The organism is Streptomyces flavovariabilis, assembly GCF_000725785.1.
GTDB classification, from domain to species: Bacteria; Actinomycetota; Actinomycetes; order Streptomycetales; family Streptomycetaceae; genus Streptomyces; species Streptomyces hawaiiensis.
The window spans coordinates 228,655-286,325 of sequence record NZ_JNXD01000012.1 but is presented as its reverse complement, the minus strand read 5'-3'; the positions used below and the strand labels follow the sequence as shown (position 1 = coordinate 286,325).

The window sequence follows — 57,671 nt, the reverse complement described above, 5'->3', positions numbered from 1 at the left end:
TAGCCAATATAGTTTTTGGATTCAGCGTCATTGCCAGTGCCTGCGAACATCAACTTGCCCTTGGACTGGGCATATTTGACGGCCTTCTCCTCGTCTGGATCGAGGAAGTCTCCGGCGAATGACATGCTGATAATCTGGGCATCGCTATCGGCGGCAGCCCTGATCGCATCGTCGACCGACGGTGTCTTCCTTTTGTCGGTGGTGTTCTTAACGCCCTTGACGAGGACCCGATACGGGACAATTTTCGCGCTGGGTGCTAGGCCCCGCAAGCCGCCGCCTGCGCCGGTCCCGGCAATCAACTCCGCCATGCTGGTTCCGTGGCCGTCGTAGTCCGTGGTGGCGTTATATGAGACCGTCTTAGGCACTGCGTCTCCTAGCACCTGGCCCTTGAGGGAAGATGTGTACGGATTCACGCCAGTGTCCAACACGGCAACCTTGACGCCCTTGCCAGTGCTGATTTTCCACATCGCGTCAGCATTCATTGCGTCCAAGTACCACTGCTTCGACTGGACGTCGGCGGCGATCGCGCTTGGAGCCAGTCCGGATCCGCCAATGGCGAACGCACCGAGTGCGGCACACACGATGGACATCCGCCTTCCGGTACGTCTTGCGACAAGCGCCGTCAAATGCCCGCGAGGGCTGGTTCCTGTCATGCCTCTGTACATCCTCGCTCGCGTTCAGTCAGCCGCAGGCGGCGCGTTGCGTCGCTGATTCCCAGGTTGGGGATCGTCCTCACGGTCATCACGGCGGTTGTTTCGCAGATTCCCAATCGGACCTCGTTGGACTCCAGCACTGCCCCTGCCGAGACCATTCCGCCCTGCCCTGGCTCGCCCCTTGGGGGCACCGACAATTCCATCGGGATTACCTGCGGCGGGGCGCGCAGTCTGCCCCGGACGAGCATCAGACGTGGTGGTCGGCGCTCCGATGACTCCCCGTTGCCCGATCTGGCTTGCAGGCGTACGGGAACCGGTGTTGCCCTCGGAGCCTACGACCGTGCCACGGGGAACTCGGGAACTGGTCGACCTTGGAGTAGGACCAATAGTGGGCCGTCCTCCGACAACACCATTGCCGCGCGCCGCCCCTGTCGAACCTGTGCCGTCGGTTCGGCTGTTCGCCGTTCCTCCGATGGGGCGAGGCGTTCCGCCCGAAACACCTCGCCCCAAGGGAGAGCCGCCTGCCGGTACGCCACCGCCTCGTACCCCCGGCTGCCCCGGAGCGGCGACACGTCCCACCGGGCCCGTGCTGCCGCGCCCGGCCGCGGTGCCGCCGGACGTGCCTGCTTGTCCCTGTGCTGAGATCGGGGGCCTAGTTCCGTTCGTTCCCCTGATTCCTGACGCACGGCCGGTCTGCCCACCACGGACGGGAGAAACCGGTCCGGTGGCGACGGGAAAGGCCGTCCCTCCGTTGACACCGCCTGAGCTGGTAACCGGAGGCACCGAATTCGTCGCCGGCCTTGCGGCTTCCTGGGGCGACAGAGTGCCAACGCTGTCGATCTTAGTGCCGACGTTCCGCTCTGACGTGATGGGCGAGTCATCCACCTGCTTGAGCGGCGGGGTAATGTCTCCTGAACGTGAGTGGCTCGACGCCGTGCTCGACGAGTCCTGGCCGGCCACCACTGACTCACGAACAGTCCCGAGTGCCCCGTTCCCTTGCACTTCATCGCCCGTGATGATGGGGGTTGCGTAATCCGGCTGCGGCTTAGGCACCCCCACATCCGGCATAGGCTCGAACGTCGGCGGCTCCTGTGCCGCCATGATCTCTTCCGACACCGCGTAGAAGGACGCCAGCCGGTTCATCTGGTTGATCGCCTCTTGGCGGTCCTTCTCGGCCTTGACCGCAGCCGCGTACTCCGCGTTGCTTTCGATTTGCTTGGGCGTCGGAATGTCCTCGACCGCCTTGGGGTCCTCTCGGGTGTCGCGCGGCGGCATGGCGCTGCGGACGGAGGCGAGGCCCGTGGCCGCTGCCGTGATCTGGGTGCCGGCGGCGTCGGCGAAGGCTGCGAGTTTGCGGGCGTGGATGACGAGATTGGCGCCCCACTTGCGGAAAGCCTCGCCCGACTCGCCCTCCCAATCAACCCGGGTGATGTGACCTTCGAGTTCCTCGGCGGCGTCTTCGATGGCGGTCTGGGCGTTCAGCAGGGCAGTGCCCGCGAGTTCCAAGTCCTCCGGTTTCGCGGACTCGACCATGTCGATCATGGCGTTCAGGGCGTGGCCCTCGAAGTTCGTCTTGCCGAAGACACGGGGAACCTTCCAGCCGAAGGGGAGGAGCTGGGCTACCCCCGTCGCACCGCTCACCATGTCGATGACGTTGACCTGCGCCGCGGCCTGCTCCCTCTCCGCCTGGTGCGGTACCGGGTGTTCCTGCTCTTCGCTCATCAGTACAGGTCACCTGCCTGGTCGTCATCAGAACGTTCCGGCGCGGACTCGCCCTGCTTCTCCGCCTCCGCCGCTGCCCTCTCCTGCTTCGCTTCAAGGTGCTGACGGCCGATATCAGCCGTGATCTCCCAGAACCGCCGCCGCTCCTCCTCGTCGATGTTGCTGAAGTTGCCGCTCGCGCCCATGACGGCGATCTGCATCGCCTCGATCTGGTGGCCCAGGTTCTTGGAGAGTGCGGTGAGACGTTCGTGGACGCGCTCGTACTGGCTGTGGAGGCCCTTGGCCTCGGCGAAGCCGCCCGAGCCGCTGAAAGAGGCCTGGGAGAGGGCGTGCGCCGCGATCTTCTGCGGGCTGCCGGGTGAGCCCTCGAATGTGGAGAGCACGGCATCGACACGCTTCTTGAAGGTTCCCAGTGCCTCCAAGCCGACTTTGAAACCCTCCGCAGGCAGCATGCCTTCCCTCCCCGTTCCCCGTTGATAAAGTCGTTGAGCGGTGCACAGGTGTTGAACCGATCGGCACACTCGGTGACCACTGTAGTCATCGTGTGAGACGCGGCCAACTGAACTTCGTGGTATGTGAGTTACCAGGGGGACCAGTCCCGGCCGAGCCGCGAAGTCAGCAACCCCCCTCATGCGTCGTCACCGCGAAGTCGTACGAAGGGACCGTCACCGTCCCCTCACCTCCCGCGATTCCCGGCGGCTCATAGTCCCCGTCCTTCGACCGGGTGCGTGTGACCTGCATGCAGAAGGCCGAGTCGGCGCCCGTGACCGTGTAGTGCACCTCGGAAGCGGTGTTCGGGGCGGCGGGCGTCGCGGTCACGCCGTACTGCGGGGCGTCGCCGCCGCCGTGCTCGACGACCTCTTGCTCGATTTTTGTCGCGTACTCGTCGATCCAGCCGGTGTCGTTGTCCCCGGCATAGATCTCGCCGAAACCGGAACTGCCGTCCAGGGCGTCCGTGGCGCCCTGGACCGCGGTCGTCAACTCGGTGTCGTCCCAGGTCGTGTCATCGGAGACTCGGAAGCCCTGGACACACAGGTAGATGCCGACGCCGGCCAGGGCGACGAGCGCGACGCGAGCGGCGATGAAAGAGGCGTCGGACAGTTCTTCTGCCGACGGATTGATGCCGGCGCGCCATGCCCGGACGCGGTCCGCCTTGACGCAGGCCATGGCCAGCAGCACGGCGGACAGGATGAGGCCGAGGACATTCAGTTCGGTCAGCGCGTCCATGATCCGCCCGCCACCCGTCGCTTCTGCCTGCGCCGCGCGTCCCGGAGCGCCACCGCCGTGCCGCCCATCCCCGCGACGAGGACCACCGCGCCCACGGCCACGTAGGTGGCGAGGCGGGCGTTGCGTTCCTCGGCGGTTTCGCCGGTCTGGAACTCGGCCGGGGTGGGGGCTTCGGGTTTGCCCAGGCCTGCTTGGGGGTTTGGGGACTCTATGGGGTGTTCGTCCTGTGTCAGGGCTCGTACGGGGTCGACCACTCCCCATCCGACCAGACGGTCGTGGCCCGCGGTGGTGCGCTCCGCGGTCTGTTCGATCTGGGCGACGATCTGCCGGGCCGTCCAGTCGCGGTGTTTCGCCTTGATCAGCGCCGCGAGGCCGGCGACGTACGGCGCCGAGAAGCTCGTACCGTTGTCGGAGCAGTGGCCGCCCTTGGGGACGGTGGAGATCATGTCGACACCGGGGGCCGCGACGCCGACGAACTCGCCGGACTGGGAGAAGGCGGCGCGCTCGTTGTTGCGGTCCGAGGCGGCGACGGCGAGGACGCCCTCGTAGGAAGCCGGGTAGGTCTCCTTGACGTTGCCGCCGAGGCCGTCGTTGCCTGCCGAGGCCACGACCACGATCCTCTTGTTCAGGGCCTGGTCGATCGCCAGCTTCAGATCGGACGTCGACGTCATCGGCCTTGTGGTGTCCTGGGAGATGTTGATGACGTCGGCCCCGGCCTGGACGGCGTAGCGGATCGCGGCGGTCAGGGTGCCGACGTCGCCGTTGCCCTCCGCGTCGTTCTGCTGGATGGGGATGATCGTCGCATCGGGGGCCAGGCCCACGAAGCCGGTGCCCTTGACGGGCCGGGCCGCGATGATGCCGGCGACCTTGGTGCCGTGGCCGACCGTGTCCGTGGTGCCGTTCTCCTTGCCCCGCTCGATCGGGTTGCCGTCGTCGTCCTTGAGGTTCTTGGGCAGGAAATTGCGGCCGCTCTTCACGTCGACGGCGTCGGTGAGTTGGGGATTCGTCACGTCGACGCCGGTGTCGATCACCGCGACCCGCATGCCCTTGCCCGTGGACTGGCTCCACAGCTCGTCCAGGAGGACGCGCTGCAGGGACCAGGGGCGGCCCGGGTACTTGCCGTTGGGGAACGCGCACTGGTCCGAGTACGGCAGGTCGGCCGCCGTCGCCGGGGGCGCGAGGACGACGGGGACGGTCGTGAGCAGGGTCGCCGCCGTCACCGCGGTCGCCCTGCGGAGGAAGGAGGGCACGTGTGGCATGGCCGGCCCCCTCAGGAACCCTGCGGCTGGCGTGCCGCCGTTGTCGACAGGCGTGGGCCGGTGGGCAGGAACTCCGACCAGGCGACGGGGATCGGCGCGGGGTCCACGTCCTTGTAGCCGAGCCGGGTCTGGGCCTGTTGGGCCTCCTGCTGGGCCTGCCGGCGGTCCTTGGCCGTCGTGCCGATGCCGGCGTCGTCCGCGCCGCTGTCGGCGTTGGACTGCAGGACGTAGCGCAGGCCGGTGTCGGTGACGAGGAAGACGGGGCCGGCCTTGGTCTCCCTGCCCTGGAACTGGCGGTAGAGCTGGCCGGAGCCGGGCGTGACGTAGGCGCTGGAGGAGCCGGTGGGGAGCTTGGCCGGGAAATCCGTGCCCGCCCAGGTGCTGAGGGTCGTGGCGCCCGAGCCGGCGTCGACGCCGCGCAGGACGTTGCAGACGGTGCCGCGGCTTCCTGCGGTGCCGGAGGCATCGTTGACGGGCTGGGGGTCCTCGGTGGGCCAGCGGTGCTCGGTGCCGAACGGCTTGCCGGGGACGATCGCACCCGGGCTCATGTCCTTGGCTGCACCGGCCTGGCCGAGGGAGGCCAGGTCCTCGCTGAACAGCAGGAGTTGGGCGACGAAGGCCGAGACGGGGGCGACCCGGCCGGGCAACACCACGTAGTACTGGTCGCTGTTGAGGTCGGACGCCTTGAGAACCATGCCGACCTTGTCGGTCTTGTCGTCCAGTTGACCTGGGGCGTCGGCAGCGACACCGATCTGGTCGGGGATCTTCGGGAAGGAGATCGGGTCGCCGGTGTGCAGGGTCTCCAGCCACTCGTCGGAGACCTTCTGCGGCTTGCGTCCGGAGCCGACGACGGCGCGCAGCAGCAGTTCGTTGCTCTTGTCGATGGGGTACGAGCGTCCGCTCGCGTCCACCACGTAGTGCTTCCCGTCCGGGGCCACGACGTAGAGCAGTTGCCCGCCCGTCAGTTTCTCGCCCTTGCCCTCGGTCGCCTTCAAGTCGCGGGAGGCGAGGACCAGTGCGGCCTTCTGGATGGACTCGCCGCCCGTGCTGCGGCGTTCGCAGACCGCCCAGCGCTTCTCGCCGCCCGCCTCGGACGCCGAGGGGAGCCGGTCGGGCGCGTACGGGATGCCGATGGTGGCCCCGTGGGGGATCTTGCCGTTGTCGAGGACGGACTCGGCGACGGTCACCACATCGCCCTGGCCTTCGTTGAGGAGCAGCTTCGCGGAGGCCATGTTGAGGACCGGGTGCAGCTGGACCTGTTTGCCGGTCTTCAGGACGACGTAGCGCGTGGTCGAGTCGCTCGCGACGATCACCTTGGCGTTGGGCTCGTCCCAGCCCTTGGGTGCGGTGGGCTTGAACATGCCCCAGGCCCCGAAGACGGCCATGACGACCACAGCCACGATGGCGCCGGGGATGACCGCGCGCAGTGGACGGGGCGCCCCCTCCTCCGAACCGTCGGGCGACGACTGCAGGAAGGCCGCGAGCATGCGGCGCTTCGCGAAGGTGTAGGCATTGAGCTGGTCGCGCCGAGATGCCATCTCTGCTTGTCTCTCCCCGTGTTCAGATGTGCCGCGCTCGCCTGGTGTGTCATGCCGACCGTTCCGGTGTCAGAGCGGCCCCCTACTATGCCTGGTATCCGCGGGGACTTGTGGAGCGGGTAGGGTGCCCGGGCCTTCAGGGCATGGTGCGGTGCTGAAACAGCAGTGAGTTGTCAGCAGAACGGGGGGATGGAGTGATGGCTTCCGGAACGCGCGCCCGGTCCCGTGACCGATCGCGGACACGGGGTGCTTCGGCGTCCGGGCAGGGACCGGCGCGGCGGCCGGCCTCGCCGGGCGTACTCCACTCCAGGGTGCGTTCGGGTCAGGTCGGGGCATTCCGGTTGCAACGCCTTGTCCTGTTCGAGGTCGCGGCGGCCATCCTGCTCGTCGGATGGCTGATCGATCCCGTGGCCGTGGTGCCTGCGGCTGTCCTCGCCGGCTGTCTGGTGCTGCTCTCCTTCCTCCGTCGCCGGGGGCGTTCCCTGCCCGAGTGGCTGGCCACGGCTCAGGCGTTGCGTGCACGGCAGCGGCGGGCCGCGAGTACGCCGATACCGGAGGGCACGGAGCCGGGGCTGGCGCCGGCCGTGGAGTGCGACCCGAGTCTGCGGACGTACACGTACACCGGCCGCGACCGCCGGCCCGTCGGAATCGTCGGGGACGGTACGTTCGTCACCGCGGTCCTGCATGTCGAGGCCGACGCCACCGCGCTGCGGGCCGAGCGGAACAAGCAGCCGTTGCCGCTCTCTCTGGTGCACGACGCCTTGGAGGTGGACGGGATCCGGCTGGAGTCGGCGCAGGTCGTGCTCCACACCCAGCCCGCGCCCGCGATCCATCTGCCCCGGCAGTCCGTGGCCGTCGCCAACTACGCGCCCCTGCAGGAGCAGACGGGTGCGCCGGCCGTACGCATCACGTGGATCGCGTTGAAGCTCGATCCGGAGCTGTGCGCGGAAGCGGTGGCCGCGCGTGGGGGCGGCCTGGTCGGAGCGCAGAAGTGCGTCGTGCGTGCCGCCGATCATCTCGCGAGCCGGCTCACCGGATCCGGATTCCGGGCGACCCTCCTCGACGAGGAGCAGTTGATCTCCGCCATCGCCACGTCGGCCTGCGCCAACCCGCTCGTGACGGCGGAGGCCGGGCGGACGGACACGCGTGAGCGTCGGACCGAGGAGTCGGGCCGGAACTGGCGCTGCGACAACCGCAGACACACCACGTACTGGATCCGTCGGTGGCCCGCCCTGGGCGGGGAGAGGGCGCCGTCGCTGCCGCAGCTCGTCGCCCTGGTCACGGCCGTTCCCACCCTCGCCACCACCTTCAGCCTCACGCTCAGGCGGGGGGAGCGGAAGGAGGTGTCCGTCTGCGGGCACCTTCGGGTGACCGGGCGCAGCGACGACGAACTCGTCGCCGCCCGGCGCGCGGTGCAGGCTGCGGCCCGGCACACGGGCATGGGGCTCTCCCGGCTCGACCGGGAACAGGTACCCGGCATGCTCGCCACTCTGCCCCTCGGAGGTGTCCGGTGACGGCGACGACCCCGCGCGTAGGACAGGCGGCGGCCACCGGACGGGTCGAGCCGCAGACCTCTGCCCCCGAGCGGGCGCGTGAACTGCTGCGCCGCGGCTTCGGGTTGATCGGCCCGAGACACCCGCGGCACTCCGTGACCGTCGACCAACTGGACACCCTTGCCCTTCCCGTCGCCGACGACGGCGTCGTCATCGGTGTGGACGCGGAGAACCGGCCCGCGGTACTCGGGCTCAATCGGCCGCTGCCGTACGACGTCGTACTCATCGGCGGGTTGTGGACCGTGCAGGTCATCGCGCTCAGGGCGGCGGCAACGGGGACGCGGGTCGCCGTGGAGACGGCGCGGGCGCAGGTCTGGATGCCGATGGTGCACGCCATGGGGGGCGGTCAGAACGGGATGGCCGTGTACGACGTCGGGCGGGTGCCGCCGCTGGGTGCCTCAGCCGGCACGCCGGTGCTGGTGGTGCGGGACTGCGGAATGCGGCCACCTCGCGGTCGCGTGGTCTCCGGGCCCTGGCAGTCGGTGCTGACCCTGTTGCCGTACGTCAGCCCGGTCGCTCCGCGGCTCGTGCGGCAGGCGCGGCTGGTCGGGATTCAGAGGGTGTCGCCCGACGAGGCCACGGAACTGGGCCGCACGATGGCGCTCACCCGGGCCGAAATGGACTCCCTGCCGGGGCTCTCCGACGGTCTCACCCTGTGGTGTACCGACCGCGATCGGCAGTACGTGATGACACAGCCCACGGACGCGGAGACCGGGTTGTTGGGTACGCCACGTCGGATGGACTGACGGGCCTGGCGGGGAAACCGTTCGTAGCACCCGGTTTGTCAAGGGTTGCGTCGGCAATTACGTCGCATTTGCATGGTTTTCGAGGTCCGGCGTCGCTGTGGAGGGGCGGACGGGCCTGCCGGGCCGGGGCGTGTGGTGATTAGGCTGGGACAGGGCTCGGCGTCAGACCCCGTGGAGTGGGCGTCGGCGTCCCAGGGGCAAGCGGGGGAGCCTGTGCAGCGGACGACCTCGGACGACCTCGATACGCCTCAAACGACTTCACACGACGTCGGACGACAAGCAAGGGTCGCCCCAGCACGGCATGAGGGTGCTCGACCACACCAGGAGGAACACTGTGAGCAGCGATCGGGACGGGATCCGCGGGGGCTGGGCGACACCCGGCGATGACCAGCCCGACGCGGAGTCCGCAGCAGAGATGACGGGCGAGTTCACCATCGACTACGCGCCGCCCGCCTGGTACACGCAGAACGCCTCGGGCAGCGCGAGCTCCGGGCAAGGGGCTGAGGCGCGGCCGTCCGAGGAGTCCGGCACTCCGGGGACGTCCGGGGCTTCCGCGGGGCCGGGGGCTTCCGGTGCACCCGGCGGTTCCGGGGCTGCGGGGGCGCCCGGAGGTCCCGGGGCTGCGGGAACCCCCGGAGGTTCCGGGATGCCCAAGGGGCCGGTGCCGCCGCTGCCCGGACTCACCCCGCCGCCGCACGCCAACCCATCCGGTGGCCCTTCGTCCTTCCCGTCGTCCTTTCCGGGGCAGGCCTCTGCACCGGCTCCGGCGCCCGAAGCGCCCTTCACTCCCCCCGCGCCGCCGCCCGCTCCTTTCACACCTCCCGCGCCCGCGCCGGATGCGCCCTTCGCACCGCCGGCAGCGCCCGCGCCTTCTTCCGAAGGTCCTTCGGCCGTGCCCAAGCTTCCGATGGGAAGCGGGTTCGAGCCCCAGGGGTCACATCCGGGGGCTCAGCCCCAGGGGCAGCCCGAGGCGCCCGCGGGGGACGCGTCCTCGCCTTCGGCCGTGCCGAACATCCCCGCGGGTGGGTACCAGGCGCAGTGGACGCCGCCTGCTCCGCCGGAGGCGGCTCCCGCCACGCCGGAGGTTCCGGCTGATCCTCCCGCTCCCCCGGCCGCTTCCCCTGCCGTCGCTCCCCCCGGTGAGGAAGCGGAGCCGGCGAACGGCGACTTGGAGAGCGGCGCCACCATGCGCTTCTCCGCCGTCGCCCTGAAGCGGGAGATCGCGGAGCGTGCCGCCGCGGAGGCGGTTGCCACGCCCGGCACTCCCGACGCCTCCGCCGCCCCCGACATGGCCGGCAGCGGTGCCCGTACCGATGAGGCGGAGGACGACGGCCCCGGCGTGGAGGCCGGCGACGCCTCCGCTGCGGTCTCGGAGTACGCGCTGGACGCGGACGCCTTCGCCGACGTACCGCCGGCCGACGAGTCCGAGTCGGAGAACACGCGGCCGGAAGCCGAGGACGTGGCATCCGGCGTCCTGGAGCCGCAGGTCGCGGCGCCCGAGGACGCCCCGTCCGAAGAGACCGATGTCCAGGCCCCCGCGCCCGACGACGCCGGGGCCGAGGACGCCGGATCCATGGACATCAAGGCGGAGGACGCCGAATCCGAGAAGGCCAGGGCAGAGGAGGCCAAGGCAGAGGACGTCCAGCCCGAGGCAACCCAGCCGGAGGCTGACCGGCCGGTGGGCTCCGTACCGGCCGGGGCTGAGCACGAGGACGCAGGGGCGGTTGCTGCCGAGCCGACCGACGCGTCCCCCGCTGACCCCGCCTCCGGGGAGAGCGGGCCCGAGGACGTCGTATCCGCCGCCCCTGCCTTCCCCGGGGCGCCACAGAGCACGCTGTCCGACCCGACTCCCCCGGCCCCGCAGGCCGTGCCGCCGCTCCCGCCGTCGTACCAGCCGGCCGCCCCGGCTCCCGCGAGCCAGTGGCCCATCCAGCCGGAGCAGCAGCCGCAGGCACAGCACGCGGACCCCAACGTGCCGGCGCAGCCGCAGGCACAGGCTCAGCACCCGAACCCGAACGTCCCCGCGCAGCCGCAGGCAGCGCAGGGGCAGCCGCCGGTGCCGCCGCACCCCTCGGTACCGGCCCAGCAGCCGCCGTTCCAGCCGCAGGCGCCGCAGCCCGCGCCCGCCGCGTGGAACCAGCCGGCCGCGCCGAGCCAGCCGCCCGCCCAGCCCGCACCGCAGCCCGCACCGCAGCCCGCCTACGGCTTCCCGCACCCGGGCGCCCAGCCCCCGGCCGCGCCGAACGCCCAGGGCGGCTACGGCTTCCCCCACCCCGGCGCCCCCGCCCCAGCGGCACAGCCCCCGGCCGCGGACCAGCAGCCGGGCAGTCCGCCCGCGCCCCACGCGCAGGGCGGCTACGGCTTCCCCCAGCAGGGCGCCCCTGCTCCGGCACCCCAGCAGCCCCCGGCCGCCCCCGCGCCGGCCCCGCAGGACGGCTACGGCTTCCCGCACCCCGGCGCCCCCAACGCCCAGGGCGGCTACGGCTTCCCGCAGCCGCCTGCCCAGCAGGCCCAGCCCCACCCCGGCGTGCCCCCGCAGGCGCAGCCGCAGCCCGGGGCCCAGCCGCCGCACGCCGGGCAGCCCGACCAGTCGGGGCACCCGGGTCAGCCCGGGCATCCCGTGGATCCGCGTACCGGTGCCGCCTGGCCGCAGCCCATGCAGCACGACCAGCGGCAGCCGACCAACCCCGGGGCCGCGCCGCTCGGATACACCGCTGCCGTGGAGTTGTCGTCCGACCGGCTGCTCAACAGCAAGAAGCAGAAGACGAAGAGCAGCCGTCCGGCGGCCGGCGGCGGCCGGTTCAAGCTCGGTGGCAAGAAGGAGGAGGCCGAGCGGCAGCGGAAGCTGGATTTGATCCGCACGCCCGTGCTGTCCTGCTACCGGATCGCGGTGATCAGCCTCAAGGGCGGTGTCGGCAAGACGACGACCACCACCGCGCTCGGCGCGACGCTCGCCACCGAGCGGCAGGACAAGATCCTCGCGATCGACGCCAACCCGGACGCGGGCACCCTCGGGCGCCGTGTGCGGCGGGAGACCGGGGCCACCATCCGAGACCTCGTCCAGGCGATCCCGTACCTCAACTCGTACATGGACATCCGGCGGTTCACGTCCCAGGCGCCCTCCGGCCTGGAGATCATCGCCAACGACGTCGACCCGGCCGTGTCCACGACGTTCAACGACGAGGACTACCGGCGCGCGATCGACGTGCTGGGCAAGCAGTACCCGGTGATCCTCACCGACTCCGGTACCGGTCTGCTCTACAGCGCCATGCGCGGTGTGCTGGACCTCGCCGACCAGCTCATCATCATCTCGACGCCGTCCGTGGACGGTGCGAGCAGTGCGAGCACGACGCTGGACTGGCTGTCCGCGCACGGGTACGCCGATCTCGTCTCGCGGTCCCTCACCGTCATCTCCGGGGTCCGCGAGACCGGCAAGATGATCAAGGTCGAGGACATCGTGACGCACTTCGAGTCGCGCTGCCGGGGCGTCGTCGTCGTGCCGTTCGACGAGCATCTGGCCGCCGGTGCCGAGGTCGACCTCGACATGATGCGGCCGAAGGTGCGGGAGGCGTACTTCAACCTCGCGGCGATGGTCGCCGAGGATCTGGTCCGTCACCAGCAGTCGCACGGCCTGTGGACGTCCGACGGCAACCCGCCGCCGGTCGCGGCCCCGCCGCTGCCGGGCCAGCCCGGGCCCGGTCAGCCCTACGCCCAGCCGGGCCAGCCCCCGTACCCCGGGCAGCAGCAGCCGGCTCCCGGTCAGCAGGTCCCCGGCCAGCCGGGACCGTACCCGCAGCAGCCGCAACCACAGCCCGGCCAGCCGTACGCCCAGCCCGGGCAGCCGTATCCGCAGCCGGGCCGGCCTCCGGCCCAACCGGGTCAGCCGTACCCGCAGGCCGCGGGCCAGCCGCCCTACCCGCAACCGGGGCAGCAGCCCGGGCAGCCGTACCCCCAGCCGGGCCAGCCTCCGGCCGCTCCCCAGCAGCCGGGCTACGGCTATCCCCAGCCCGGTCAGCCGGGGCAGCCCGACGGACAGACCCCGCCGCCGCCTCCGACGCAGTAATCACCTCACTCGATCGGCCCTTTTTGAGGGACCGATCCCCGCCCGGCCCGCGCCGATCCGACTCGGCGCGGGCCTCGGCGCGTTCAGGGGCGAATTCCGTTGCCAGGCCCTGGCCAGGAGCGCGTCAGTGGTCTCGACCAATGGGGGTGAAAAGCTCGCCAATTCGTTATTTCCGCAGGCCACAAGGGGTGAACACGCCGTTGACGGGTGGAGACGGCCGCTGGTACACACACATCACACATCTGACAGCTGATCAACCCGTCCTTCCCGTCCGAGCGATGACGCGAGGTCCGACCATGGGCACGAACGATCAGAAACGCAGCCTCCCGCACGGCCTCCGGCTCGTCGCCCTGGCCGGGGCGGCCGCGCTCACCCTCACCGCCACTCTCGCGACCCCGCTCGACCCGGCGCCCCGGCAGGCCCGGGCGGCCGACGACGGCAAGAAGGTGCTGACCGTCGCCGTGGCGCAGAGCGTGGACTCGCTCAGCCCGTTCCTGGCGGTCCGGCTGCTCAGCACGAGCATTCACCGGCTCATGTACGAGTACCTGACCAACTACGACCCCAAGGACAACCACGCCATCCCGGGCCTGGCCACCAAGTGGGAGCCGTCGCCGGACAAGCTGACCTGGACGTACACGATCCGCTCCAACTCCGCGTGGTCGGACGGGCAGCAGGCCACCGCCCAGGACGCGGCGTGGACGTTCAACAAGATGATGACCGACTCCGGCGCGGCCACGGCGAACGGCAGCTACGTCGGGAACTTCCGGAGGGTGACGGCTCCGAGTCCCACCAAACTGGTCATCGAGCTGAAGAAACCGCAGGCCACGATGGCCGCGCTGGACGTGCCGATCGTGCCGAAGCACGTGTGGGAGAAGGTCTCGGACTTCTCCGAGTTCAACAACGACAAGAACTTCCCCGTCGTGGGGAACGGGCCGTTCGTGCTGAGCGGCTACAAGGCCGACAGTTACGTCCGGCTCAAGGCCAACAAGACCTTCTGGCGCGGGTCGCCGAAGTTCGACGAGCTGGTCTTCCGCTACTACAAGGACCAGGACGCGGCCGTCTCGGCGCTGCGCAAGGGCGAGGTGTCCTTCGTCGCCGGGTCCCCGTCCCTGACACCCGCTCAGGCGGAGTCCCTCAAGGGCGCGGACGACATCCAGGTCAACGACGCCCCCGGCCGCCGCTTCTACGCCCTCGCCACCAACCCGGGCGCGAAGGCGAAGAACGGCAAGAAGTTCGGCGACGGCCACCCCTCCCTGCTCGACCAGCGGGTGCGCAACGCGCTGTTCCGGGCGGTCGACCGCGAGGCCATCATCGACAAGGTGTTCCGGGGCCACGCCGTCGAGGGCGAGGGCTACCTCCCGCCGCGCTTCCAGGACTACTTCTGGAAGCCGTCCGCCGACCAGAAACTGGCGTACGACCCGGCCGAGGCGGCTCAGCTGCTCGACCGGGCGGGCTACAAGAAGAACGGCGACGGCAAGCGCGTCGGCAAGGACGGCAAGCCCATCACCTACCGCGTGCTGTGCCACGCCACCGACCCGAACGACAAAGCGGTCGGCAAGTACCTCCAGGAGTGGTGGGGCGAGCTCGGCATCGGCGTTCAGCTCAACTGCCTGGACAATGTGACCGACCCGTGGCTGGCCGGCAAGTACGACCTGGCGTTCGACGGCTGGTCGGTCAACCCCGACCCGGACTTCGTGCTGTCCATCCACACCTGCGGGGCGCTCCCGGCGACGCCCGAGGAGACGGGCGCGACGGACAACTTCATCTGCGACAAGAAGTACGACGAGCTCTACGCCCGGCAGCTGGCCGAGTACGACCCCGCCAAACGGGCGGACATCGTCAAGCAGATGGAGTCGCGGCTGTACGACCTCGGGTACATGAACGTCATGGCGTATCCGAACGCGGTCGAGGCCTTCCGGACGGACCAGATCAAGTCGATCACGACCATGCCGGCGAAGGCGGGCAACATCTACGGCCAGGACGGCTACTGGAGCTGGTGGTCGGCGGTCCCGGCCGATTCCGGCGGCACCTCCGACAACGCGTCGTCGACCGGGGTCGTGGTCGGCGTCGTCGCGGGTGTCGTGGTCCTGGCCGGGCTCGGCGCCTTCGCGGCGATGCGGCGGCGGGCCACCGCCGAGGAACGCGAGTAGAGCGGCGAGCGGGTACTCATGACCGCTGACGCGACCCCCGCGCTGGTCGAGGACAAGCAGCAGACCGCGGCCGGGCCGCGGGTACGCAAGGGCTCCGCGTACCCGCGGTACCTGGCCGGCAAGGTGGCCGGCGCCGCCGTATCGCTGCTCGCCGTGCTCGTGACCAGCTTCTTTCTGTTCCGGCTGATCCCGGGCGACCCGGTGAAGACCATGACGGGCGGCCGTCAGGTGTCGGCGGAGCAGCTGGCCGCCTATCGGGAGGAGTTCGGGCTCGACCTGCCGCTGTGGCGGCAGTTCACGGACTACTGCGGCAAAGCGCTCACGGGCGACTTCGGGACGTCGTACCAGTTCCGCGCCCCCGTCGTCGACAAGATCACCGAGGCGCTGCCGAACACCCTGCTGCTCACCGGGACCGCCTTCGTCCTCTACACCGTGCTCGGCATCTTCCTCGGCACCCGGTCGGCATGGCGGCGCGGCGGGCTCGGCGACCGCCTCAACACCGGCCTGGCGCTGACCCTGTACTCCATCCCGTCCTTCTGGCTGGGGCTGCTGCTGATCATCGTGCTGTCGGTGGGCATCGGCCCGCTCCCGGGGATGTTCCCGACCGGTGGCATGGAGTCGGGCGGCGAGGAGGGCTTCGCGTACGTCCTCGACGTGGCGCACCATCTGGTGCTGCCGGTGGTGACGCTGGTGGCCGTGGAGTACGGGCAGACGCTGCTGGTCACGCGGTCGGCACTGCTGGACGAGATGGGCAGCGACTATCTGACCACCGCGCGGGCCAAGGGACTGCGCGACGACCTCGTGCGCCGTCGGCACGCCGTGCCGAACGCGCTGCTGCCGACCGTGACGCTGATCTTCATCAACCTCGGCCGGACGGTGGCGGGCGTGATCCTCGTGGAGACGGTGTTCTCCTGGCCCGGCCTCGGCGGGCTGTTCTACCAGGCGCTGAGCGTGCCCGACCTGCCGCTCGTGCAGGGGCTGTTCTTCGTGTTCGCCGCCGCGGTGATCCTGATGAACACCCTCGCCGACCTGGTCTATCCGCTGCTTGACCCCCGGGTGGCCCGATGACAACGACGACGACCGGCCCGGGCCTGAGCCCGCGCGCCCTCGCCCGGCAGCGGCGCCGGGCGTCCGTCGCCCGCTTCTGGCGGCAGTACCGCTCCGAACGGGCGGGGCTGTACGGCCTGACCGCGCTCTCGCTGTGCGCGCTGCTGGCGCTGTTCGCACCGCTGTTCGTCGGCTCCGACGTGAGCAGCGTGACCGGCGCGCCGGGGCGTCCGATGCAGAGCCCGAGCTCCGAGTTCCCGCTCGGCACCGACCAGTTCGGTCGCGACCTGCTGGGCCTGGTGATCTGGGGTTCGCGGGTGTCGCTGCTGGTCGGGCTGCTCGCCGCCGTGCTGTCGGTGGCGATCGGCACCCTGATCGGGGTGACGGCGGGGCATTTCAAGGGCTGGTACGCGACGGTGATGATGCGGATCACCGACTGGTTCCTGGTCATGCCGACGCTGGTGCTGGCGATCGCCCTGGCGACCGTGATGTCCCGCTCGCTGACCACGACCGTCGTCGCGATCGGCGTGACCACCTGGCCGACCACGGCCCGGCTGGTGCGCGCCCAGACGCTCGCGGTGGAGACCCGGCCGTACATCGAGCGGGCGAAGGCGCTCGGCGGCGGCCACTGGCACATCATGTCCCGGCACGTGCTGCCCAATGTGATGCCGCTGGTGCTGGCGCAGACGACTCTGATCATCTCCTCGGCCATCCTCGCCGAGGCGACGCTGGCCTTCCTGGGCCTCGGCGATCCGACGGTCGTGTCGTGGGGCGGGCTGCTCCAGGACGCCCGTGAGGCGGGCGCGGTCAGTGCCGGGGACTGGTGGTACCTGGTGCCGCCGGGCATCGCCATCGCCGTGGTGGCGCTGGCGTTCACACTGTGCGGGCGGGCCGTGGAGTCCGTCCTCAACCCCAGGCTGGGGGTGTCGCGTTGAGTCTGCTCGACGTCAGGAACCTGACCGTGACCTACGCGGGCGGGGCGGCCGCCGTGCGCGGGGTGGACCTGCGTCTGGAGGCGGGGCAGAAGCTCGGCCTCGCCGGGGAGTCCGGCTGCGGCAAGTCCACGCTGGCGCTGGCCCTGCTGCGGCTGCTGCCGTCGGGCGCCCGGATCACCGGGGAGGTGCTCCTCGACGGCGAGGACGTGCTGACCATGAAGTGGGGCCGGGTCCGGGCGGTCCGCTGGGCCGGGGCCTCCGTCGTCTTCCAGGGCGCGATGCACTCCCTGAACGCCGTGCACCGCATCGGCGACCAGATCGCCGAGCCGATCCTGCTGCACAGGAAGGCCACCGCGGCCGGGGCGAAGAAGAAGACCGGCGAGCTGCTGGAGCAGGTCGGTCTGCCGGCCGCCCGGGCGGCCGCCTACCCGCACGAGCTGTCCGGCGGGCAGCGCCAGCGCGTCATGATCGCCATGGCGCTGGCCTGCGACCCTCGGCTGATCGTCGCCGACGAGCCGACCACCGCGCTCGACGTGATGATCCAGGCGCAGATCCTCCGGCTCATCGAACAGCTCGTCGCGGACCAGGACCTCGGACTGATCATGATCAGCCACGACCTGGCGGTCCTCGCCGACACCTGCGACCGGCTCGCCGTCATGTACGCGGGCCGGGTGGTCGAGGAGGGGCCGGCCGCCCAGGTGTACGAGGACGCCCGGCATCCGTACGCCAGGGCCCTGTCGGCCGCGTTCCCGCGCATCGGCGACCCGGCGTCCCGGTTCGCTCCGCGGGGACTCGCGGGCGACCCGCCGGACCCGGCCGCGTTGCCGTCCGGCTGCACGTTCCATCCCCGGTGTCCGGTGGCGCTGGAGTCGTGTGTCGAGGAGGACCCGGCGCTGCGCGAGGCGGGGCCGGAGCGGCGGGCGGCGTGTGTGCTGGTCGGCCTGCCGGGAGCGGAGCCCCGTGCGGCGGGCCGGGATCCGCAGGCCCGCGGTGAGCGGCCGGCCGGGGAACCGGAGGCCCTGGAGGAAGCGAGGCCCAGCACGCCATGACCACGTCCCCCACGGCCCCCGAGGTCACCACGGCCCCGCTGCTGAGCGCCCAGGGCCTCCACGTCACCTTCCCCGGCCGGCACGGCGGCCCCCGGGCCCGGGCGGTGGACGGCGTCGACCTCGACATCCGCCCCGGCGAGATCGTCGCGCTGGTCGGCGAGTCCGGCTGCGGCAAGACGACCCTGGCCCGTGGCCTGCTCGGTCTGGTCGAGCCGACGGCGGGCCGGGTCACGTTCGCCGGGCGCCCGCTGGACTACTCCGGCCGGTCCCTCAAGGCCTACCGCAAGCGCGTCCAGCTGGTCCTCCAGGACCCGAGCGGCTCCCTCAACCCCCGGCACACGGTGTACGACGCGGTCGCCGAGGGTCTGCGCATCCACCGCTACGGCGGTGACGAGCGCACAGCGGTCGCCGATGCCCTGTCCCGGGCCGGTCTGCGCCCCCCGGAGCGCTTCTTCCTGCGCTATCCGCACGAGTTGTCGGGCGGGCAGCGCCAGCGGGTCGTCATCGCCGGCGCGCTCGTTCTGGAACCCGAACTCCTCGTCGCCGACGAGCCGGTGGCGTCCCTCGACGCCTCGGTGCGCGGCGAGATCCTCGCCCTGCTGCTGCGGCTGCGCACCGAACTGGGCCTCTCGGCCCTGGTCGTCACGCACGACCTGGGCCTGGCCTGGAACATCGCCGACCGGGTCGCTGTGATGTACCTGGGCCGGATCGTGGAGACGGGCGCGGTGGAGCAGGTTCTGACGGCCCCTCGGCACCCGTACACCCAGGCACTGCTGTCCGTCCTCCCCGAGGCCCCGGGCGCCCCGGTGGTCCTCACGGGCGAGCCCCCGGACCCGTCCCGCGTCCCGTCGGGCTGCCGCTTCCACGCCCGCTGCCAGATCCTCGCGAGCGGCGAGGCGGAACGGGCGGGCGTCGCGGACGCGTGCCGGACCCAGGATCCGGAGATCCTCGACGGTGGCGGCACGGCCCAGGTGGCATGCCACTGGGCGACGCGCTGAAGGCGCGGCCGGACGGGACGGCCCTGCTAGGTGTGAGACTCCCCGGCGTGGGCGAGGGCGCTGGGGGTGCGGCAGCCGACGATCGCCGGGGCCTCCTGGACGAGCGTGTCGTCGGTGAGCGCTTCCACCATGAACAGGGCGAAGTCCACCCGCCGCGTCAGGTTGCTGGCCAGTACCGGGTCGCCCACGTGCCGGCTCCACACGGGCAGGCCCTGGCTCTCGCCCTCCTCCAGGGAGCTGCCGCGCACCACGGTCCACCGGGTGTCGCCGGCGAACACCCGCCGGCATGCCTCGACCTGGTCGTCGAGTTCGACGGCGCGGACCAGCTTGGCCAGCACGGTGGCGATCCGGACGCCCAGGGTGAACAGCCGTGAGTACGTGTCTTTGCCGTCGCGGGTGATGTGCCAGCCGCAGGAGAAGACCAGGCGCGCGCCCGGCCGCGCGTGGTCGAGCACCGCCTGGGCCGTGCCCGACGCGTACTGCCGTACACCCCACGGCACCAGCACCGTCAGCACCCCGTCGCACCCGGCGACGGCCCGCCGGATCACCTCCGGGTCGTTCGTGTCTCCGGGGACGACGGTGATCCGGCCTTCGAACGCGGCCAGCTTCGGCACACTGCGTTCCCGGCACACCCCGACCACCTCATAGCCGCGCTCCAGCGCGTGCCGGACCATGTACTGCCCGAGCTTCCCCGAGGCCCCGATGACGCAGACCTTCTGCACGCGTTCCGTGTCCATGGCGCAGCCCCCTTCGCCGGGATGCCTACCTTATGTTGTAAGGCAAGCTAGCCTTATGCTGTAAGGCGGTCAAGGGGAGTACACGACGGAAGCGGGCAGGAGGGCCGGATGGGCGCGGGAAACAAGGGCCGGCGGGGGGCGTCGGCACGCACCCCGCTCAGTCGCGAGCGCGTGATCCGCACGGCGGTGGCGGTGGCGGACGAGAAGGGGGCGAACGCGCTCACCATGCGGGCCATCGCCGAACCACTCGGCGTCGAGGCGATGTCGCTCTACCACCACGTCGCGGGCCGGGAGGACATCCTCGACGGCATGGTGGACGCGGTGTTCGGCGAGATCGACCTACCGCCGCGCGACACGGACTGGAAGAGTGCTCTGCGCCACCGCGCGGACTCCGCCCGTGCCGTCCTGCGGCGCCACCCCTGGGCCGTCGGCCTCATGGACTCCCGCTCCCAGCCCGGCCCGGCGACCCTGCGCCATCACGACGCCGTCATCGGAACGCTGCGCGCCGGCGGATTCTCCGTCCCCATGACCGCGCACGCCGTCTCGCTGATCGACAGCTATCTGTACGGGTTCGTGCTCCAGGAGCTGAGCCTGCCGTTCAGAGGCGCCGCCGAGCTGGACGAGGTGGCGGGCGCCATCGTGCGCGACATGCCCGCCGACACCTACCCCCACCTCACCGAACTGGCCGCCGAACACGTCCTCAAGCCCGGCTACGACTACGCCGACGAGTTCGCCTTCGGTCTCGCCCTCATCCTCGACGCCCTCCACCCGGACGAGGCCGCGTAACGAGTACGCGGAGGTGCCAGGGAGGTCAGGCGGACCGCTCGGCCGCCGCCACCAGTTCCCGGCAGCGCTTGACGTCCTCGGCCATCTGCTCCAGCAGCGCGTCCAGCGTGTCGAACCTGGCCTGCCCCCGTACGAACGACAGGAAGTCGACGGCGACATGGAGGCCGTACAGGTCGAGCCCCACCCGGTCGATGGCGTACGCCTCCACCGTGCGCTCGGTCCCCTCGAACTGCGGATTCGTCCCCACGGAGATCGCGGCCGGCATCGCTTCGCCCTGGGTGTGCAGCCAGCCGGCGTACACCCCGTCGGCCGGGATGGCGGTGTGCGGCAGCGTCTCGACGTTGGCCGTGGGGAAGCCCATTTCGCGCCCGCGCTGGGCACCTCGGACGACGACGCCCTCGACCCGGTGCGGACGGCCCAGGATCTCGGCCGCGCCCGTGACGTCGCCCTCGGCGACCAGTCGCCGTGTCAGCGTGGAGGAGAACGGCTCGCCGCCGCCCGCCTCGCCGGTCACGTACAGGTCGACGACCTCGACCTCGAAGTCGTAGGTCTTGCCCTGCGTGGACAGGAACTCCACGTTCCCGGCGGCCTTGTGGCCGAAGCGGAAGTTGGGGCCCTCGACGACCGCCTTGGCGTGCAGCTTGTCGACCAGGACCTTGACGACGAAGTCGGCCGGGGACAGCTTCGAGAACTCGGTCGTGAAGGGGAGGATGAGCACCGCGTCCACGCCCAGGCCGGCCATGAGTTCGGCGCGGCGGTGGTGCGGGGCGAGCAGCGGCGGGTGGCTGCCGGGGCGGACGACCTCGCTGGGGTGCGGGTCGAAGGTGACGACGACGGCGGGCACGCCCAGCTCCCGGGCGCGGTCCACGGCATGCCGGATGATCAGCTGGTGCCCGCGGTGCACTCCATCGTAGGAGCCGATGGTGACGACGCTGCGCCCCCAGTCCTGGGGGATGTCCTCCAAGCCACGCCAGCGCTGCACTGTGCCTGCTCCTTGTCGAAAGCTCGTCGAACCCGTGTCCGGTCGGTTGTCCGTGATTGCCTCGTGCGCAGGACTAAGGGTGCCATGCCGGGTGCCCCCTGCCCGCATCGGCATGGGGGCTGTGACAGGGCGCACGACACCGTGTTGCGCCCGGGGCCCGGCAGGCCGGTCACACGGGGACGCCCGCGCCGGCCAGGTTCTCGATCATCCGGTGGGAACTCGGCCCGACCAGCGCCGCCCACTCCTCGGGCGCGTCGGCCAGCCAGGCGGCCGCGCGGGCGGCGAAGCCGGGCACGTGCCGGCCCAGGTCGACCAGGGCCCGGTCAAAGCGGGTGGCGCCCTCCGGGGTGCGCACGAGGAGCAGTCCGATGCGGTGGACGAGGTCGCGCAGGTCGTCACCGCCGTTGCGGGCGGCGGCGTGCAGCAGTGCGTCCAGGACGTCGGTGTCGTGCTCGCGGGACAGGAGCGCGTCGCGCAGTTCGCGGCGCAGCGGACGCGAGGCGGGGATGCCGGGCGGGGTGAGGACGGCGGCGAGGGCGCAGCGCAGCCGCACCGGGCCGTCCTCCAGCAGGCCGGTGACCAGCGGCAGGAGCACGGGCCGGGCGGCGGTGCCCCGGTCGAGCCGCTGGTCAGCGTACGCGGCCACCTGCCCGGCGAGTTCCGGCCGCAGTCGAGCCGCCCGGCACACCAGCGCGGCGACCCGCCGGGCCAGGCCGGGCGGGGTGGCGTCGGCGAGTGCCCGCAGCGCCTCCTCCGGATCCGGCCGCTCCAGCCGGGCCGCGAAGGCCCCGAGGACCGGCTCGGGGTCGGTCAGGAGGGCGCCGGCCAGCGCGTCCGGCGAGAACCGAGGGTCGCCCGCCGCGAAGTACTCCAGCGCCCGCGAGAGGTAGCGGGAGCGGGTGTGCGGGTCCTGGACGAGGAGGGCGAGTGCGCCACCGTGCAGGGCGTGGTCCGCGGGGCGGGCGAGCACGGTGAGGGCCGCGTAGCGCAGGAGGGCGCGGTCGCCTCCGGTGCTCACGTGCGGCGCGACCCGCAGTCCGTGCGCCACCGCGGCGCTGCGCCGCGCGGGCCGCTCGTCGCGCGCCCACCGGTCGACGGCCCGGCACACCGCCGACGGCTCCTCCTCGGCCAGCACGGCGAGGAGTTCGTCGGCCCGACGGTGCTCGCGGTCGACGAGCACGTCGGCCAGATCGTCCGGGGCAGCGTGGCGGTGGGTGTGCAGCAGCGCCTGCGCGGCCGTGGCCACGGTCGCGTGCGGGGTGGCGGGCAGCGGCTGCTCGTCGTCGAACCAGCGGGCGAGCTGCGGTTGCACGGCGGTGGGGTCGGCGGCGAGGAGTCCGGCGACGGCGTCCAGGAAACGGGGTCCGGCCTCGCAAGGCGGCCCGTCGGCGTGGACCAGCCGCCGCAGCAGGGCGCAGCGTGCCTCCTCCGGGAGCCGTACGCCGGTCCAGAAGCCGGGCCCGACCTCCTGCGGCACGGGCCGCTCCTGCCGCCGCCAGGCCACGATCCGGTCGGCGAGCAGCCGCAGCACTGCGGTGTACGGCGTCGCGTCGGGCAGGGCCGACAGCGTTCCGGCGAGCAGCCGGGCGGCCCACCAGGAACGTGGATCGGCGTCCAGGGCGTGCACCAGGTCCGCCAGGCGGGAGGCCAGCCGACCGGCGCCGTGCTGGCGGGCGAGGTACAGCAGGGCCTGGACGACCGGCCCGATGCGGTGGTGCGGCACGGGGGCGGGCTGCGTGTCATCGCCGCGGTGGACGAGGGCCTGCAGCGCCTCGTCGAGGTCGAGGTGCGTGCCCTGGAGCCAGTCGGCGAGCCCTTCGTGCGCGAAGCGGTAGCCGGGTCCGGCGGGCACGAGCAGGCCCTCGGCGAGCACGGCCGGCGCCCAGCCCGAGCAGCCGCCGAGCCGCGCCGGGGCGGCCCCCCAGGGGAACACCGCCTCGAACGACTCCCGGTCCAGGTCTCCCGGCCCCGGGCCGAGGCTGCGCCGGGCGGCCTCGTGCACCTGCCCGGCGACCCGGGCGGCGAGTCGGCGGACGGCCGTGCCGTGCAGGCCGTTGCCGGCGGCCAGCCGCTCGGCGACGCGCAGGCACATCAGGTCCAGGTAGGCCGCGAAGACGTCGTTCCGGTCGGCCGCGGCCGCCTCCAGGGGGTGCCCGCGAAGTCCCGCCGTCCGCCCGGAGGTCGGACCCTGCGGCGTCATGGGGGTACCCCCTGCTCGAGCGGAGTCGAGAGCCTGGGGCAGCGTGCCCTCGGCGTGCCGGGCGGGCGCCCGCGTACTGGTCCCCGGGCGTTCGCCCGGTGCGGCGAGAGGGCGTGCCGGGCGAGGCCGGGCAGGCGGGACTTCGCGGACACCGCCCAGGGGCCCGGTGACGGCCGCCCGGACCTCGGCGAGCAGACCGAGGGTGAGGGGATGCCGGGCGTCGGCCGGGACGAGAGCACCATCGGGGATGCCGTGGCTCCGGCACGCCTCCCGGGCCTCGTCCTCGGTGAAGTCGCCGAGACGCACGCACCGCTCCGCCGGGAAGGACGCGGTCTCCCAGTACTCCGTCCGGCACGCCACCACCAGCCGGGCTCCCGACTCCCGCAGCCACCGCGTGGTCCCGTCCGTCCAGTCGGTCAGACGGCGGGCCAGAGCCGGTGGCATCTCCTCGGGGCCGTCGAGAAGGAGCAGCAGAGGGCGGCCCAGGGCGTGGGCGAGCCGGGCGAGGCGCTCGGGCGTGGTGTCGCCCAGGTCTGCCCGGGCGGAGGCGGCGGCCACGGCGGGAGCAGCCCGGTCCAGCGCCCGGCGGGCCGCGTCCGCCACCGACCTGTCGCCGTCCCGTAGTTCACAGCCGCGCAGCCACAGCGTGGGCTGCCCGTCCCGCCGGCGCCGCGCGGCGAGCGCCGCGAGTTCCGTCGTACGGCCGCTGCCCGGTGGTCCGACGAGGCCGAGCACGGTCGCCGGGCCTCCCGTGAACGCGGCGAACTCGGCCGCCACGGCCACCCGTTCGACCGGGTGCGGGACACCGGTACCGCCGGGCGGGCCGTCCAGTCCCACCGATGTACCGGTCAGCTCCAGCACCCCGGCCAGATTGAGGTCCGCGCCGTAGGCGGGGACCGTCGCCGAGTTCTCGGCGAGCAGTCCGGCGAGCGGGCCCCCCGCTCCGGCGACCCGCGCATGCAGCGGTACGGCGAACCCGACGTCGCGGTGATCGGAGCTGAGGGCGGTGCCGAGCACCCCCACCACCGCGCCGGTCACGGCGTCGAGCACGGGCCCGCCGGCCGCTCCGCCGCCCAGCCGCAGCGCGTCCCGCCCAGCCGTGCCGACCGCCAGTTCCAGCGCGTCGTCGAGGCGGTGGAAGCGGTCCGTGGCCGCGTAGGTCACGGGGGTCGAGCCCAGCACCCGCGCCTCGCGCCAGCCGCCGGCGGCGATCCGCACATAGGCGCCGGTTTCGGCCCCGCCGCGCACGGTGACGGGCAGCGGCGGCACGCCGAGCCCCTCGGTCCGTACGAGGGCCAGGTCCAGCGCGGGCAGCGGGGTGACCGCGTCGGCGGCCACCACCCGGCGGCGGTCCCCGGCGCCGTACAGGACGAGCCGGGGCAGGCCGTCGACGGCCTCGTGGCTGGTGATCAGCGTGCCGTGGTGGTCGGCCAGGAAGCCGGTGCCGCGGGGGCGGCCGGCCGGATCGTGAATACGGACGAGGGCGTCGCCGGGGATCGCCGAGTCCTCGTGCCCTGCTGTTCCGGGGCGGTCCGGGGAGCCTTGTGGGCTGTCGTCCGCTTCCCGGGACCGGTTCCGCGACGCCATCGTCGAGCCTCCCCGCCGTACACCCGTGCCCTCGTGTTCGACAGTACGGGCGGGATGATCAGCGGGACAGAGCGCTCTGCGAAAGCGCCCCCTTCCGCTCCCCCGGTTCACTCCGAGCGCCCGCTCGGACGGGTGAAGGAACGGGGGCGGCTGGATACACCCTAGGGGTGGGGGAACCGAGGGGGGACCGTGGAGCGGCGGCAGTGGAGGTACCCCGTGGCCGCCGCTCCACGGGCGGATCGCCGGTCCCTGCCTCAGGCGAACACGGCCAGGCTTTTTGCCTTGCCCCGCTGCTCCTCGACGAGCGCGAGGAAGCGGCCCTCCGGGTCGAAGACGGCGACGGGGCCGGAGCCCGCGTACGTCTCGGGCATCTCCAGCCGTACGCCGTTGGTGAGGAGCTTGGCCCGCCGTGCGTCGACGTCCCAGCGGGGGAACGCGGCCGTGGCGGCCTCGGCGACCGGCATCACGGTCAGTTCCTGCTGGAGCTGGTCGAGGGTGCGGGCCGCGTCCAGCTTGTAGGGGCCGACGCGGGTGCGGCGCAGCGCGGTGAGGTGACCGCCGACGCCCAGGCCGGCGCCCAGGTCGCGGGCCAGGGCCCGGATGTAGGTGCCGGAGGAGCAGACGACCGAGACGACCAGGTCGAGTACGGCGGTGCCGTCGTCGGCGACGGCTTCCCGTACGTCGTGCACGCCGAACGAGGAGACCGTGACGGGCCGGGCCGGGATCTCGAACTCCTCCCCGTCACGGGCCCGCTTGTAGGACCGCACGCCGTTGATCTTGATGGCGCTGACCTTGGACGGCACCTGCATGATGTCGCCGGTCAGCTCGGCGATGCCGGCGTCGATGGCGTCGCGGGTGACCTCGGAGGCGTCCGTGGCGGAGGTGATCTCCCCCTCGGCGTCGTCCGTGAGGGTGTTCTGCCCGAGCCGGATGGTGCCCAGGTACTCCTTCTCGGTCAGCGCGAGGTGGCCGAGGAGTTTGGTGGCCTTCTCGACGCCGAGGACGAGGACACCCGTCGCCATCGGGTCGAGGGTGCCGGCGTGCCCGACGCGTCGCGTTCTGGCGATGCCGCGCATCTTGGCGACGACGTCGTGCGAAGTGAAGCCCGACGGCTTGTCGACGATGACAAGGCCGTCGGGCGTGGTGTGCTTCTGGGTCATTCGGTGCTGTCGTCCGTCTCGTCGTCCTCGTCGGGCTTGCGGTACGGGTCGGCGTCACCGGCGTACTTCGCGCCCGCGGACGCCTCGCGCACCTTCTCGTCGGACTGGCGCGCCTTGTCGAGGAGGCTCTCGATGGTGCGGGCGTTGTCCGGGAGGGCGTCCATGACGAAGGCCAGGGTCGGCGTGAACTTCACACCGGCGGCCCGGCCGACCTCGGAACGCAGAACGCCCTTGGCGCTCTCCAGGCCGGCGGCGGCCGCCGCGCGCTCCTCGTCGTCCCCGTACACCGTGTAGAAGACGGTCGCCTCCCTGAGGTCACCCGTGACCCGGGTGTCCGTGATGGTGACGTGCGAGCCGAGCCGCGGGTCCTTGATCCCGCGCTGCAGCTTCTGGGCCACCACCTCTCGGATGAGGTCCGCCAGCCTTTTAGCCCGCGCGTTGTCGGCCACTGGTCCGTCTCCCGTTCTTTCCTGTCTGGGTCGTTCTCGGTTCGTCAGTCGTCTTCGCCGTGGAAGCGCCGCCTGACGGACAGCAACTCCACCTCGGGCCGGCCGGCGACCAGCCGTTCGCACCGGTCGAGCACGTCGCTCAGGTGCCCCGCATCGCCGGACACCAACGCGAGTCCGATGACGGCCCTGCGATGGAGGTCCATGTGGTCCACCTCGGCCGCGCTCACCGCGTACTTGCGATGGAGCTCGGCGACGATGGGGCGGACGACGGAGCGCTTCTCCTTCAGCGACCGTACGTCGCCGAGGAGCAGGTCGAAGGACAGAGTCCCCACGTACATGTGTGTCCGGATGACCCGCCGGTACGGGATCGATGGCCCTGCCATCCTCGTGGCAGGGACATCAGAACCGTACAACGAACGGCCGGGGCCGATCGACGGAAATTACTCTCCGTCGACCGGCCCCGGACCGGACCGTCTCGGAAGCCCGAGCGCTCAGGCGCGCGGCTTCTCGCGCATCTCGTACGTCGCGATGACGTCGTCGACCTTGATGTCGTTGAAGTTGCCGAGGTTGATACCGCCCTCGAACCCTTCGCGGATCTCGGTGACGTCGTCCTTGAAGCGACGCAGGCCCTCGATGTTGAGGCTCTCCGCGACCACCTTGCCGTCGCGGATGAGGCGCGCCTTGGTGTTGCGCTTGACCTCGCCGGAGCGGATGAGAACACCCGCGATGTTGCCCAGCTTGGACGACTTGAAGACCTCGCGGATCTCCGCCGTACCGAGCTCGACCTCTTCGTACTCCGGCTTGAGCATGCCCTTGAGGGCCGCCTCGATCTCCTCGATCGCCTGGTAGATGACCGAGTAGTACCGGACGTCGACACCCTCGCGCTCGGCCATCTGCTGCGCACGCCCTGCGGCGCGCACGTTGAAGCCGATGACGATGGCGTCGGAGCCCATGGCCAGGTCGATGTCGGACTCCGTGACCGCACCGACGCCGCGGTGCAGGACGCGGATGTCGACCTCTTCGCCGACGTCCAGCTGGAGCAGCGAGGACTCGAGGGCCTCGACGGATCCGGAAGCGTCACCCTTGATGATCAGGTTCAGCTGCTGGACCTCGCCGGCCTTGAGCACCTTGTCCAGGTCCTCGAGCGAGACACGACGCGTGCGCTTGGCGAACGCGGCGTTGCGCTCACGGGCGGCGCGCTTCTCGGCGATCTGACGGGCCGTACGGTCCTCGTCGACCACCAGGAAGTTGTCGCCCGCGCCCGGGACGTTGGTCAGGCCCAGGACCTGAACCGGCGTCGACGGACCGGCCTCGGCAACGCTGTTGCCGTTGTCGTCGTGCATCGCCCGGACTCGGCCGTACGCGTCGCCGACCACCATGGTGTCGCCGACCCGCAGCGTGCCGCGCTGGACGAGGACCGTCGACACGGCACCACGGCCGCGGTCGAGACGGGACTCGATCGAGATGCCCTGCGCGTCCTGGTGCGGGTTGGCCCGCAGGTCGAGCGAGGCATCGGCCGTGAGGACCACGGCCTCCAGCAGGGAGTCGATGTGCAGACCCTGCTTGGCGGAGATGTCGACGAACATGGTGTCGCCGCCGTACTCCTCGGCCACGAGGCCGTACTCGGTCAGCTGACCGCGCACCTTGGTCGGGTCCGCGCCCTCGACGTCGATCTTGTTGACCGCGACGACGATCGGGACCTCGGCCGCCTTGGCGTGGTTGAGCGCCTCGACCGTCTGCGGCATGACGCCGTCGTTGGCCGCGACGACCAGGATCGCGATGTCGGTCGACCTCGCACCACGGGCACGCATGGCGGTGAACGCCTCGTGACCCGGGGTGTCGATGAAGGTGATCTTGCGCTCTTCTTCGTTGACCTCGGTCGCGACCTGGTAGGCACCGATGTGCTGGGTGATGCCGCCGGCCTCGCCCGCGATGACGTTCGTCTTGCGGATGGCGTCGAGGAGCCGGGTCTTACCGTGGTCGACGTGACCCATGACGGTGACGACCGGCGGGCGGACCATCAGGTCCTCCTCGTCGCCCTCGTCCTCGCCGAACTCGATGTCGAAGGACTCCAGGAGCTCGCGGTCCTCCTCCTCCGGGCTGACGATCTGAACCGTGTAGTTCATCTCGCCGGCAAGGAGGTGGAGCGTCTCGTCGGAGACGGACTGCGTGGCCGTGACCATCTCGCCGAGGTTCATCATGACCGCGACGAGCGACGCCGGGTTGGCGTTGATCTTCTCCGCGAAGTCGGTGAGCGAGGCACCTCGCGACAGGCGAACGGTCTCGCCGTTGCCGCGAGGCAGCATCACACCGCCGACCGACGGGGCCTGCATGGCCTCGTACTCCTGGCGCCTCTGCCGCTTCGACTTGCGGCCACGACGCGCCGGACCGCCGGGACGGCCGAACGCACCCTGCGTGCCACCACGGCCACCGGGACCGCCGGGACGGCCACCGAAGCCGGGACGGCCACCGCCGCCGGGACCACCGGGACGACCGGCGAAACCGCCGCCACCGCCACCGGGACCACCGGGACGACCGGCGAAACCGCCACCGCCGCCACCGGGACGACCGGCGAAGCCGCCGCCACCCGGGCGACCGCCACCGCCGCCACCGGGACGACCGCCGCCACCGGGACCACGGCCGCCGGGGCCACCGCCACCGGGACGCGGGCCGGCAGCCGGACGCTGCGGCATCATGCCGGGGTTGGGACGAGGGCCGCCGGGGCCGCCGCCGGGACGCGGGCCGCCGCCCTGCGGGCGGGGCATGCCGCCCGGGGTCGGACGCGCGCCGCCCGGAGCCTGCGGACGAGGACCGCCGCCGGCACCCTGCGGACGGGGACCGCCCTGGCCCTGGCCCTGCGGACGCGGGGCGCCGCCGGGCGCACCGGGGCCGCCCGGACGCGGGGCACCGCCCGGACGGGGCGCCTGCGGGCGCGCCATACCGGTGGAGCCACCAGAGGTGAACGGGTTGTTGCCGGGACGGGGACCGGCCGGACGGGCACCGGGACGCGCGGCGCCGCCGCCCTGACGCGGAGCGCCGGGACGGTCACCGCGGTCACCACGGCCCTGGCCTCCCTGGCCGGGACCACCCTGGCCGGGACCACCCTGGCGGGGAGCACCCGGACGCGGCGCCTGGCCGGCCGGACGCGGGGCGCCCGGACGCGGTCCGGAGCCCTGCGGCGTGGACGGCGCGGCGGGAGCCGACGGGGGTGCGGTGAACTCGGGCGTGGTCGGAGCCGGGGACGCCGGGGCGGGCCGCGGCGCGGGCTTCGGGCCCGGGGTGGGACGGGGGCCGGGAGCGGCCGGCGCGGCGGGAGCCGCGGGCTTCTCGGCGGCGGCCGGCTTGGGGGCCGGCGGGCGCGGGGCGGCCGGACGGGCAGCCTGCGCGGGAGAGGGGGCGCCCGGCTTAGCCGGGGCAGCCTTGCGGGCAGGGGCGGACTTGCCGCCTCCGCTGCCCTGCTGGAGGGCGTCCGTCAGCTTGCGTACGACAGGCGCTTCGATCGTCGAAGACGCCGAACGGACGAATTCACCGAGTTCCTGGAGCTTGGCCATGACGACCTTGCTCTCGACACCGAACTCCTTGGCGAGTTCGTAGACCCGGACCTTAGCCACTTCGCTCCTTTGAGGTCCGGGTTGCGTCCGGACCGTCGCTAGTTCATGGGCGTACTCATCGCGTACTCATCGAGTGCTCATCGCAATCTCGACCTGCTTTCGACTCGCGAGGTACCTAGCCGCACGGGGTTCCGTACGGCACGTCTTACCGTGTTGCCTGCTCGGCAACTGTTGTCTGCCCGACGTATCGGCGCAACGCCTTTGTGTCGAGCGGCCCCGGGACGCGCAGTGCCCGCGGGAACGCCCGGCGGCGTACCGCCTGGTCGAGACAGACCGGTGCGGGGTGTACGTACGCACCCCGGCCGGGCAGCGTACCGCGTGGATCAGGAACGCATGCGTCCTTGATCGCTACGATCCGCAACAGTTCGGCCTTGGCCGCTCGCTCCCGACACCCCACACAGGTGCGTTCAGGGCATGCGCGGGCACGCGTCCGGCCAGACACCGTTAAGTCTACCTCCCCGTACGCTCCTCACCCCTTTGGGGCAGGATTCGAACAGATGCCGCGCGGGAACCTGTCGTGATCTGAACGATGCGCGGCTTGGATCTATTCCTCGGAGTTGCTCCCGGCCGGCTCCGTGTCCGGGCGGATGTCGATCCGCCAGCCGGTCAGCCGGGCCGCGAGGCGGGCGTTCTGCCCTTCCTTGCCGATGGCCAGGGACAGCTGGTAGTCGGGCACCGTCACCCGGGCCGACCGGGTCGCCATGTCCACGATCTCCACCTTGGAGACCCGGGCCGGGGACAGCGCGTTCGCCACCATGTCGGCCGGGTCCTCCGACCAGTCGACGATGTCGATCTTCTCGCCGTTCAGCTCTCCCATGACGTTGCGCACACGGCCGCCCATGGGGCCGATGCAGGCGCCCTTGGCGTTCAGGCCCGACCGCGTGGACCGTACGGCGATCTTCGTGCGGTGACCGGCCTCACGGGCGATCGCGGCGATCTCCACCGACCCGTCGGCGATCTCCGGCACCTCCAGCGCGAAGAGCTTCTTCACCAGATTGGGGTGCGTGCGCGACAGCGTCACGGACGGGCCGCGGACGCCCTTGGCGACCCGGACCACGTAGCTGCGCAGCCGCATGCCGTGCGGGTAGGTCTCCCCCGGCACCTGCTCCTGCACCGGCAGGATCGCCTCGAGCTTGCCGATGTCGACGAGCACGTTCTTCGGGTCGCGGCCCTGCTGGACCACGCCGGTGACGATGTCGCCCTCGCGGCCGGCGTACTCGCCGAGCGTCGCGTCGTCCTCGGCGTCGCGCAGGCGCTGCAGGATGACCTGCTTGGCCGTGGTGGCGGCGATACGGCCGAAACCGGACGGGGTGTCGTCGAACTCGCGGGGCTCCTGGCCCTCCTCGAGGTCGTCGGGGTCCTCCTTCGCCCACACGGTCACATGGCCGGTCTCCCGGTTGAGCTCCACGCGCGCGTGGCGGCGGCTTCCCTCGGTGCGGTGGTAGGCGATGAGGAGGGCCGACTCGATCGCCTCGACCAGCAGGGGGAAGGAGATCTCCTTCTCCCGTACCAAGCCCCGCAGGGCGCTCATGTCGATGTCCACGGCTACGCCTCCTCTTCCTTCTTGTTGTCCTTGCGGCTGAACTCGACCTGGACACGCGCCCGGACGATGTCGTCGAAGGCGAGTCTGCGCGCGGTGGCCTTGCGGCCCTTCACCCCGGGCACCTCGGTGTCGACACCCTCGTCGTCGACCTTCAGGATCCGTGCGACGAGCTCGCCGCCCTCGGCCAGCTGGAACTTGACCAGCCGGTCCGTGGCGCGGACGTAGTGCCGGTGTTCCGTGAGGGGGCGCTCCGCGCCCGGGGTCCCGACCTCGAGGGTGTACTCGCCCTCGCCCATCGCGTCCGTCTCGTCGAGCTTCGCCGAGAGCGCGCGGCTCACATCGGCGATCTGGTCCAGGTCGGCGCCCGTGTCCGAGTCGACGACGACGCGCAGCACACGCTTGCGGCCGACGGAGTCCACTTCGATCTCTTCGAGATCCAGGCCCTGGGAGCTGACGAGCGGTTCCAGTAGCTCTCGCAGCCTCTCGCTCTGGGTGGTGCTCATCCGGGTGACTCCTCGGCCGCGTGTGCTGTTGTGGGATGGGTCGCGTGTCTGGTCAAAGGGTATCCGGTCGTGGGGAGTGTTGCCGTCCACCCGGTCACGAACGGTGCCGCTGAGTGATGCCGGGCGAGGGCCCGGGTACCGTGATCACGGGCGTGCAGCCCTAGCGGTCCCTTCTCTCTCGTACATCTCTCGCATGTTTCTCGAAACGAGCCCCGAGGACGTCTGACGTGCCGTTCCCCCCATCGCCGCGTGCCCGCTCGGGGCCGCGCAGAAGGAGTCTGCTCGCCGTCGCCCCGGCGGCCCTCGCCCTGACGGGCTGCACCGGCGCGGATTCCGGCGGCCCGGCCGACGGTTCGGCGGCCGCCGACCGGGCACGCGCGCGTGCGGCCCGGGACAGCGAGGGGCTGGCGGAGCGCTACGACGCGGTGATCGCCGCCCGGCCGGGACTCGCGGGGCGGCTGCGGCCGCTGCGCGAGGAGGTCGTACGGCACGCGAAGGCCTTCGGCGGTGGCCGGAAGGCATCGCCTTCCGCGTCCCCTTCGGCATCGGCGTCCTCCGCCGCCTCGCCCTCCCCGTCCGTGGCTGTACCGGGGAACGACAAGGACGCCCTCGCCGGGCTCGCCGCGGCGGAGAAGGAGCTCGCCGACCGGCGGACCAAGGCGCTGGGCGGGGTGCCGGGCGAGTTGGCCCGGCTGCTGGCGTCGGTGGCGGCGGCCGGGGCGGCGCACGTGTATCTGCTGACGGAGGGGGACGCGTGAGCGAGGAGAAGGACCGGGAGCTGCGGGCCCTGCAGGCGGCACTGGCGGCCGAGCACGCGGCGGTGTACGGGTACGGCGTCGTCGGCGGGAGGATCGGCGACGGGCAGCGCGCCGAGGCACTCACGGCGTACGACGCGCACCGGGCGCGCAGGGATGCGCTGGTGCGCGAGGTGAAGGACCTGGGGGGCCGGCCGGTGGCCGCCTCCGCCGGTTACGCGCTGCCCTTCCAGGTGCCGGACTCGGCGGCGGCCGTGCGGCTCGCCGCCGAGCTGGAGGACCGGGTGGCCGGGGTGTACGCCGACCTGGTGCGCGCGGCGGGCGGCGGGCGGCGGGCCCTGGCCGCCGAGGCGCTGCGGGAGGCGGCGGTGCGGGCGGTGCGCTGGCGCGGCGAGAGCGTAGCCTTCCCTGGGCTCGCCGAGCGGGCCGGCACGGTCCCGCCCTCGGCGGCGCCGACGGCGTGACCCGCGCAGGGCGCGCACCGCGGACAGCACGAAGGGAACGACTCGCGCATGGTTTTCGAACCGCCGAAGCGTCTGGTCAGGGCGCTCGGTGAGACGGCACCGGACGGTGACGACTGGCTGGAAAAGCTGCCCGAGGCGGCGCAGCAGGCCGTCGCGCTACGCGAGTTGACCGTGGAGCGGGTGCAGGTGCCCGGCGGGCGCAGCAGCCTGGTCGTGCTGGTGCGGGCGGCCGACGGGACGCCCGCCGTGCTGAAGCTGGCGCCGGGCCGGGCCCGCCCGGAAGCGGAGCGGGCCGCGCTGGCGCACTGGGCCGGGCGGGGTGCCGTGCAGCTGTTCGAACCTCCCCCGGGCTCCGGGCTTGGCTCGGGCAGCGAGGTACCCCCGTCCGCGGCGGGCGTGCTGCTGCTGGAGCGGCTGCATCCGGACGTTTCGGTGCGGTCACTGCCGGAGGCGAAGGCGCTGCTGGAGGCGGCGGGGACGCTGCGGCGGCTGTGGGTCGAGCCGCCCGCCGGATTCCCCTTCGAGACCGTGGCCGAGCGCACCGGCCGGCAGGCCGACGCGATGCGGGCACGGGCACAGGCCGATCCGGAGGTGGCCCCGCTGGTCGGCCTGGCGCTCGCGGCGCGCGAAGAGCTGCTGGCCGCGCCGCCCGAGCACCGGCTGCTGCACGGCACGTTCCGGCAGAGCAAGGTGCTCGGCGGGGAGCGGATGCCGTGGCTGGCCGTCGGGCCCGACCCGGTGGTCGGCGAGTGTGCCTTCGATCTGGCCCGGCTGGTCCGGGACCGGGTGGAGGACCTGATCGCCCAGCCGTCCGGCGCGGCCACGACCCGGCGCCGGGTGAAGCGGCTCGCCGAGTCCCTGGACGTGGACCAGGAGCGGCTGCGGGGCTGGACGCTGTTCCGGGCCGTGGAGTCGGGCGTGCGGGCGCGGCGGGTCGGACGGCCGCGGGACGCCGAGGTACTGCTGGAGTTCGCGGGCTGGCTGTAGGGCGCGGGGCTGAGAGACCGGGGCTGCGGCCCGGACGGCCGGTCCACCCCCTGCCTTGGGGCACCGGGCGGACTGGCTCGGCCGGCCCGCCCGGCCTGCTCGGTGCTACGCCGTCAGACGGGCGACGGCTTCCTCTACCGTGAGTTCCTCGCGCTCGCCGGTGCGGCGGTCCTTCAGTTCCACCACGCCGTCGGCCGCGCGCCGGCCGGCCACCAGGATCTGCGGTACGCCGATCAGCTCGGAGTCCGTGAACTTGACGCCCGGGGAGACGCCGGGGCGGTCGTCGACCAGGACGCGGACACCGGCCGCGGCCAGCTTCGCGGAGATGTCGAGGGCCAGTTCGGTCTGGAGGGCCTTGCCGGCGGCGACCACGTGGACGTCGGCCGGGGCGACCTCGGCGGGCCAGCACAGACCCTTGTCGTCGGCGCTCTGCTCGGCCAGGGCGGCCACCGCGCGGGAGACGCCGATGCCGTAGGAACCCATGGTGACGCGGACCGGCTTGCCGTTCTGGCCGAGGACGTCGAGCTTGAGGGCGTCGGCGTACTTGCGGCCCAGCTGGAAGATGTGGCCGATCTCGATGGCGCGGTCGAGGACGAGGCCCGTGCCGCACTTCGGGCAGGGGTCGCCCTCCTGCACGACCACGACGTCGACGTACTGGTCGACCTCGAAGTCACGCCCCGCCACGACGTTCTTCGTGTGCGTGCCGGCCTTGTTGGCGCCGGTGATCCAGGCCGTGCCCGGAGCGACCCGCGGGTCGGCGAGGTAGGTGACCTTGTCGAGGCCCTGCGGTCCGACGTAGCCGCGGACCAGGTCGGGGCGGGCCGCGAAGTCCGTCTCGGTGACCAGCTCGACGGCGGCCGGGGCGAAGTGCGCCTCGACCTTGTCCAGGTCGACCTCCCGGTCGCCGGGGACACCGACGGCGACGATCTCGCCGTCGACCTTCACGAGGAGGTTCTTCAGCGTGGCCGAGGCCGGGACGCCGAGGGAGGCGGCGAGGGTCTCGATGGTCGGGGTGTCGGGGGTCGGGATGTCCTCGGCGGCCGGGACGTCCGAGGCGTCGACGGGCTTCAACTCGTACGTGATCGCCTCGGTGTTGGCGGCGAAGTCGCAGTTCGGGCAGTCGGCGAAGGTGTCCTCGCCGGCCTCGGCCGGGGCCAGGAACTCCTCGGACTTGGAGCCGCCCATGGCGCCGGCCGTCGCCGCGCAGATGCGGTAGTCGAGGCCGAGGCGCGCGAAGATCTTCTGGTAGGCCTCGCGGTGCAGGGCGTAGGACCGGGCGAGGCCCTCGTCCTCGGTGTCGAAGGAGTAGGAGTCCTTCATCAGGAACTCGCGGCCGCGCAGGATGCCGGCGCGGGGCCGGGCCTCGTCGCGGTACTTGTTCTGGATCTGGTAGAGGATGACCGGCAGGTCCTTGTAGGAGGACGCCTGGTCCTTCACCAGGAGGGTGAAGATCTCCTCATGGGTGGGGCCGAGGAGATAGTCGCCGCCCTTGCGGTCCTGGAGGCGGAACAGCTCGGGGCCGTACTCCTCCCAGCGGCCGGTGGCCTCGTAGGGCTCGCGGGGCAGGATGGCGGGGAGCAGGACCTCCTGGGCGCCGACGGCGTCCATCTCCTCACGGACGATCCGCTCGACGTTGGCCAGTACCTTCTTGCCGAGGGGCAGCCAGCTCCAGATGCCGGCGGCGGTGCGGCGTACGTAGCCGGCGCGGACGAGGAGCTTGTGGCTGAGGACCTCGGCGTCGGCCGGGTCGTCGCGCAACGTCTTCGCCAACAACTGGGACATGCGCTGGACCGGTGCGTTCGCCATGGTTCCTCTGCTCCTGCTGCGTGTAGGTGATGGCAGGAGGTTATCCGGGGGGTGCGCGGCGGTGGTAATCCGTTATCTGCGGCGCAGGGGCAGGGGGGCGCCCATCACGGCGTACGGCTTGGGCGCGCTGGGGAAGAGGACCTGGCGGGCGAGGTCCCGGTAGCCGAGGGAGCGGTAGAGGGCGCGGGCCGGGCTGTCGGTGTCGATCGCGGAGAGGATCGAGCGGGGTTCGGCGGCGCCGTCGGTGATCGTGGTGATCAGGGAGCGTCCGAGGCCTCGGTTCTGGTACGCGGGGTGGACGTGCAGTTCGGTGATCACGAAGGAGTCGTCGAGCCAGTGGTCGTGGCCGTTCGCCCTGAGGTACGGCTCCACGACGGTGGACCACCAGTGAGTGCGGTCGTTGGGCATGCCGTAGACGAACCCGACCAGGTTGCCGCCGGCTGTCGCGCCGAGGGCGCGGGCGCCCGGGTAGGTCATGTGGCGGAGGACGATCTGGCGGCGGACGGCGACTTCGTCGGGGCCGAGACCGAAGGCCACGGCTTGGACGGCCAGGGCCTCGTCGACGTGGGCGGAGAGGTCGAGGGAGCCGATCACCAGGTCCATGGCGGGGAGCCTACAGGGGGGTTCCCGTTCATCGCCTGGTGCGGGTTGGATGTGGCTGATCGCGCAGTTCCCCGCGCCCCTTGGGGCGCCTTCAGAACAGCACGCTCATGAAGGCGCCGACCTCCTGGAAGCCCACGCGTCGATAGGTCCTGCGGGCCGCCGTGTTGAAGTCGTTGACGTAGAGGCTGGCGACGGGGGCGACGTCGGCGAGGGCGTAGCGCAGTACGGCCGCCATGCCGGGGGCCGCCAGGCCGGTGCCCCGGTGTTCGGGGGCCACCCACACGCCCTGGATCTGGCAGGCGCGGTGCGTCGCGGCGCCGATCTCGGCCTTGAAGACGACCTTGCCGTCGGAGCCGAAGCGGGCGAAGGCGCGGCCGGAGCCGACGAGTTCGGCGACGCGGGCCTGGTAGAGCAGGCCGCCGTCGCCGGCCAGCGGGGAGACGCCGACCTCCTCGGTGAACATCGCCACGCAGGCCGGCATGATCGTTTCCATCTCGTCCTTGCGGACGCGGCGGACGTACGGGTCCGGGGTGATGTCGGCCGGCAGGCGGTCGGCCACCATGAGGGGTTGGTGGCGGCGGACCTCGCGGGCCGGGCCCCAGTGGGGTTCGAGCAGCCGCCACAGGTCGGAGGCGGCGCCGGAGGGGCCGACGATGGAGGAGCAGCGGCGGCCGGCCCGGCGTGCGCGGTCGGCGAAGGCGCGGACGGCGCGCGGGCCGGCGCAGATCGGGACCAGGTTGGCGCCGGCGTAGCAGAGGGACGTGAGGATGCCGTCCTCGTACCAGCCCCACATCTCGCCGCCGAGCCGCCACGGGTCGAGTCCGGCGATCTGCACGCGGGACGTCACGAAGGCGTTCGCGACCGGGTCGCGGTCGAGGACGGCGAGCGCGGCGTCCAGGTCGCTCGGTTCGAGGACCCGTGAGGTCGTCTGCGTCAACACGTGCGGGGGCCTCACACACTGGGGGCGGCTGATTCCCCGCACTGTACCTGGCGGAGCTGGGGACTGCCGCCCGCCGTCGGTCCGGTCACCGGCGGGCGGCCGGCGGGGCCGGCGGGGCCGGGGCGATCAGTCGCCGAGACGCCTCCTGAGCTCGCCCACCTCGTCCTGGAGGTCGCGCACCATCCGGTACAGCGCCTGTACGGCGACGACGGAGACCCCGTTGACGTCGATGGGGTGGATGGTCCGGTCGTCGGCCCCCAGACCGAGCGCCGCGTACCAGTCCTGGGCCATGGGGCCGAGGTGGCGTACGTCCTCTTCGTCGCGGTAGCTCCAGGTGCTGACCGGCATGGAAACGACCGCGCGGAGGATCGCGAACCCGTCTTCCGGAGGGCGGCCGTCTTGCACGTCGGGGGCCGGGCCCATCGCCGCGCTGGAGGGCCAGCCGAGCGGAGTGATGTTGCATTTGAGAGCACGGTCACTGGCACCACCGCCTTCGCCGCCACCGGCGTGAGTGATGTATCCCGGCTGTGTCAGCTTCGAAGGGCTCCGCTCGTCGTGGGCCTCGATGTCGTTGAGGAGGTTCCAGGCCCGAATGTGATCGGGATGGCCCATGCCGAGCGTCTTCTGAAGCGAGCCGACGACACTGCGGCACAGTGGCCGGGCCGCCTTTGCGCCCTGAGCCGCGAAAGTGGCGATGACCTGGTTCATTCGCGCACGGAGCGTCTCGGGATGCTCGCTTCCCAGGACGCGAGCGGATTGCTCGGCCAGGTCCGCGAACACCTCCACTACGGCTGCCGGCCCCTCGACGCCCCCGAGAACCGCCGCGTGATTGGACGCCGCCGCCAGTGTGTACGGGTGCTCCGGGCCGTAGTGCTCCTGCCGGCGCCGCAGGATACCCGCGAAGAGAACGAGGGACGCTTCCTGATCCTCCTCGAACCGGCACAGGGCCTCGACCTCGGTCGCGTTGACGCCGAGTGGATGGTCCGGCCCGAGAAGCGACTCGCAGCGCTCACGCAGGGCAGTGGCCATCAGCAGTGCCTGAGCGGGGGATCCGCTGCGCATGGTCCACCAAGCCAGGGCGATGCGGATGCGAAGACTGGTGGGGTGGCCGGGCCCGAGTGCGGTGTCCGCACGGTCGGCAAGCTCGTCGAGCAGGCCGCAGGCCTCCTCCAGGTGGCCCGCCCGTCCGGCGGACCAGCCATGGGCGTAGGACGCGTCGAGTGCCGCCGGATGGTCCGGCCCGAAGGTGTCGGACACCACCGGCAGGAGTTCGTCCAGCTCGGCGTACGCGTGGATCCAGTTGCCCGAACGCCCACTGGTACGTGCCATGCCCCAGCGCGCGAGGAGCCAGATCGCCTGGTCGCGGTCCGGGCGGGAGGCTTCGAAGCGGGCTGCTTCGATGTAGAGCCGGTTGGCCTCGTGCCAGTGCCCCATCGCGCCGGTCCACCATGCCTCGCGCAGACAGGCCAGGCGGCTCAGGGCGTGATCCGCGCCGAGGTGTTCCTGGCATGCTGCCCGCAGACGCGTGGTCAGCCGCAGGGCCTCCGGAACGCGCCCGGCCTGGCCGGTCCAGAAGGCGAAGGCGTGCCGGGCCGCCAACGTCTGGGGGCTGGTCTGGCCGCACTGCGTCGTCGCACCGTGGACGAGCCGTCGCGCGGCGTCCCGGGCCAGTTCGGGTTCATGGGCCGCCCCGAGCCGGGCGACTGCCTGGGACAAGGAGTCGAGCCGTGTCTGGCCAGGAGGCCAGACGGTGAACTCCCGGGCCGAGCAATGCGCGAAGACCGCGTCGGCCGCTCCGTCCCAGTCGCCCATCCAGTTGTCCGAGGCCAGCACAGGCGTGAGTTCCCTGTCCCGGTGCCTTCGCGGCGGACGCAGGTCTTCCAGCCGCTGCCAGCGTTCCTGCCAGTCCCTGTGGTCGACCTGGACGGGGCGACCGTTCCGAGCGGCCAGGTGGGCTATGCAACGGAGCAGGTTGCCGATGTCGTCCCAGTTCCCGTTTCCGACCCTGTCGTCACTGTCCTTCAGACGGGCGTAGAGCGTGGCTCGCCTGATCGACGTGAAATCCGGCACGGTCGCGCCGTCGGTGGCGCGCAGGTCCTGCCCGGCAGCATCCAGCAGCTGCTTCTTGGTGACGCCTCCGTCTCGCATGAGCCGGACGAGGTCCGCCCGGAATGCCCGCCACGTCTCCAAGGTCCCCCCACTGCTCCGATCCCGGATGGGAGTCCATGGTGTCCAGGCGTTCCGGGCACTGTCCAGCTCGATCCAAGCAGGGCGCCACGTGCTCATCGACGTCCGGGAATGTGTCGTGGAGGTCCGGGAATCGCCCACAGGCGACCGCCGCGCGGTGCACTCGTACCAGTCGACGGTCGGATGCCGACCCTGTCCCCGGAGGTTCCGTGATGCCAGTTGTCCTCTATGCCCTGGGCGACTCCCCGCTGGTCGCCGTTCTGGCGATCGCCGCGATCGTGGTTCCGGTGCTGCTCCGGCAGCTGCTGCTGTTCCTCGGCTTCCGGTGGGCGCTGCGCGGTGCGCGGCAGGACGCGTCGCGCGTGTCGCTGTTCACCACGTACTCCGCGGCCCTGACGGCCCGCCGCGCACGCCGGGCCCGTCGCCGGTGAGCGGGAGTGCCCCGGAGGGCGCAGATGGCCGGGAGGACGGTGCGCTCCCGGCCCGGGACGGTCGCCGAGCGGTCAGCCCGCGACCGCCACCGACGGCTCGCCCGACGCCACGCCGTCCAGTTCCATCTGCTCGGCCAGCTTCATGGCCTCTTCGATGAGGGTCTCCACGATCTTGGACTCGGGCACGGTCTTGATGACCTCACCCTTGACGAAGATCTGGCCCTTGCCGTTGCCGGAGGCGACGCCGAGGTCGGCCTCGCGGGCCTCGCCGGGGCCGTTGACGACGCAGCCCATGACGGCGACGCGGAGCGGGACCTCCATGCCGGTGAGGCCGGCCGTGACCTCTTCGGCCAGCTTGTAGACGTCGACCTGGGCGCGGCCGCAGGACGGGCAGGAGACGATCTCCAGGCCGCGCTGCTTGAGGTTGAGCGACTCCAGGATCTGGTTGCCGACCTTGACCTCCTCGACCGGCGGGGCCGACAGAGAGACGCGGATCGTGTCGCCGATGCCCTGGGAGAGCAGGGCGCCGAAGGCGACGGCCGACTTGATGGTGCCCTGGAAGGCCGGGCCCGCCTCCGTGACGCCGAGGTGCAGCGGGTAGTCGCACTGGGCGGCGAGCTGCTTGTACGCCTCGATCATGACGACCGGGTCGTTGTGCTTGACGGAGATCTTGATGTCGCGGAAGTCGTGCTCCTCGAAGAGGGACGCCTCCCACAGGGCCGACTCGACGAGGGCCTCGGGGGTCGCCTTGCCGTACTTCTGGAGGAGGCGCCGGTCGAGGGAGCCGGCGTTGACGCCGATGCGGATCGGGGTGCCGTGGTCACGGGCCGCCTTGGCGATCTCCTTGACCTTGTCGTCGAACTGCTTGATGTTGCCCGGGTTCACGCGGACCGCGGCGCAGCCCGCCTCGATCGCGGCGAAGACGTACTTGGGCTGGAAGTGGATGTCGGCGATGACCGGGAGCTGCGACTTGCGGGCGATGGTCGCGAGGGCGTCGGCGTCGTCCTGGGTCGGGCAGGCGACACGGACGATCTGGCAGCCCGAAGCGGTGAGTTCGGCGATCTGCTGGAGGGTCGCGCCGATGTCCGACGTGCGGGTCGTGGTCATCGACTGCACCGAGACAGGGGCGTCTCCGCCGACGGCCACGGATCCGACCTGGATCTGGCGGCTCTTCCGGCGCTCGGCGAGCTTGGTCGGAACGGACGGCATGCCGAGAGAAATCGCAGTCATCTGCTGTGCAACCCCAAGTCGTGGATCAAGGTCCGGTCCCGTGAGCAGCGGGCTCCGAGCTTCGAGATTACGGCACATGCCTCGGCGCGGGCACATCCCACCCACCGTGCCACTCGATGGGAGGCGGCCCGGCGAAAAGCGTGCCGGGCCGCCACGAACACCGTATGACTAGGAAATTCTCACCGGGTTAACCACGTCGGCGATCAGGACCAGGATCGTGAAGCAGATGAAGATCCCGGCGACGACATAGGCGACCGGCATGAGCTTCGCCACGTCGAAGGGGCCCGGGTCCGGCCGGCGCAGCACCTTGGCCGTGTTGCGGCGCAGCGACTCCCACAGCGCGCCCGCGATGTGGCCGCCGTCGAGCGGCAGCAGCGGGAGCATGTTGAACAGGAACAGGGAGAGGTTGAAGCCGGCGACCAGCATCAGGGCCATGGCCAGCTGCTGGGTGGGCGGGATGTCGAGGGTGAAGATCTCGCCGCCGACGCGGGCCGCGCCGACCACGCCCATCGGGGAGTCGGCCTCGCGTTCGGCGCCGTCGAAGGCCGCGTTCCACAGGGCCGGGACCTTGCCGGGGAGGGCGGCGAGGGAGTCGACGGCCTCCCCGATCCGGTCGCCCATCCAGGTCACGGAGTCGCCGAAGTCCTGCTTGACCACGCCGGTGGCCGCGCTGAAGCCGAGGAAGCCCGCCTGGACGTACTGACCCTCGACGATCTGGCCACCGGAGTCCTTCTTGGCGACCTGGTTGGTGGCGATCGTGGCGTGCAGGGTGACGTCCTGGCCCTTGCGGTCGACGACGATCGGCACCTCCTTGCCGGGGGTGGCACGGATCAGGTCGGACAGCTTGTTCCAGTCGTCGGTCCTGACGCCGTTGAAGGAGACGATCTTGTCGCCCGCCTTGAGCCCGGCGGCGGCGGCCGGGGCGGCCGGGTCGCCCTTCTCGCACTTGTCCCGGTTCTCGTTCTGCGCGATGACGCACTGGGAGACCGAGCTGACCGTGGTGGTCTGCTGGGTGATGCCGAAGCCCATCAGGACGGTGAGGAACAGCGCCACCGCCAGGACCAGGTTCATGAAGGGGCCCGCGAACATCACGATCACGCGCTTCCAGGGGGCGCGCGTGTAGAACATGCGGTTCTCGTCGCCCGGCTTGAGCTCCTCGTAGGCGGCGGTGCGGGCGTCCTCGATCATGCCGCGCCAGGGGGAGGTGGAGCGGGCTTCCATGCGGCCGTCGGGGCCGGGCGGGAACATGCCGATCATGCGGATGTAGCCGCCGAACGGAATGGCCTTGATGCCGTACTCCGTCTCGCCCTTGTTGCGCGAGAAGAGGGTGGGGCCGAAGCCGACCATGTACTGCGGCACGCGGATGCCGAAGAGCTTGGCGGTGGACAGGTGCCCCAGCTCGTGCCACGCGATCGAGAACAGCAGGCCGACCGCGAAGAGGACTATGCCGAGGATGAACATCAGGGTCGTCATGCACGGGCCTCCGCCGTCTGTGCCGCCAGTTGCCGGGCCCGGGTCCGCGCCCAGGTCTCCGCTTCGAGGACGTCCGACACGGTGAGTGAGGTTCCCGTACGCGGCGTGCCGTGCTCCTCGACGACCCGGGTGACGGTGTCCATGATCCCGTTGAAGGGCAGTGCGCCCTGGCGGAACGCCTCCACGCACTCCTCGTTGGCCGCATTGAACACCGCCGGGGCGGTGCCCGCGAGCTCGCCCACGTGCCGGGCGAGGTTCACTGAGGGGAAGGCCTCGTTGTCGAGCGGGAAGAACTCCCAGGTCGAGGCCTTGCTCCAGTCGAAGGTGGGTGCCGCGTCGGGCACGCGCTCGGGCCAGCCGAGGCCGATGGCGATGGGCCCGCGCATGTCGGGCGGGGTCGCCTGGGCCAGTGTCGATCCATCCGTGAACTCAACCATCGAGTGGACATACGACTGGGGATGCACGACGACCTCAATGCGGTCGAAGGGAATGTCGTAGAGGAGGTGCGCCTCGATGACCTCCAGGCCCTTGTTGACGAGGGTCGCGGAGTTGATCGTGATGACCGGGCCCATGGCCCAGGTGGGGTGGGCGAGGGCGTCCTCGACGGTGACGCTCGCGAGCTCGGCCTTCGTACGGCCGCGGAACGGGCCGCCGGAGGCGGTGACCACCAGCTTGCGGACGTCGGCGCGGGTGCCGGCGGCCACGGCCTGGAAGAGGGCGGCGTGCTCGGAGTCGACCGGGATGATCTGCCCGGGCTTGGCGAGGGCCTTGACCAGCGGGCCGCCCACGATGAGCGACTCCTTGTTGGCGAGCGCGAGGGTGCGGCCCGCCTCCAGGGCGGCCAGGGTCGGGGCGAGGCCGATGGAGCCGGTGATGCCGTTCAGGACGGTGTGGCAGTCGGAGGCCGCGAGCTGTGTGGCGGCGTCCGGCCCGGCGAGGATCTCGGGGAGCGGCTCGCTCGTGCCGTACTGCGCGGTGAGCGCCTCGCGCAGGGCCGGTACCACGTCCTCGCGGGCCACCGCGACGGTGCGCACGCGCAGCCGGTACGCCTGCTCGGCGAGGAGGGCGACCCGGCCGCCGTTGGCCGAGAGGCCGGTGACGCGGAACCGGTCGGGGTTGCGCAGCACGAGGTCGATGGCCTGCGTGCCGATGGACCCGGTGGAGCCGAGGATCACCACGTCCTTCGGGCCGTCGCCCGCGACCGGGTCGTAGACGAGGTGCGGGTCGGCGAGGGGTGCTGGACTGTCGCTCATTGCTCCATTGTTGCCGTAAGGGCGGTGTGTGAGGACAGCGCATCCCTATCACGGGGGGTGTGTTACCGGCCATCGCCTCACGGACGCGCACGAGACCACGGCGCTTGCCCTCATGGGGGCGCGGTTCCACGACGCCGCGCCCCCATGAGCTCGGTCAGCGGATCGGCCGGTGGACGTTCTCCTTCCGGCTCGGCCCCGGTGTCGCGTCCGCGATCCAGGGGCCCTCGCCCGACGGGTCGACGATGCCCTGCTCCAGCCACTCGTACGTGCCCGACAGGACGCCCTTGACGACCTTGCGGTCGAGGTCGTCGGTGTTGGTCCACAGGCGGGTGAAGAGCTCCTCGATGCGGATCCTGGCCTGGCGGCAGAAGACGTCGGCGAGCTGGTAGGCCTCACGGCCGTGGTCGCCCTGGCCGCGCAGCAGTTCGGCCCGGACACAGGAGGCGCTCATGGCGAACAGTTCGGCGCCGATGTCGACGATCCGGCCGAGGAAGCCCTGCTTGGACTCCATGCGGCCCTGCCAGCGGGACATGGCGTAGAAGGTGGAGCGGGCGAGCTTGCGGGCGGTGCGCTCGACGTAGCGCAGGTGCCCGGAGAGATCCACCTCGTGTTTGAACTCGCTGTAGGAGGCCGGGAGCTGGCCGGGTCCCGCGACCAGTTTCGGCAGCCACTTGGCGTAGAACACGCCCGCGTTGGCGCCCGCCTTCGCCTTGTCGCCGAGGGACTTCTCGGGGTCGATGAGGTCGCCGGCGACCGAGAGGTGGGCGTCGACGGCCTCGCGCGCGATCAGCAGGTGCATGATCTCGGTGGAGCCCTCGAAGATGCGGTTGATGCGCAGGTCGCGCAGGAGCTGCTCGGCGGGGACGCCGCGCTCGCCGCGGGCACGGAGGGAGTCGGCCGTCTCGAAGCCGCGTCCGCCGCGGATCTGGACGAGTTCGTCGGCCATCGTCCAGGCCATCTCGGAGGCGTACAGCTTGGCGAGGGCGCCTTCGATGCGGATGTCGTTGCGGTCCTCGTCGGCCATCTGCGAGGCCAGGTCCGTCACGGCCTCCAGGGCGAAGGTGGTGGCCGCGATGAAGGAGATCTTGGAGCCGACCGCCTCGTGGTCCGCGACGGGCTTGCCCCACTGCTCGCGGGCCGCCGACCACTCCCGGGCGATCTTCAGGCACCACTTGCCGGCCGCGACGCAGGAGGCGGGCAGGGAGAGCCGGCCGGTGTTGAGCGTGGTCAGGGCGATCTTGAGGCCCTGGCCCTCCTCGCCGACACGGTTGGCGGCGGGGACGCGGACCTGGTGGAAGCGGGTGACGCCGTTCTCGATGCCGCGCAGCCCCATGAAGGCGTTGCGGTTCTCGACGGTGACGCCCGGCGCGTTCGTCTCGACGACGAAGGCGGTGATGCCGCCCCGGTGGCCCTCGCTCTTCGGGACCCGGGCCATGACGACGAGCAGGTCGGCGACGACGCCGTTGGTGGTCCACAGCTTCACGCCGTCGAGGACGTAGTCGTCACCGTCGGGCATGGCCGTGGTGGCGAGGCGGGCCGGGTCGGAGCCGACGTCGGGTTCGGTGAGCAGGAAGGCGCTGATGTCCGTGCGGGCACAGCGCGGCAGGAAGCGTTCGCGCTGTTCCTGCGTGCCGAACAGTTTCAGGGGCTGGGGCACGCCGATCGACTGGTGCGCGGAGAGCAGCACGCCGATCGCGGGGCTGGCAGAGCCGGCCAGGGTGAGCGCCTTGTTGTAGTACACCTGCCCGAGGCCGAGCCCGCCGTACTTGGTGTCGATCTTCATGCCGAAGGCGCCGAGCTCCTTCAGCCCGTCGATCACCTCGTCGGGGATCCGGGCCTCACGCTCGATGAGGGCCCCGTCGACCTTCGTCTCGACGAAGTCGCGGAGCTTGGCGAGGAACTCCTCGCCGCGCTGGGCCACCTCGTCGTCAGGGAGGGGGTGGGGGTGGATGAGGTCGAGCCGGAAGCGGCCGAGGAACAGCTCCTTGGCGAAGCTGGGCTTGCGCCAGTGCTGTTCCCGGGCGGCCTCCGCCACCTCACGGGCCTCCCGCTCGGTGACGGCGGGACGGGAAGAGGGGGTGGTGGAAGCGGACATGAGGGGCACCTCGCCGCAACTAGGAAGATGGAGGACCGTTTCGTTACCGACCAGTGCTACTGGATCGTTGTTACCCGAATACGGACGCTCCCACCAGTCCTCGCGCGTCCGTTCAGCCGAAGGGGGCGGAGGGCGCCGGGCACTTGTCGCGCGCCTGACGACGGTGTTGCATCGAGGTGCCCTCCCGGAGACGGCTCCCCGACCTGAGAGCGCTCCTGGAAATCCGTATCGAAGCGCTTCGACAACCTATGGACACCCACTCCTGCTGGAGCTACTGTCGAACCACCCTCACTCACCCTCATCAGCAACGCGCATTGTCGAAGCGCTTCACAAAGAGCTTGGAGAGCTGGATGGTCACCCTCGCCGAGGTCGCCCAGCACGCCGGAGTCTCGGCGAGCACGGTGAGCTATGTCCTCAGCGGCAAGCGGTCCATCTCCGCGAACACCCGGCAGCGGGTCGAGCGGAGCATCCGCGAGCTCGGGTACCACCCGAACGCCGGGGCCCGTGCCCTGGCCAGCAGCAAGTCGAACATCATCGCGCTGATGGTCCCGCTGCGCACGGACATGTACGTGCCCGTGATGATGGAGATCGCCATCGCCGTGGCGACCTCCGCCCGCGCCCACGGCTACGACGTGCTGCTGCTCACCGGTGAGGAGGGCCCCGACGCGGTGCGCCGCGTGGCGGGCAGCGGGCTCGCCGACGGGATGATCCTCATGGACGTCGAGCTCGAGGACGAACGGCTGCCGCTGCTGCGCGCGACGGACCAGCCGTCCGTGCTGATCGGGCTGCCCGCCGACACCTCGGGCCTGACCTGCGTCGATCTGGACTTCAGGGCGACGGGCGCGCTGTGCGTGGAGCACCTGGCCAAGCAGGGCCACCAGGACATCGCTGTCATCGGGGAGGCTCCGGCCGTCTACGAGCGGCACACCGGCTTCGCCGAACGCACTCTGGACGGGCTCCGGTCCCGGTCCCGGGAGCTGGGGGTGCGGCTGCTGCACCGGCCGTGCGAGGGAGGGTACGACGCGATGTCGGTGACGCTCTCCCGGATCCTCGACGAACGCCCGGACACCTCGGGGCTCATCGTGCAGAACGAGTCGGCGGTGGAGCCGCTGCTCGCGTTGCTGCGCCAGCAGGGCCGGGCCGTGCCGGAGGACGTGTCGGTGGTGGCGATCTGCCCCGACCAGGTCGCGATGCAGGCCTCGGTGCGCCTCACGTCGGTCGCCATTCCCGCGCAGGAGATGGGCCGGCACGCCGTGGACCACCTGGTCGCCAAGCTCGAGGGGCGGGGCGCCGACGAGGTCGTGCTGATCGCGCCCGAGCTGACGGTACGGGGGAGCACAGGGCCGGCGCCGAGCCGGCCGTAGGCCCCCACCCTCACCCTTCCTGAACACCGCCCTCCTCTCAGGGCACCCCCATGTCTGCACTCCTCCAGGAGCACAGGAGCACGCCACGTGAATCAGCCTGCTGAAATCCAGCCCCAGGTGAGCCTGGCGCAGTCCTCCCCCACCGTCGGCACGTTCCGCGAGCGGGACGGCGCGCTGGAGTGGAGCGGTCGCCAGGAGACCGTCCGGATCGAACCGTGGGGCCCGGACGCGGTCCGGGTGCGGGCCCGGCTCGGCGGCCCGGTCCTCGAAGGACTCCCGGGCGCGCTGCTCGACGAGGCTCCCGCCACGCCGTCGACGGTGAAGATCGAGGACGGGCGCGGGCAGCTGACCGTCGGCGCGCTCACCGTCGAGGTGAACGGAGAGGGCCTGATCCGCTTCCTGCGGACGGAGGACTCCGCCGAGATCCTCGCCGAGGACCGCGCCCACTTCTGGTGGCCCGGCTCCCGCCTCTACACGGCCGTCGGCAACGGGCACCACCGCCTGGAGCAGCGTTTCGCCGCCTACGACGACGAGAAGCTGTACGGCCTCGGCCAGCACCAGCACGGGCGTCTCGACCAGAAGGGCCTGGTGCTGGACCTGGTCCAGCGCAACGCCGAGGTCGGCATCCCGGTGCTCACCTCCAGCCGTGGTTACACCCTGCTGTGGAACAACCCGGCGATCGGCCGCGTGGAGCTGGCGCACAACGGCACCCGGTGGGTCGCCGACTCGGCACGGCAGATCGACTACTGGATCACCGCCGGGGACCCGGCCGACGGCCAGCGCCGCTACACCGCGGTGACCGGCCGCAGTCCGATGCTGCCCGAGTGGGCGGCGGGCTTCTGGCAGTGCAAGCTGCGCTACCGCACCCAGGACGAACTCATGGCGGTGGCCCGCGAGTACAAGCGGCGGGGCCTGCCCATCTCGGCGATCGTCTGCGACTTCTTCCACTGGACGCACCTCGGCGACTGGAAGTTCGACCCGAAGGAGTGGCCGGACCCGGCGGCGATGGTGCGGGAACTGGAGGAGCTCGGCATCAAGCTGGTGGTCAGCGTCTGGCCGTCGGTGTCGCCGCTGAGCGAGAACCACCCGGTCCTGGAGCAACGCGGCTGGTTCATCGGCACCCAGTACGGGCCGATGGCGCACGCCGACTGGCCGGACAAGGAGGTCGCCTCCACGGTCCAGGTGTCCTTCTACGACGCCACCAACCCGGAGGCACGGGAGTTCGTGTGGTCGAGGGTGAAGGAGAACTACCTCGACCCGTACGGCATCACGGCGTTCTGGCTGGACGCCTGCGAGCCGGAGCTGAAGCCCGGCTTCCAGGAGAACCTGCGCTACTGGACGGGCCCCGGCCTGGAGGTCGGCAACGCCTACCCGGCGGAGAACGCCCGCACGTTCTACGAGGGCCTCCTCGCCACCGGCGAGGAGGAGATCGTCACCCTCAACCGCTCGGCCTGGGCGGGCAGTCAGCGCTACGGCGCCGCCCTGTGGTCCGGTGACATCGGCACCGACTTCCCGACCCTGCGCCGTCAGATCGCGGCCGGTCTGAACACGGCCCTGTCGGGCATCCCGTGGTGGAACACCGACATCGGCGGCTTCCACGGCGGCGACCCGGACGACCCGGCGTACCGGGAGGTGATGGTCCGCTGGTTCCAGTTCGGCACGCTGTCCCCGCTGATGCGGCTGCACGGCTTCCGCGACCCGGGCATGCCCCTGGGCCCGGAGATGACGGGCGGCCCGAACGAGGTGTGGTCGTACGGCGAGGAGGCCGGGGCGATCCTGGAGCGGTACCTGCGGCTGCGCGAGCGGCTGAAGCCGTATGTGCTGGACGTCATGCGGGCGGCGCACGAGGAGGGCCTGCCGGTGATGCGCCCGCTGTTCCTGGAGTTCCCGGACGACCAGGCGACCTGGTCGGTCGACGACTCCTACCTGTTCGGCCCCGACCTGCTGGTCGCGCCGGTGCTGACGGCCGGCGCCACCGCCCGCACGGCGTACCTGCCGGCGGGGGCCACCTGGACGGACGCGTGGACGGGTGAGACGTACGAGGGCGGCCGGGCCGTGACGGTCGACGCCCCGCTGGACCGTATCCCGCTGTTCCTGCGGGACGGGGCGCGACTGCCTGTAGCGGAGTAGCCGCGTCGAAGGGGGTGGCCGGACCGATGGAGGTCTTCCGGCCACCCCCTTTCACCTGATCGGCCAACTTCCGTCCACTGAAGGCAAGTTCAAGAGGGTAGGTTTCCCGCGTGTCCTCGTCTCCGCTCGCCCTCGCCCTCGCCGACCTGGCACTGCGGCCCGCCTTCGGCTCCCGTCGGGACCCCGGCCGGATCTTCGACCGCATCGTGGTGGAGGCCGGGGAGGCGCCGGGAGACCGGGAGTTCGTCGACGACTTCCGGGCCCTGCTGGGCTGGTGGGCGAAGGCCGAGCACCTCACCCCGGTCGGCTGGCAGGCCGCGCAGGGGCACGTCCGGCGGCATCTCGCCAACCGGGCGCGGGTGCGGCGGCTGATCGCCGAACATCCGGAGATCGAACGGGAGCCCATCGAGAGGCCGGTGTTCGTGGTGGGGCTGCCCCGCACCGCGACCACCGTCACGCACTCGGTGCTGGCGGTCTCCGACGAGCACCGCTGCCCGCTGCTGTGGGAACTGCTCGCGCCCGACCTGGAGCTGCCGCCCCGGCAGCGGCGCAGGGCCGTCACGGCCGGGCGCCGGATGGTGCAGGGCACCGACCTGTTCGCGCCGCGCTTCCGCGACATCCACGCGATGGCCGCCGAGGGCCCCGAGGAGTGCACGTTCGCGCTGCCGCACGCCCTGATGCCGTTCTCCCAGGCCCGGATCCCCGAGTATCTGGCCTGGCACTGCGAGCGCGACTTCGTCGCCGACTACCGGTACCTCAAGCAGGTCTACCAGGTGCTCCAGTACGGCCGTCCGCGGCGGCGGTGGATGCTGAAGTCCCCCATGCACCTGGAGAACCTGGACGCGCTGCTGACGGTCTTCCCCGACGCGACGATCGTGTGGTGCCACCGCGACCCGGTGACCGTCGTGGCGTCCTTCTGCTCCCTGATCGAGCACGGCATGGCCGTCAGCACCCGCCCCGTCGACCTGGCCGGCATCGGCGCCACCTGGCTGGGCCTGCTGAGCCGGGCCATGACGCGCGGTCTCGCTGCCCGGGCCGCCATCCCGGCGCAGCAGCTGGTGGACGCCCCCTACTCCTGGCTGGGCTCGGATCCCGTGACCGGCGCCCCGAAGCTCTACGCCGCTGTCGGCGCCCCGTGGACCGAGGCCGACGCGGCCCGGCTCCCGGCGGCCGTCGCCCGCCCCAAGGGCGCCCGCAAGCACACCTACGACCTGTCCCGCTACGGACTGGCTCGCGACGCGGTCGAGTCGGCCTTCGCCGAGTACAACGTGCTGCGGGCCGAGGTCGACCGCGCCTGACGGCACGGCCGGCCCCCGCCCGCGACGGATCAGCTGCTGCTGACCGTCAGGTTGTTGGTGGTGAAGTTCAGCCCGCCGGACGACGAGGTGACCTCGTAGCCGAACTGCACGTCACCGATCGTCTCGTTGCCCATCCACTTCTTGGTGTCCTTGATCCACTTCAGGATCGGCAGGATGTTCACGTTGCCGGAGCTGGAGTTGGAGGTGCGGATGAACGAGAACACCTCGTTGGCGCCGTTGGTCCCCTTGAAGACGTTCCAGGAGTGGCCGCCGAGGCTGACGCTGCCCTGCGAGGTGCCGATCGGGCCGACGGCTCCGGTCTTGTTGACCCAGAGCATGATCTCGTAGTCGTGGTCCGTGTCCCAGATGTCGTACGACGTGTTGTAGGCGCCGGACGACGGGACACTGACGTTGTAGCTGCTGGAGAGCGAGCCCAGTGAGGTGATCGACTTGTTGATCGCCTTCGTCTGGTTCGGGTAGGACTTGATGCCGCCGGTGTTGGGGTGGTTGGCCCAGACGCCCCAGTTGGTGCCCGAGTTGGCCCAGATGCACTGGCTGCCGGCGCCGCCGCCCCAGATGTTGTTGTAGAGGGTGTAGCCGTTGAGGTTGGTCTGGCCCCACTGGTCGCAGGAGTTCCAGACGGCGGCGGAGGCGGGGGCGGAGGCGAGGCCGATGGTGGCGCCGAGCGCCAGGGCGGGAGCCAGCAGGGCCTTGGTGACCCTGCTCAGCGTGCGTGATGCCATGGTGTCCCTTCCATGGTTGGGGGGGGGTGGGGGGAACTACCACGCCCTCAGGACGAGGACGTGGTCTTCTCCGGCGACGAGGTGGAGGGATTCTGCGCCGGAGGAAGTCCGCAGTTCGACGCGGTGGGTGCGGCCGGGCCTGATGACGGCGCCGGCGCCGTCCCGCGTCCAGGTGAGGTCGAGCTCGGCCCCGAACCGGGTGCGCACGCCGCGCAGAGTGCCTTCGGGGCAGGCCGCCGGCAGCGCGGGCAGGAGGACCAGCCGGTCGGGGGTCGACTGGACGAGCATCTCGATCAGCACGGCGGGCAGGGTGTGCGCGGCGTCGGCGTTGTAGACGTCACGGCCGGGGTAGTGGGCGCTCATCAGGGAGGCGTGGAAGAAGTCGCCGTCCAGGACTTGGCCGAGGGCGTGGGCGACGCGGTCGCCGTCCCGGAGCCGGGCCGCGATGAGGGCGTGGTGGAGGTGGCCGTGCGCGGAGTCGTTCTCGGCGCCGCGCAGTTCGAGGGCGCGGTGCGCTGCGGCGGCGAGTTCGGGGGTGTCGTAGGGGGTGATCTCGTCGAGCGGCCAGACGCCGTAGAGGTGGCTGAGGTGGCGGTGGTCGTAGGAGTCGTCCAGGCCCGGCCGGGCCCATTCGGCCAGGGCTCCGTCCTCGTTGATCCGGTGCGGCGGGAGCCGGTCGGCGAGGGCGTTCCAGCGGTCGGCGTCGGGGCCGGGGTGGTAGGCGGCGGCCGTGCGCAGGGCGTGGCGGGCCGCGGAGAGGTCCATGGCCGCGTTGATCGTGCCCCAGCTCGCGTTGGCGGGCCGGTTCTCGGGTGAGTAGGAGGGGACGACGACGAGGTCGCCGTTCTCGTCCGTTCTGGTGAGGAAGTCCTCGTAGAACAGGGCGACTTCGGCGAGTGCGGCGGCGGTGCGCGGGTCACGGTCGGCGTGGGTGTCGTCGTGGTCGACGAGCGGCTTGAGCAGCCAGTCGGCGCCGGCGGTCCACAGGTGCAGCGGGTACTCGCGGTTGTAGTGGTAGGAGTGGCCGGACTCGCCGTCGGTGTGGGCGGGGGCGACGACGCCCCGGGCGCCGAAGATCGCGCGGGCGTTGTCGCGCCAGTCGGGAAGCTGTCGCCGGATCAGGTTCGCGTGGGCTTCGGTGACCTCGGGGAGGGCGGCGGCAGCGGCGGAGGCGGTCTGGAGGTTGAGGTTGGCGTCGTTGGTGAACGCGCCCGACCAGGCGGTGTTCCAGTCGCCGGTCCACAGTCCGGTCAGGCGGGGCGGGAAGAGGCCGCTCGCGGAGAGCAGGTGGTAGCGCCCGGCCGCGAAGAGGCGTTCCAGCAGGGCGGCGCTGCGGGGCTGTTTCAGCAGCTCCGAGCCCGGCAGGGCCCGTTCGGCGGGGTCGGCGGCGAGGTCGAGGGTGACGCGCTCGTAGGCGGTGCGGTGGAGCGCGAGGTGGCGGTCGAGGAGCTCGTCGAACCCGGGCGGAAGGTCGCGCAGGGCACGTCCCTCGGCGACCACGTCGAGCTCGCCGGTGTGCCGGTGCACCCGGGTGAGGAGCAGCACGGACCGGGCACCCTCGATGTGCACGCGCGGGGGCACGAGGGTGGTCGTTCCCCCGGTGACGGTGACCTGGGTGACGCCGGTGCAGGCCCGGTCGCTGTCCGGGTAGCGGGCGCGCAGGCTGAGCAGGGCGCCCTCGGGGGTGAGGACGGCTCCGTGGCCGATGCCCAGTCCGGCGGGGGCGCCGGGCAGCCGGGGGTCCAGGTCGATGTCGAGAGTGAGGCCCGGTCCGCTGACGTGCTGGACAATCACGTCGTCGGCGCGGGAGACGAAGACCCGGCTGGTCCAGCCGGCACAGGCCGCACTCACCACGCCGGTGGTGAAGTCGACATCGCGGCGGTAGTCGTGACAGGCGTCGGCGGGCCGGTCCAGCCGGACCTGGAAGGCGGGGTGGAAGGGCTGCACCCACTGGAGCGGGCGGCCGTCCGTGAAGTCCTCGGCGGCTCTCGTGTCCCCCGCCAGGAGGCGGTCCTGGAGCCCGGCCAGGTCGCCGGCGAGCTGCGGGGGGCGGGGGTCCCGGCCGTTCGGCCGCACCAGGGTGTGGTGCGTGACGACGACCCGCTCGGCGTGCGGATCACCGAACACCAGGGCGCCGTGCCGGCCGTTGCCGCTGAGGAAGGCGTCCTCCCAGCGGGCGGCCGGGTGCGGCTCCCAGGTGCCGTGGACGGGGGCGGAGGCGGTCATGGCCGGAGCACCGCCACCTCGTAGCGGCCGAGGGTGACCCGGTCGGTGACGTCCGTCCCGGTCAGCAGGTCGCGGTGGGTGCCGGGCACCTCGACGGTCACCGGCTCGCGGCCGTGGTTGAGCACGAACAGCACTTCGCCCCGGCGCACGGCCTCGACCTGTTCGGGGAGGTTGTCGAGCACCGGCCGGACGCCCACGCCACCGGCGATCGAGGCCAGCAGGCCGCGCAGCGCCTCGGGCTCCGGGAGCGTGGAGACGTACCAGGCCCGGCCCTTGCGCAGGACGGCGGGCAGTCCGTCGAGTTCGCCGCCCTTGTAGGGGACGGTCTCCTCGGCGGTGCCGTCTCCTTCCAGTTCCTCGGACCACAGCGTGCCCCGGAAGCCCTCGCAGGCGACGGTCTCTCCCGCGTCCAGCGGCCACCACTCGTGCAGCGTGCGGATGCCGAACAGTTCGCGCAGCCGGGCGTCCATGCCGCCGGGGCGCACGCGGTCGTCCTGGTCGGCGACGCCGGTCTGGAACCCGCAGACGAGGGTGCCGCCCTGCCGTACGTAGGCGAGGAGGTTGTCGATCGCCGCGTCGGTGAGGGCGTACAGCTGGGGCAGGACGACCAGCGGGTACGACGTCAGGTGGTGCTCGGGGTGGGCGAAGTCGGTGGTGAGGTGCGCCTGCCACAGGGCCCGGTGCCAGGCTCGCAGCACGTCCGGATACTCCACCTGACCGGACAGGCGGCCGTCCTGGGCGCCGGCCCACCAGGAGTGCCAGTCGTGCAGGACGGCGACGTCCGCGGTGAGGTGCCGGCCGGTCACCTCGGGCGCGATCCGCTCCAGGTCGGCGCCGAGCCGCTTGACCTCCTGGTACGTCCGGCCCTCCTCCCCCGCGTGACTGACCATGCCGGAGTGGAACTTCTCCGCGCCCTGCCGGGACTGCCGCCACTGGAAGTAGCAGACGGCGTCGGCTCCCCGGGCCACGGCCTGGAGGGACCACAGCCGGTTGAGGCCGCGCGGCTTGGGGTGGTTCACACCCCGCCAGTTGACCGGCCCGGCTGCCTGCTCCATCAGCATCCAGGGCCCGCGCGCCTGGGAGCGGGTCATGTCCTGGACCAGGGCGCCGTTCTGCGCGCCGAGGGGGTCGCGCGGGTCGGGGTAGAGGTCGACGGAGACGACGTCCTCCTCCTCCGCCCAGCGCCACGCGTCCTGCCCGAACCACAGCGGCATGAAGTTGCTGGTGACCGGCAGGTGCGGGGTGTGCCGGCGGACGATGTCCCGCTCGGCGGTGTAACACTCCAGGAGCATGTCGGAGGTGAAGCGGCGGAAGTCGAGGACCTGGCCGGGGTTGCGCATGTAGTGCGGCAGGCGGGGCGGCAGGATGCCGTCCCAGGTGTCGTAGCCCTGGCTCCAGAAGGCGGTGCCCCAGGCCTCGTTGAGGGCGTCGAGCGTGCCGTACTTCTCGCGCAGCCAGCGGCGGAAGGCGGTCGCGGCCTCGTCGCCGTAGTCGAAGGTGCAGTACTCGTTGTTGATGTGCCACATCGTCAGGGCCGGGTGGCCGCCGTAGCGGGCGGCGAGGTCCTCGGTGATGGCGGCGGCGTAGCGCCGGTAGGTGGCGCTGGAGTGTGAGAAGTGCTGCCGGCCGCCCCACCACTCGGTGCGGCCGTCCTCGGTGACGGGCAGGGTGTCGGGGTGCAGCCGGCCCATCCAGGGCGGGGGCGAGGAGGTGGGCGTGGCGAGGACGACGCCGATGCCGCTGTCGTGCATCAGGTCCATCAGCGTGTCCAGCCAGCCGAACTGCCGTGCGCCCGGTTCCGGTTCGAGCGTCGACCAGGAGAAGACGCCGAGGGTGACCGAGTTGACGCCGGCGGCCTTCATCAGCCGGACGTCCTCGTGCCAGGTCTCCTCGGGCCACTGCTCCGGGTTGTAGTCCCCGCCGAAGAGGAGACGGCCCCGGGTCGCTTCGCTCAGGCCGGGCCGTTTCCCTACGGTCATCAGGCGGGCTCCCCGTACTGCACGCCGCGGCCGTTGGTGGCGATGTAGACGCGGCCGTGGACGCGCGGGTCGCCGGTGACGGCGGCTCCGATCCAGCCCCACTGGTGCTGGTCGTCGTTGATCCGCGTCCAGCTCTTCGCCTCGTCGTCGGAGCGGTACACGGCGGTGATGGTCTCGGTGGAGCCGACCAGGTAGATCGCCGGGTAGGAGGCGCCTTCGGCGGCCTTGCCGAAGCCGAGGGTGTACGAGGCCCAGCAGCTTGCGACCTTGGTGAAGGTCGCGCCGCCGTCGGTCGAGCGGTACAGCCCGTTCCACTTGAGGCTCAGCCAGAGGTCGCCGGAGCGCCCGGGGGCGGCTGTCAACTGGAACTCGGTGTCGCCCGAGTTCAGGCCGGTGGCCCGTGCGGTGAAGGTCCGGCCGGCGTCGGTGCTGGCGTGGAGCGTGCCGGTGGTGGTGTCGAAGGCATAGAAGCGGGCCGGGTCGACCGGGTCGGCGAGCGGTGTGGCGCCCTTGGGGAAGGAGGCGACTTCCGCCCAGGTTGCGCCGTTGTCGGCCGAGCGGTACCCCGGGTTGGCCGTGCCGAAGGACCACAGCAGCACACTGCCGTCGGCGTTGGCCGCGATCGGCCCCGGTGCGGACTTGGCGACGTCCGGCTGGGCCTCGAACGGTGCCCAGGTCTTGCCTCCGTCGTCCGACCAGGCGCCGTTGCCGTGGTCGCCCCACCCGGCCCGCACGACGTACGACGGCTTGGCCGCGGCCAGCGACAGGCCCGTCGCCGTGCCGAACACCGGGTTCGACGCCATGCCGCGCGACGGGGACGCAGTGAGCCGCTCGTGGTACATCACGCCGATGTCCCCGGAGCCGCTGAGCAGGTGCGCCTGACCGGTGGGGGGCGAGATCAGCTGCCGTATGGACGCCTCCTCCACACCGCGGATCTGCGGGGCCCAGCGCTTGAGGTCGCGGGTGCCGTAGAGGGTCGCGCCGGTTCCGTAGACGATGTGCCGGGAGTCGTACGGGTCGAGTCCCACGGCCTGGATCCACCAGCCGAACTTGGGCTCGTCGGCGCCGAAGGTGAGGTAGGGCGTCTCGGAGACGTCGAGAACGGCCTTGTCCTTCAGGGACTTCCAGGTGCGGCCGCCGTCGGTGGTGCGGTACAGGGTGTCGATCAGCGACCAGCGGTTGTTGGTGGAGACGACGACGGTCCCGGGG

At 71.6% G+C, this 57,671-nt stretch carries 44 protein-coding genes and 1 pseudogene (2 of these 45 only partly in view); 17 read left to right on the top strand and 28 right to left on the bottom strand.

The genetic code is table 11. The features are described from left to right. The 6 genes from IO24_RS43290 to eccB all read right to left on the bottom strand — a co-directional run. On the bottom strand, nucleotides 1–590 hold the beginning of the coding sequence (locus IO24_RS43290; protein ID WP_234335271.1) for a S8 family serine peptidase. The gene continues 619 nt to the left of window position 1, outside the view; the window shows 590 of its 1,209 coding nt (coding positions 1–590); the start codon lies at nucleotides 588–590; the stop codon falls past the left edge of the window. 87 nt (nucleotides 591–677) lie between these two features. Continuing rightward, on the bottom strand, nucleotides 678–2,375 hold the full coding sequence (locus tag IO24_RS45265; RefSeq protein ID WP_157851285.1) for a hypothetical protein: 1,698 nt from the start codon (nucleotides 2,373–2,375) through the stop codon (nucleotides 678–680). Then, entirely contained in the window at nucleotides 2,375–2,827 is a 453-nt protein-coding gene (locus tag IO24_RS0123165; protein ID WP_037668218.1) for a hypothetical protein, read from the bottom strand. The genes IO24_RS45265 and IO24_RS0123165 overlap by 1 nt, the downstream gene beginning before the upstream one ends. A gap of 163 nt (nucleotides 2,828–2,990) precedes the next feature. Then, nucleotides 2,991–3,602, bottom strand: coding sequence for a hypothetical protein (locus IO24_RS0123160; protein ID WP_031138365.1), 612 nt, complete (start codon nucleotides 3,600–3,602; stop codon nucleotides 2,991–2,993). Further along, nucleotides 3,590–4,861, bottom strand: a complete 1,272-nt coding sequence (mycP, locus tag IO24_RS0123155; RefSeq protein WP_031138363.1) for a type VII secretion-associated serine protease mycosin — start codon at nucleotides 4,859–4,861, stop codon at nucleotides 3,590–3,592. Before mycP ends, IO24_RS0123160 begins: the two co-directional genes overlap by 13 nt. 11 nt (nucleotides 4,862–4,872) lie before the next feature. Beyond that, nucleotides 4,873–6,399, bottom strand: a complete 1,527-nt coding sequence (gene eccB, locus IO24_RS0123150; protein ID WP_031138361.1) for a type VII secretion protein EccB — start codon at nucleotides 6,397–6,399, stop codon at nucleotides 4,873–4,875. A 197-nt stretch (nucleotides 6,400–6,596) separates the two neighbouring features. Between eccB and eccE the strand changes: the two genes are divergently transcribed. The 9 genes and pseudogenes from eccE (at nucleotide 6,597) to IO24_RS0123105 (ending at nucleotide 18,940) form a co-directional block, all read left to right on the top strand. Beyond that, on the top strand, nucleotides 6,597–7,913 hold the full coding sequence (gene eccE, locus IO24_RS0123145; RefSeq protein WP_078899365.1) for a type VII secretion protein EccE: 1,317 nt from the start codon (nucleotides 6,597–6,599) through the stop codon (nucleotides 7,911–7,913). Continuing rightward, nucleotides 7,910–8,698, top strand: a complete 789-nt coding sequence (locus IO24_RS0123140; RefSeq protein WP_031138357.1) for a hypothetical protein — start codon at nucleotides 7,910–7,912, stop codon at nucleotides 8,696–8,698. Before eccE ends, IO24_RS0123140 begins: the two co-directional genes overlap by 4 nt. Nucleotides 8,699–8,999: 301 nt before the next feature. After that, nucleotides 9,000–9,161 (top strand): annotated as a pseudogene (locus IO24_RS47855) (SCO5717 family growth-regulating ATPase); the annotation flags it as partial. A gap of 1,110 nt (nucleotides 9,162–10,271) precedes the next feature. Beyond that, nucleotides 10,272–12,761, top strand: a complete 2,490-nt coding sequence (locus IO24_RS0123130) for a MinD/ParA family ATP-binding protein (RefSeq protein ID WP_476718215.1) — start codon at nucleotides 10,272–10,274, stop codon at nucleotides 12,759–12,761. A 296-nt stretch (nucleotides 12,762–13,057) separates the two neighbouring features. Then, entirely contained in the window at nucleotides 13,058–14,911 is a 1,854-nt protein-coding gene (locus IO24_RS0123125) for an ABC transporter substrate-binding protein (protein ID WP_031138353.1), read from the top strand. An 18-nt stretch (nucleotides 14,912–14,929) separates the two neighbouring features. Next, complete coding sequence (locus tag IO24_RS0123120) at nucleotides 14,930–15,979, top strand: ABC transporter permease (protein ID WP_031138351.1); 1,050 nt, start codon at nucleotides 14,930–14,932, stop codon at nucleotides 15,977–15,979. Beyond that, nucleotides 15,976–16,893, top strand: a complete 918-nt coding sequence (locus tag IO24_RS0123115) for an ABC transporter permease (protein ID WP_031138349.1) — start codon at nucleotides 15,976–15,978, stop codon at nucleotides 16,891–16,893. Before IO24_RS0123120 ends, IO24_RS0123115 begins: the two co-directional genes overlap by 4 nt. Beyond that, on the top strand, nucleotides 16,890–17,942 hold the full coding sequence (locus IO24_RS0123110) for an ABC transporter ATP-binding protein (protein ID WP_031138347.1): 1,053 nt from the start codon (nucleotides 16,890–16,892) through the stop codon (nucleotides 17,940–17,942). The genes IO24_RS0123115 and IO24_RS0123110 overlap by 4 nt, the downstream gene beginning before the upstream one ends. Then, nucleotides 17,939–18,940 carry an oligopeptide/dipeptide ABC transporter ATP-binding protein gene (locus tag IO24_RS0123105; RefSeq protein ID WP_031138344.1) on the top strand — a complete coding sequence of 334 codons (1,002 nt, stop codon included), beginning with the start codon at nucleotides 17,939–17,941 and terminating at the stop codon, nucleotides 18,938–18,940. The genes IO24_RS0123110 and IO24_RS0123105 overlap by 4 nt, the downstream gene beginning before the upstream one ends. 26 nt (nucleotides 18,941–18,966) lie before the next feature. On the opposite strand, the gene IO24_RS0123100 is transcribed toward IO24_RS0123105, so the two are convergent. Continuing rightward, nucleotides 18,967–19,677 (bottom strand): NAD(P)-dependent oxidoreductase, encoded by a 711-nt coding sequence (locus IO24_RS0123100; RefSeq protein ID WP_031138342.1) that lies wholly within the window; start codon nucleotides 19,675–19,677, stop codon nucleotides 18,967–18,969. Between the two features lie 108 nt (nucleotides 19,678–19,785). Here IO24_RS0123100 and IO24_RS0123095 point away from each other — a divergent pair, with 108 nt between their 5' ends. After that, entirely contained in the window at nucleotides 19,786–20,463 is a 678-nt protein-coding gene (locus tag IO24_RS0123095) for a TetR/AcrR family transcriptional regulator (protein ID WP_031138340.1), read from the top strand. 25 nt (nucleotides 20,464–20,488) lie between these two features. Here IO24_RS0123095 and IO24_RS0123090 read toward each other — a convergent pair whose 3' ends face one another. From IO24_RS0123090 to rimP, 9 genes are all read right to left on the bottom strand, one after another. Next, nucleotides 20,489–21,445, bottom strand: coding sequence for a bifunctional riboflavin kinase/FAD synthetase (locus IO24_RS0123090; RefSeq protein WP_031138338.1), 957 nt, complete (start codon nucleotides 21,443–21,445; stop codon nucleotides 20,489–20,491). Nucleotides 21,446–21,614: 169 nt separating this feature from the next. Continuing rightward, a complete protein-coding gene (locus IO24_RS0123085; RefSeq protein WP_031138336.1) occupies nucleotides 21,615–25,232 on the bottom strand; it encodes a trypsin-like peptidase domain-containing protein in 3,618 nt (1,205 codons plus the stop codon). 254 nt (nucleotides 25,233–25,486) lie between these two features. Further along, nucleotides 25,487–26,392: a tRNA pseudouridine(55) synthase TruB gene (gene truB / locus IO24_RS0123080; protein ID WP_031138334.1), complete on the bottom strand. Its 906-nt coding sequence runs from the start codon at nucleotides 26,390–26,392 to the stop codon at nucleotides 25,487–25,489. Continuing rightward, nucleotides 26,389–26,841 (bottom strand): 30S ribosome-binding factor RbfA, encoded by a 453-nt coding sequence (gene rbfA / locus IO24_RS0123075; protein ID WP_031138332.1) that lies wholly within the window; start codon nucleotides 26,839–26,841, stop codon nucleotides 26,389–26,391. Before rbfA ends, truB begins: the two co-directional genes overlap by 4 nt. Nucleotides 26,842–26,885: 44 nt before the next feature. Beyond that, nucleotides 26,886–27,179 (bottom strand): DUF503 domain-containing protein, encoded by a 294-nt coding sequence (locus tag IO24_RS0123070; protein ID WP_031138330.1) that lies wholly within the window; start codon nucleotides 27,177–27,179, stop codon nucleotides 26,886–26,888. 153 nt (nucleotides 27,180–27,332) lie between these two features. Continuing rightward, nucleotides 27,333–30,452 carry a translation initiation factor IF-2 gene (gene infB, locus IO24_RS43280; protein ID WP_078899364.1) on the bottom strand — a complete coding sequence of 1,040 codons (3,120 nt, stop codon included), beginning with the start codon at nucleotides 30,450–30,452 and terminating at the stop codon, nucleotides 27,333–27,335. Nucleotides 30,453–30,597: 145 nt separating this feature from the next. Beyond that, entirely contained in the window at nucleotides 30,598–30,894 is a 297-nt protein-coding gene (locus tag IO24_RS43275; protein ID WP_078899363.1) for a YlxR family protein, read from the bottom strand. Between the two features lie 102 nt (nucleotides 30,895–30,996). Further along, nucleotides 30,997–31,995 carry a transcription termination factor NusA gene (nusA, locus tag IO24_RS0123055; protein WP_031138323.1) on the bottom strand — a complete coding sequence of 333 codons (999 nt, stop codon included), beginning with the start codon at nucleotides 31,993–31,995 and terminating at the stop codon, nucleotides 30,997–30,999. Nucleotides 31,996–31,997: 2 nt separating this feature from the next. Further along, nucleotides 31,998–32,498, bottom strand: a complete 501-nt coding sequence (gene rimP, locus IO24_RS0123050; RefSeq protein ID WP_031138321.1) for a ribosome maturation factor RimP — start codon at nucleotides 32,496–32,498, stop codon at nucleotides 31,998–32,000. A 227-nt stretch (nucleotides 32,499–32,725) separates the two neighbouring features. Here rimP and IO24_RS0123045 point away from each other — a divergent pair, with 227 nt between their 5' ends. Genes IO24_RS0123045 through IO24_RS0123035 form a run of 3 tightly spaced genes read left to right on the top strand, consistent with a single transcriptional unit; the run spans nucleotide 32,726 to nucleotide 34,704 of the window. After that, the gene (locus IO24_RS0123045; RefSeq protein ID WP_031138319.1) at nucleotides 32,726–33,256 is read left to right on the top strand and encodes a hypothetical protein; all 531 of its coding nucleotides are present in this window, start codon (nucleotides 32,726–32,728) and stop codon (nucleotides 33,254–33,256) included. After that, nucleotides 33,253–33,717 (top strand): ferritin-like domain-containing protein, encoded by a 465-nt coding sequence (locus IO24_RS0123040; RefSeq protein ID WP_031138317.1) that lies wholly within the window; start codon nucleotides 33,253–33,255, stop codon nucleotides 33,715–33,717. Before IO24_RS0123045 ends, IO24_RS0123040 begins: the two co-directional genes overlap by 4 nt. A gap of 48 nt (nucleotides 33,718–33,765) precedes the next feature. Beyond that, a complete protein-coding gene (locus IO24_RS0123035; RefSeq protein ID WP_031138315.1) occupies nucleotides 33,766–34,704 on the top strand; it encodes an aminoglycoside phosphotransferase family protein in 939 nt (312 codons plus the stop codon). Between the two features lie 105 nt (nucleotides 34,705–34,809). Here IO24_RS0123035 and IO24_RS0123030 read toward each other — a convergent pair whose 3' ends face one another. The 4 genes from IO24_RS0123030 to IO24_RS0123015 all read right to left on the bottom strand — a co-directional run bounded on the left by IO24_RS0123030 (nucleotide 34,810) and on the right by IO24_RS0123015 (nucleotide 40,201). Beyond that, nucleotides 34,810–36,510, bottom strand: coding sequence for a proline--tRNA ligase (locus IO24_RS0123030; protein ID WP_031138313.1), 1,701 nt, complete (start codon nucleotides 36,508–36,510; stop codon nucleotides 34,810–34,812). Nucleotides 36,511–36,582: 72 nt separating this feature from the next. Then, nucleotides 36,583–37,113 carry a GNAT family N-acetyltransferase gene (locus IO24_RS0123025; RefSeq protein WP_031138311.1) on the bottom strand — a complete coding sequence of 177 codons (531 nt, stop codon included), beginning with the start codon at nucleotides 37,111–37,113 and terminating at the stop codon, nucleotides 36,583–36,585. Between the two features lie 91 nt (nucleotides 37,114–37,204). Continuing rightward, a complete protein-coding gene (locus tag IO24_RS0123020; RefSeq protein ID WP_031138309.1) occupies nucleotides 37,205–38,053 on the bottom strand; it encodes a GNAT family N-acetyltransferase in 849 nt (282 codons plus the stop codon). A gap of 126 nt (nucleotides 38,054–38,179) precedes the next feature. Next, on the bottom strand, nucleotides 38,180–40,201 hold the full coding sequence (locus IO24_RS0123015; protein ID WP_157851284.1) for a tail fiber domain-containing protein: 2,022 nt from the start codon (nucleotides 40,199–40,201) through the stop codon (nucleotides 38,180–38,182). 251 nt (nucleotides 40,202–40,452) lie between these two features. Here IO24_RS0123015 and IO24_RS0123010 point away from each other — a divergent pair, with 251 nt between their 5' ends. Continuing rightward, nucleotides 40,453–40,671, top strand: coding sequence for a hypothetical protein (locus IO24_RS0123010; protein ID WP_031138305.1), 219 nt, complete (start codon nucleotides 40,453–40,455; stop codon nucleotides 40,669–40,671). Between the two features lie 72 nt (nucleotides 40,672–40,743). On the opposite strand, the gene ispG is transcribed toward IO24_RS0123010, so the two are convergent. From ispG to IO24_RS0122990, 4 genes are all read right to left on the bottom strand, one after another. Then, complete coding sequence (ispG, locus tag IO24_RS0123005) at nucleotides 40,744–41,901, bottom strand: flavodoxin-dependent (E)-4-hydroxy-3-methylbut-2-enyl-diphosphate synthase (RefSeq protein WP_031138304.1); 1,158 nt, start codon at nucleotides 41,899–41,901, stop codon at nucleotides 40,744–40,746. A gap of 168 nt (nucleotides 41,902–42,069) precedes the next feature. Beyond that, the gene (locus IO24_RS0123000) at nucleotides 42,070–43,362 is read right to left on the bottom strand and encodes a M50 family metallopeptidase (protein WP_107063001.1); all 1,293 of its coding nucleotides are present in this window, start codon (nucleotides 43,360–43,362) and stop codon (nucleotides 42,070–42,072) included. An 8-nt stretch (nucleotides 43,363–43,370) separates the two neighbouring features. Continuing rightward, a complete protein-coding gene (gene dxr, locus IO24_RS0122995; RefSeq protein WP_031138302.1) occupies nucleotides 43,371–44,627 on the bottom strand; it encodes a 1-deoxy-D-xylulose-5-phosphate reductoisomerase in 1,257 nt (418 codons plus the stop codon). Between the two features lie 154 nt (nucleotides 44,628–44,781). Continuing rightward, the gene (locus tag IO24_RS0122990) at nucleotides 44,782–46,722 is read right to left on the bottom strand and encodes an acyl-CoA dehydrogenase family protein (protein ID WP_031138301.1); all 1,941 of its coding nucleotides are present in this window, start codon (nucleotides 46,720–46,722) and stop codon (nucleotides 44,782–44,784) included. Nucleotides 46,723–47,072: 350 nt separating this feature from the next. Here IO24_RS0122990 and IO24_RS0122985 point away from each other — a divergent pair, with 350 nt between their 5' ends. The 3 genes from IO24_RS0122985 (at nucleotide 47,073) to IO24_RS0122975 (ending at nucleotide 51,514) form a co-directional block, all read left to right on the top strand. Then, a complete protein-coding gene (locus IO24_RS0122985) occupies nucleotides 47,073–48,086 on the top strand; it encodes a LacI family DNA-binding transcriptional regulator (protein WP_031138300.1) in 1,014 nt (337 codons plus the stop codon). A gap of 87 nt (nucleotides 48,087–48,173) precedes the next feature. Then, nucleotides 48,174–50,216 carry a glycoside hydrolase family 31 protein gene (locus IO24_RS0122980; protein ID WP_031138299.1) on the top strand — a complete coding sequence of 681 codons (2,043 nt, stop codon included), beginning with the start codon at nucleotides 48,174–48,176 and terminating at the stop codon, nucleotides 50,214–50,216. Nucleotides 50,217–50,326: 110 nt separating this feature from the next. Beyond that, the gene (locus tag IO24_RS0122975; RefSeq protein WP_031138298.1) at nucleotides 50,327–51,514 is read left to right on the top strand and encodes a sulfotransferase family protein; all 1,188 of its coding nucleotides are present in this window, start codon (nucleotides 50,327–50,329) and stop codon (nucleotides 51,512–51,514) included. Between the two features lie 29 nt (nucleotides 51,515–51,543). Here IO24_RS0122975 and IO24_RS0122970 read toward each other — a convergent pair whose 3' ends face one another. The 4 genes in view from IO24_RS0122970 to IO24_RS0122955 are tightly spaced (at most 36 nt apart) and all read right to left on the bottom strand, a layout consistent with a single transcriptional unit that may run on beyond the window. Continuing rightward, nucleotides 51,544–52,257: a glycoside hydrolase family 12 protein gene (locus IO24_RS0122970; RefSeq protein WP_031138297.1), complete on the bottom strand. Its 714-nt coding sequence runs from the start codon at nucleotides 52,255–52,257 to the stop codon at nucleotides 51,544–51,546. A 36-nt stretch (nucleotides 52,258–52,293) separates the two neighbouring features. Beyond that, on the bottom strand, nucleotides 52,294–54,483 hold the full coding sequence (locus IO24_RS0122965) for a glycosyl hydrolase family 95 catalytic domain-containing protein (RefSeq protein ID WP_031138295.1): 2,190 nt from the start codon (nucleotides 54,481–54,483) through the stop codon (nucleotides 52,294–52,296). Then, nucleotides 54,480–56,462 (bottom strand): beta-galactosidase, encoded by a 1,983-nt coding sequence (locus IO24_RS0122960; protein WP_031138293.1) that lies wholly within the window; start codon nucleotides 56,460–56,462, stop codon nucleotides 54,480–54,482. Before IO24_RS0122960 ends, IO24_RS0122965 begins: the two co-directional genes overlap by 4 nt. After that, nucleotides 56,462–57,671, bottom strand: partial view of a sialidase family protein gene (locus IO24_RS0122955; RefSeq protein WP_031138291.1) — the 3' portion only. 995 nt of this gene lie beyond the right edge of the window; only the last 1,210 of its 2,205 coding nucleotides appear in the window; its start codon lies off the right edge, out of view; its stop codon occupies nucleotides 56,462–56,464. The genes IO24_RS0122960 and IO24_RS0122955 overlap by 1 nt, the downstream gene beginning before the upstream one ends.

Excerpts from the sequence above, each read along its gene's own strand:
- IO24_RS45265 (WP_157851285.1), bottom strand. The coding sequence starts at position 2,375 with ATGAGCGAAGAGCAGGAACACCCGGTACCGCACCAGGCGGAGAGGGAG.
- IO24_RS0123165 (WP_037668218.1), bottom strand. The coding sequence starts at position 2,827 with ATGCTGCCTGCGGAGGGTTTCAAAGTCGGCTTGGAGGCACTGGGAACC.
- IO24_RS0123160 (WP_031138365.1), bottom strand. The coding sequence starts at position 3,602 with ATGGACGCGCTGACCGAACTGAATGTCCTCGGCCTCATCCTGTCCGCC.
- mycP (WP_031138363.1), bottom strand. The coding sequence starts at position 4,861 with ATGCCACACGTGCCCTCCTTCCTCCGCAGGGCGACCGCGGTGACGGCG.
- eccB (WP_031138361.1), bottom strand. The coding sequence starts at position 6,399 with ATGGCATCTCGGCGCGACCAGCTCAATGCCTACACCTTCGCGAAGCGC.
- eccE (WP_078899365.1), top strand. The coding sequence starts at position 6,597 with ATGGCTTCCGGAACGCGCGCCCGGTCCCGTGACCGATCGCGGACACGG.
- IO24_RS0123130 (WP_476718215.1), top strand. The coding sequence starts at position 10,272 with ATGGACATCAAGGCGGAGGACGCCGAATCCGAGAAGGCCAGGGCAGAG.
- IO24_RS0123125 (WP_031138353.1), top strand. The coding sequence starts at position 13,058 with ATGGGCACGAACGATCAGAAACGCAGCCTCCCGCACGGCCTCCGGCTC.
- IO24_RS0123120 (WP_031138351.1), top strand. The coding sequence starts at position 14,930 with ATGACCGCTGACGCGACCCCCGCGCTGGTCGAGGACAAGCAGCAGACC.
- IO24_RS0123115 (WP_031138349.1), top strand. The coding sequence starts at position 15,976 with ATGACAACGACGACGACCGGCCCGGGCCTGAGCCCGCGCGCCCTCGCC.
- IO24_RS0123105 (WP_031138344.1), top strand. The coding sequence starts at position 17,939 with ATGACCACGTCCCCCACGGCCCCCGAGGTCACCACGGCCCCGCTGCTG.
- IO24_RS0123100 (WP_031138342.1), bottom strand. The coding sequence starts at position 19,677 with ATGGACACGGAACGCGTGCAGAAGGTCTGCGTCATCGGGGCCTCGGGG.
- IO24_RS0123095 (WP_031138340.1), top strand. The coding sequence starts at position 19,786 with ATGGGCGCGGGAAACAAGGGCCGGCGGGGGGCGTCGGCACGCACCCCG.
- IO24_RS0123085 (WP_031138336.1), bottom strand. The coding sequence starts at position 25,232 with ATGGCGTCGCGGAACCGGTCCCGGGAAGCGGACGACAGCCCACAAGGC.
- truB (WP_031138334.1), bottom strand. The coding sequence starts at position 26,392 with ATGACCCAGAAGCACACCACGCCCGACGGCCTTGTCATCGTCGACAAG.
- IO24_RS0123070 (WP_031138330.1), bottom strand. The coding sequence starts at position 27,179 with ATGTACGTGGGGACTCTGTCCTTCGACCTGCTCCTCGGCGACGTACGG.
- rimP (WP_031138321.1), bottom strand. The coding sequence starts at position 32,498 with ATGAGCACCACCCAGAGCGAGAGGCTGCGAGAGCTACTGGAACCGCTC.
- IO24_RS0123035 (WP_031138315.1), top strand. The coding sequence starts at position 33,766 with ATGGTTTTCGAACCGCCGAAGCGTCTGGTCAGGGCGCTCGGTGAGACG.
- IO24_RS0123030 (WP_031138313.1), bottom strand. The coding sequence starts at position 36,510 with ATGGCGAACGCACCGGTCCAGCGCATGTCCCAGTTGTTGGCGAAGACG.
- IO24_RS0123025 (WP_031138311.1), bottom strand. The coding sequence starts at position 37,113 with ATGGACCTGGTGATCGGCTCCCTCGACCTCTCCGCCCACGTCGACGAG.
- IO24_RS0123015 (WP_157851284.1), bottom strand. The coding sequence starts at position 40,201 with ATGCGAGACGGAGGCGTCACCAAGAAGCAGCTGCTGGATGCTGCCGGG.
- IO24_RS0123010 (WP_031138305.1), top strand. The coding sequence starts at position 40,453 with ATGCCAGTTGTCCTCTATGCCCTGGGCGACTCCCCGCTGGTCGCCGTT.
- ispG (WP_031138304.1), bottom strand. The coding sequence starts at position 41,901 with ATGACTGCGATTTCTCTCGGCATGCCGTCCGTTCCGACCAAGCTCGCC.
- IO24_RS0123000 (WP_107063001.1), bottom strand. The coding sequence starts at position 43,362 with ATGTTCATCCTCGGCATAGTCCTCTTCGCGGTCGGCCTGCTGTTCTCG.
- dxr (WP_031138302.1), bottom strand. The coding sequence starts at position 44,627 with ATGAGCGACAGTCCAGCACCCCTCGCCGACCCGCACCTCGTCTACGAC.
- IO24_RS0122990 (WP_031138301.1), bottom strand. The coding sequence starts at position 46,722 with ATGTCCGCTTCCACCACCCCCTCTTCCCGTCCCGCCGTCACCGAGCGG.
- IO24_RS0122985 (WP_031138300.1), top strand. The coding sequence starts at position 47,073 with ATGGTCACCCTCGCCGAGGTCGCCCAGCACGCCGGAGTCTCGGCGAGC.
- IO24_RS0122970 (WP_031138297.1), bottom strand. The coding sequence starts at position 52,257 with ATGGCATCACGCACGCTGAGCAGGGTCACCAAGGCCCTGCTGGCTCCC.
- IO24_RS0122965 (WP_031138295.1), bottom strand. The coding sequence starts at position 54,483 with ATGACCGCCTCCGCCCCCGTCCACGGCACCTGGGAGCCGCACCCGGCC.
- IO24_RS0122960 (WP_031138293.1), bottom strand. The coding sequence starts at position 56,462 with ATGACCGTAGGGAAACGGCCCGGCCTGAGCGAAGCGACCCGGGGCCGT.